The sequence below is a fragment of the Azospirillum griseum genome (genome assembly GCF_003966125.1).
In the GTDB taxonomy this organism is placed as follows: Bacteria; Pseudomonadota; Alphaproteobacteria; order Azospirillales; family Azospirillaceae; genus Azospirillum; species Azospirillum griseum.
On record NZ_RXMA01000028.1, the window covers coordinates 1 to 56,514 of the forward strand.

Sequence of the window (56,514 nt, forward strand, 5' to 3'; positions counted from 1 at the left end):
TCGACCCAGCTCCCGCCATAAGGGCCGACATACAGAATCCATTTCAACGAACGCTGCTACTCATCTTTTCCAAATGCGATTCCCGTGCACCATCACCGACAGAACGCCCCCGTCTGCTCATCCCTGTTGATCGTCCCGCAAGATCTGATCCGCCGATCACGAGGCGCTGGCGGGTGTGAACCACAGGGCCGGGTTGTCCAGCGGCACCCCGTCCGGCAGGATCGGATTCTTGATGCGGAAGATCTTCCGCTTTTCAAAATGGACCTGATCCAACACCGACTTGATTTGCGGGTGGCTGTTGAACAAGGCGTCAAAGGAGCCATCCGCCTGCGCCGCCTTCAACCCACGCATCAAGCGGTCGGCCAGAACGGTGTTTTTCTTGTTCACGTAGAAATACCGGGTCAGCGGGTAATAGAGCGCCACGGTGGGTTCCACCATGATGCCGCTGGCCTCGCCGCCGTTGCTTTCCAACTCGGCATAGGCTTCGTTGGCCCCACGCGGAAACCCGGCGAAGCGCCCGGCCTGCAGCATGGAAAAGGAGTTGGCGTAACCGGTCGTCCGCTGAACGTTGAACCCGGCCTCCGCCAAAATCTGGGTGTCGGCCCAGGAAAACACCTGCCCGACCGACAGCTTCATCAGGTCATCCAGCGTCTTGACCGCCGCGAACAGCGGCGCGTCCTCCTTTCGGATCAGGAAGACGCGGTAGCCCAGCAAGCCCTTGTCGAGCGGGAAATTGACCGCCAACAACCGATCGGATCGCTCCTTGGACGTGGACGCGACCAGCAGGTCAAACGTGTCGCCAGCCTCCAGAATGTCGATCAGGCGCGGCCCCGGCGCGTTGGTTTCCACCGCTTGCAACCGGAATGGCCCGTCGGTCGCTTCGGTTTTCTTCAACGCCAGCTCGAGAACCGCCAGCGGGTATTCGTGCCGAGGGTCGCGGTTCGATTCCGGTGCGTTGTACCGCACCACCGTCTGCGCCAGCGCGTTGGCCGACAGGAACATCGCGACCAGACAGAGAGCGATTGCGCGCACAGCCATGGTCTCCTCCCCAAACATCGTTCAGGGTCACATCTTGCGCGCGCTTGCGTTAAATTTCTTTTGGGGTTTTCCCTTTGAAATTATGAGACCGAATGACATACGCGGTGGTTTGGTGCCGCCGGTCCGCCATCATCCGGCGCATCAAGACGCCGGAACCGCCCTGGGGTTGGCGATGGACAGTCGGGCGCGCACGATGGCCTCCAGCGCGTCCATCAACAGGTCCTGACCATCGCCGTCAAAGGCCCCGGTGGCGATCTCGATGCACAGGCGGTGTTGCAGGGCGTCCACCCGCGTCGCCAGTTCCTCCCCGGTCAGGCTGGGGTCGGCGTCCGCGCCGCACAGCGGCACGAGCGCCAGCAGCATGGCCCGCCCGGAGTCGTCCAGGCCGCGCAACTCGCGCTCCGCCATCGCCAGCGCGTTGGACACCATCAGGGCGGCGTAGCGCCCCTCGGGCGGCAGATGGGGCAGCACATCGCGGCGCAGGGTGGCTGCGGCCAGTTCCAACAGGGTGTGGGCGTTGGGGTCGGTGCGCATCAGCCGATCCTTTCAGCAGGAGCCACCGCGCGGGCGGCGGCGGATCGCAGGTGGCGCAGCAGGTCCATTTCGATGTCGGGCAGCATCCGCCCGGTCAGCGCCAGTTCCAGCGAGGGTTCACCGCCCGCGCTGTGCAAGCGGCCGTGCTGGATCGCCATGGCGGCCCACCGCACATAGGCGGCGGTTTCCCAATAGGCCACCCGCTGGGGATCGACGCGGCGACCGGAGGTCTCCTCGTAACCTGCGTAAAAATCGGCGCGGTCGGCGATGCCGCCGGCCTCGCGGTGGCTGCGGCGGAAGCGCCAGGACCGGGCGCAGAACCACGCCACATCCTCCATCGGGTCGCTGAAACCGGCGCATTCCCAATCCAGAATGGCGGTCAACACGCCGTCCTGAACCAGATAATTGCCGGTGCGGAAATCGCGATGGCACAGCACGACCGCCCCCGGCAACGGCGCGTGGACGTGCAGCCAGCGCAGCCCCCAGACCAGAACCGGATCGCGCTGGGCGGCGTCGCCGATCCAGTCGCGGCATTGGCGGATGACCTCCTGCGCCGGGCAATCGGGCGGCGGGGCCAACACCTCCAAATCCGGGTTGGCCGCCGTGATCCGGTGCAGGCGACCAAGCTGCCGCCCCAACTCCCGCGCCAGATCGGGCATCGGCGCGTCGCCCTTGACCACGGCGAAGCCCGCCCCCACCCCGGCGATCCGCCGCATCAGGAAAAAGTCCGGGCCAAGAATGGCGGGATCGTCGCACAGGAACAGCGGTTCCGGGACCAGAACCCCGGCGCCGTGGGCGGCGCGCAGGGCGGCGAACTCACGGCGCTTGCCGATGCTGGCGGAAATCCGATCCGCCGTTTCCGCCCGCAGCACGCAGGCGTGCCGACCGGCCATCGGCCCATCGGCCAGCGTCAGCGTGACGCCCAGATTCGGGCGGAAACCGCCGCTGCCCAACCACCCGTCATCGGTCACGGTCGCACGGCTGGCCCCGGCCTGTTCGGCCAGCCAGCCTTCCAGGCGGCAACGATTCTCGTCGGTCAACAACGCGCGGGTCGGTGGCACGGATGGGTTCGCGTCGGGCACGGCCTACCCCCTTCATCCACGCTTGAGCGTTGGAAATGGTAGACACGAAGCGCGACGGGCCACAACGCAAAAAAACGCCCCGTTTCCAACCCGGCACGGGGAGGAAACGGGGCGTTGTCACACCCGGGATCAGGCGGCCAGCGCCCGCCCACGCTGCGCACCCGCCGGGGCGGCTTGCGGGGCCACCGTCGTCGCCACGGCGGCCTTGCGGTCCGGCAGCGTGTCGAGCAGGGCAAAGCCGACCGCCATCAGGTTGGGCAGCGCCATCGCCGCCAGCAGCACAGCCCAGAGCGTCAGCGACAGCGTGCCGAGCGGGTTGACCAGCGCGGCGGTCAGCGACGCGGCCAGCAGTGCCGCCGACAGGATGGCTTCCGGCCGGGCGCAGAAGCGGCTTTGCGACCGTTTGCCCCCCTTGGCGGTGACGCGGAAGGCGTCCTTGCGCCGCACCGCGCCGCGCAGCGCGGCCAGCCCCACCGTGGTGGACAGCGCCATGCCGACGGCGCAGGCGCTGACGCTCTCGCCCCAGCGGTTGCCGGAGGCGTAACGCGCGGCCAGCAGGCTCGCCACCACCCGCAAGCCCAACCCGCCCAGCACGGCGGCGGTCGCGGCGACCGGCGGCAGATGCAGCGGCAGAACCAGGGACGCGAAGGTCCAGACCACAGCGGCCACAGCGGCGACCAGCCCGACCGCGTCCGACCACCAGCGCAGCCAATTGAGCAGATAGCCCCGCTTCTGCACCGCCGTCAGACCGCTGGACCCGCCCAGCGCCACCGGCAGGAAGGCACGGCCATGCGCCCGCAGGATTTGCGTGGAGCCGAACACCCAACGGTCGCGCTGCTTGCGGAACTGGGTGAAGTTGTCCGGGGCCAGCCCCGCGCCCAGCCGTTCGTCGGTGTAGGCGGCGCGGTAGCCCGCCGCGAGGATGCGCAAGCCCAACTCGGTGTCCTCGCAGATCCCCGCCTCCGACCAGCCGCCCACCCGCTCCATCGCCGCGCGGCGCAGCAGGATCATGGTCCCGTGGCAGATGAAGGCCTGATTGGCCACCCCCTCCTGCATGCCGACGTCGAAGAAGGGGCGGTATTCGGCGGCCATCGCCGCTTTCAGGGCGGTGTCGTGGCCGTCGCGATGCTCCTGTGGGGCCTGGACGATGCCAACCGCCGGGTCGGCGAAGGCCGGGACCAGCTTGGACAGCCAATCGGGGGACACGGTGTAATCGGCGTCCAGCACGGCGATGATGGCGGCGTTGGGATCGGTGTGGCGCAGCGCCGCGTTCAGCGCGCCCGCCTTGAACCCCTCGATCTTCGGATACCAGTGGAACTTGAAGGCCGGACCCAGCGCGGCGCACAGCGCCTCCACCGGGCGAACCAGATGCTCTTCGGTCGTGTTGTTGATGAGAACGACGACCTCGTAATTCGGGTAGTCAAGGCGCGACAGCGCGGTCAGCGTTTCGGCCAGAACGTCGGGCTGCTCGCGGCAGGCGGCGACGTGGATGGACACCAGCGGCGCGGCGGCGGTGGGGCGCAGGCGGCGCGGCAGCAGCTCCGCCGCCCGTCCGGTCAGCAGCCGCCGGGCGACCGACACCCAATCGGCAAAGGCCACGCCCAGCATCAGCGCGCCCAGCGCGAAGGCCGATCCCCAGGTGGTCAGCGCGCCAAAGGTCAGATACTCGCCATAGGCCGCCGCCGCCGCCGCGCCCACGGCAAAACCGACCGCGTGGCCGCCCAGCCCAGCGGCCAGGGCAAAGGCCGCGTTGCTGCGCCGCCGGAACGCGGCGAAGGCCGACAGGGCCACACCGACCGCCAGCGCCAGCCCAGCCCCCAGCCGGTCGCCAAAGGACGGGCCAACCGGGCCGGACAGCGGCCATTTCGGCGCGCGGTCGGCGTCGAGCACGCCCCAGCTTGGGCCGGGCGAACCTTCGATGGTGGATTTCCACACGCCGTCAAACGCCTCGACCACGTTGTAATCCAGCCCCAGCGCCCCGGCCTCCGCCGCAAAACCGCGCACGACGGCGGCCTGGGCCTGCGGCGTCGGGTAGGCGTCGTGGAAATTCTCCCCGCCCGAAGGCCAACCGACTTCGCCGATGTAGAGCTTCTTGCCGGGATGGGCCTTGCGCACGCTGTCCAGCCGGTCGCGGATCCAGGTCAGCGCATGGTCGACGGGCACGCCCTCCCAATAAGGCAGAACGTGGACGCCCATGAAGTCCGACGCGGCGACGGTGGCGTTGGCGTTGAGCATCTCCGACCAGACATCGGCGGTCCCCACCTTGATGGTGCGGGGCACGGCGGCGCGCACCCGCTTGATGAAGGCGGCAAGCTCGGCGTCGGTCAGGTCGGCGCGCAGCAGGGTTTCGTTGCCGACGACGATGCGGCGGATGCCGCGCACCGTCTTGGCCAGGGTGATGGCGCGGGCCACCTCCTGCTCGTTGCGGGCGGCGTCGCGGCTCAACCAGACGCCCAGCGTCACGTCCAGCCCCTTGGCCGCCGCGATCTCCGGCACCTGCCCTTGCGACCCGAGGCTGGAATAGGTGCGGATCCCATCGGCGAATCCGGCGATGGCGCTCATGTCCTTTTCCAGATCGGCCCGCGCCACCACCGGCGAGCGGGTCGGGTCATAGTCGCGCCCCGACGGCGAATAGGAGACGGAGGCGAGGCGGCCGGGTTCGGCCTCCACCACCGTCGGCGCGTTGCGCCAGGACCAGACGCACGCGTGGCCGACGGTGACGGCCAGCAGCGCGACGGCGATGGCGGTGCGCCGGATCGAACGATTCGGAGTGTGCACAGTCGGGGGGATCACAGTCGGGGAGATCATGGGATGCGCGATGCCCTGACAAAGGGGCAACCTGGGCGGTCGCCGGACATCGACACCAACAGGCCACCCCATCGGCCTATTCCCGCAGCGCCAGAAAAATTTTGCGCTGCGGGATGCCCTCTTACGCGGTCAGAACATTCTGACCGCTGCGTTCATTCGCCACGCAGGCTCCGCGCCTACCGGCGCGCGCCCGCCGTCGCGGGCGATACCGGGTTCAGACAGTCAGAGTTTTCTGAACCCGGTATCACAGAAGTCGGCGCAGGATCACCACGGCCAACACCCCCAACGCCACCGCCAGCGCCATCGGCACCCGGCGGGCGATCAGGCAGACGAACAGGGCGGCGATGGCGTCGGACGGGCGGGACAGCGCCGCCGGAGCGACCAACGCCACCAGAACCGCGCCCGGCGTGGCCTCCAGCGCCGCGTTCGCCGCCGGGCCAAGCCGCACGCGGGCGATCAACCACGGCCCCCCGACGCGCGTCATCCAGGTCAGCAGCCCCGCCGCGACGATCACGCCCAGCAGCCCCGGATCGAACAGAGTGGTGTCCATCACTTGGCCTCCTGTCCAGGCGTGGCCGACCGGCCCCGCCACGCCGCCACCGCCCCACCCGCGACCGCACCGGCCAGGATGTGCCAGGGGCCGCCCGGCAGCAGGCTGTGAACGGCCAGGGCCGCCGCCGCGCTCGCCAGCCAGGGCGGCAGGGAACCGGCCCCGCTCCACAACCCGGCGAGCAGGCAGAGGAAGACAGCGATGAAGGTGAAATCCAGCCCCCAGGCGGCGGGATCCGACACCAGCGCCCCGGCCAGCGTGCCCGCCACCGTGGCGCACAGCCAGCCGACATAGAGCGTCAGCCCCACCCCGAACCAATAGGCAAAGGTGAGTTGGCCGCCCCGGCGCAGGGCCAGCGCCCACACCTCATCGGTCATGAAGAACAGGGCCAGCGCGGCGCGGACGGGCGGCACGCCCTGGAAGCGCGGGGCCAGCGTCGCCCCCATCAGCAGATGGCGCAGATTGACCAGCAGCACGCTGGCGATCACCGCCAGACCGGGCGCGCCGTGGCCCCACATCTCCACCGTGACGAATTGGGAGCTTCCGGCGAAGATGATGCCGCTCATCAACCCCATGTCGAGCGGCGTCAACCCGGCCTTGGCGGCAAGGCTGCCCAGCAGCAGCCCGAAGGGAACGGCCCCCGCCAAAATCGGCAGGGCATGAACGGCGCCGAGCGCGACCTCGCGCGGGACGGACACCGGGGATGGCAACGTGATCGTGGTCATAGGGCGACAGTGTGGAGACGCGGCCCGGCCCGGTCTTGCACAGGATTGCTGCCGCCCAGATTGGCGCCGCGCCGATACTGGCCGGGCGACACGCCGACCTGCGCCTTGAACACCCGGCTGAAATGGGCCTGATCGCAAAAGCCGCAGGACAGCGCGATGTCGGCCAGAGTCTCCGGCCCGTCCAGCAACCGTTTGGCCCGCCGCACCCGCCGGTCGGTCAGATAGCCGTGCGGCGTGGTCCCGACGGCGGCGCGGAAGACCCGCAGCAGGTGGAAGCGGCTCAACCCCACCGCCCCGGCCAGATCGCTGAGTTCGACCGGGCTGTCGATGTGGGCGTCGAGATAGTCGCGGGCGCGGCGCACCGCCAGCGGTTCACGCCCCGCCGGGCGCAGGTTGCCCATCAGGTTGCCGTGGCGCAGCGCCACGGCGGTGAAGGCGCGCAGGGCGTCGATGTCGTTGCGCAGGGGATCCGGTTCCTCCCCTTCCAAGCCATGATGCAGGGCCTGGATGGCCTGGAAGACCACCGGGTCGTTGAACTCCGGTTCGGTGAAATGGGGCAGCAGCGGGCGGCCCAGCGCGTCCGCCACCGCCTGTTCAAGCAGCGCGACGGAGGGGTAGAACATGCGGTAGGCGTAACCGCTGTCCGCCGGGCGGCCATCGTGCAGGGTTTCCGGGTTGACGACCACCACCTGCCCGGCCGACGCCACCCGCTCCACCCCATGGCAGCGGTACAGCTCCGCCCCGGCGGTGATGACGCCGATCACATAGGTTTCATGGGTGTGCGGGGCGTAGCTGTGGTGATGGAAGCGCGCGTTCAGGCATTCCATGCCGTCAAAGCGCCGCTCGCGCCACAGCCGGGCGAAATCCCGCCCCCGCAACGGGGCGCGTGTCAGGGCGTCGTGCTGGTCCATGGCCACAGCCTAACAGCCCGCCACGCGCGCCGTCTTGAACAGGATTGCGGTGGGGACAGGATTGCGGCGACCGCGCTGGACTTCGCCCGCCGAATCGGCCAGATGAAGGCGCTCACCGTTTTTTGCACCCGCCCGCTTTCGGACCCGCCCCCCGCATGACCGCCATTCCGCTTTCCGTCGCCCCGATGATGGACTGGACCGACCGCCATTGCCGGTACTTCCATCGCCTGCTGTCGCGCAACACGCTGCTCTACACCGAGATGGTGACGACCGGTGCCGTGCTGCACGGCGACCGCGAGCGGCTGTTGGGGTTCGACGCCGCCGAACATCCGGTCGCCTTGCAGTTGGGCGGGTCGGACCCGGCGGATCTCGCCGCCTGCGCCCGCATCGCCGAGGAGTGGGGCTATGACGAGGTCAATCTGAACGTCGGCTGCCCCAGCGACCGCGTGCAGTCGGGCCGCTTCGGGGCCTGCCTGATGGCCGAACCCGATCTGGTCGCCCGCCTGATCGGCGCGATGCGCGAGGCCGTGTCCATCCCCGTCACCGTCAAATCCCGCATCGCGATCGACGAGATGGAGGAATGGCCGACGCTGGAACGCTTCGTCCGCACCGTGTCGGCCACCGGCTGCACCCATTTCATCGTCCACGCCCGTAAGGCTTGGCTGAAGGGCCTCAGCCCCAAGGAAAACCGCGACGTGCCGCCGCTCCGTTACGAGTTGGTCCACCGACTGAAGCAGGAGTTCCCCCATCTGACCATCGCCATCAACGGCGGCATCCGCAGCCTGGACGAGGCGCTGGCGCATCTCCCCGCGCTCGACAGCGTGATGATCGGGCGCGCGGCCTACGAAACCCCTTATCTGCTGGCCGACGCCGACCGGCGCGTGTTCCACGACGCCAGCGCGGACCAACCAGACCGTCACGCCGTGGTCGCCGCGATGGCCGACTACGCCGAAGAGGCGCGGCGGACGCGCGGAACCCCGCTGGCCGCCATCAGCCGCCACATGCTGGGCCTGTTCCAGGGCCTGCCCGGCGCGCGGGCGTGGCGACGCCACATCAGCGAAAACGCCCATCTGCCCGGTGCCGGGCCGGAGGTGCTGATCCAGGCGGCGGCGCTGGTCCGGCGCGGGCGCGGCGGGGCGGAGGACGACACCGGCGCGGATGGGGCCGCTGCGGCCTGACCGGTTCCACGCCTGCCCCGGTTCAACGGTTCGGAACCGGAGGGTCGGCGTGGGCGAAGGAAACGTTTGAAACACCCTGCCCCGTCAGCCACGCTCCAGGCGGTTTTTGATGATCTGCAACTGCAGTTCGCCGACGGTGCGACCGCTGGGAAACCGGGTCAGGTCCGCATCGTCCATCGTCGTCAGATCGGTCGGTCCCAGCCCGACATGAAGCCCCAAAAAGCGGTCGCGGAACCGGACGATGTTGTGTTCGAGGAAGGTGCCCTCCAGGATCGGTACATCCTGGAAGTGGGTGGTCGTCGGCTCCAAGCGGCTTTTGATGATCTGCAACTGCAGTTCGTCAACGGTGTGACCGCTGGGAAACCGGGACAGACCCGCATCGTCCATCGCCGTCAAATCGGTCGGCCCCAGCCGAACATGAAGCCCCAGAAAGCGGTTGCGGAACCGGACGATGTTGTGTTCGAGAAAGGTGCCCTCCAGGATCGGTTCGTCCTGGAAATGGATCGTCGACAGGTGCAGCGGGCGGCACCGGAACTCCTCGCAACGCCGGGAGAAGGGGCTATCGTCGCTCCCATAGCCGAGCGCCTTCATGAAATCCTGCGGCAACCGGTCAAACCGTTCCCGCACAGCCGGGGTGAACAGGCGCTTGTGCCCCCCCAGACGCCCGCTCGTGAAGGTCGGGCTGTCCGGATCGAACAGGTTCTGGGACAGGGCGGCGGGGTCCCCGTCCACTTGCAGCTTGAGCAACAGGGACCACAGCAAATCCAACTGACGGGTCCGGTCGCCGCCACCGTCCGGCCCCACCAGCTCTTCAAACGAAACGGGGATGACGTTGGGAAAATCCGCCCAGGCGATGAATTTGCCGATCCGGTCACGGATGCTGCCAAGCAGCCAGGGATCGTCCACCAGACGCAGCAGCCGCTCTTCCAGATCCAGTTGCGACAGATAACCGGCGAAGCTCGTCTTGCCTTCGACATGATAATAGCGCGCTTCCGACAGCAGAATGTCCTGCGGATCGCGGTACATGAACAAGGTGGGATTGCGCGAAAACGGATGGTCCCGGTTTCCGAACGGGCTGCGCCGGACGGTGTCGATGAAGAAGTCAGGGGCTGCGGTGTGGGCGTTGGAATATTCCAGGGTATACCAGCGACCAACAAACCGGCGGGTTTGGGGAAGACGCGGGCATTCACCCCCCTCCGCATAGCCCAGCATCTTGACCAGCCGCATCAGCAGATGCGAGCCGGATTTGGGGATGGTGACGATGAACAGGCCCTTGTTGCGCCAATAGCGGTCGGTGATTGGCGCAACGGCGCGGACGGAGCGGCAATTCAGCAAACCCATCAGGGTGGCGGCCACCGCAGGACCATCGTCCCCCAACACCAGGACCGGGCCTTCCGGGGATTCAGTGCTAGGTTCGGCAACCGTCAGGCCGCTCTGTTCCAGCAGCGCCCGGATGTCGGCGGCCTGATCGCTCTGACCGACAAACGCAACGGACCGGCGGCCCATGATCTCCGCCTCCTGGCCGATGGCGGCGGCCAGAGCCGTCGGCGTCTTTTCAACGAAGCGAAGGTTGCGCACCTGATCCACGGGCATCGCCCTACTCCGCCGCCTGCGCCGTGTCGCCGCCACCCAGCAGGTAATCGATGTCTCCGCCATCCAAAGCGCTGACCAGCCCGGTGCCTTCGATGGTGGCGGCGGACAGGCTGCCCTTGCGGCGTTGCAGCTCGATGATGCGTTCCTCGACCGAGTTGGCGGCGATCAGCTTGTAGACGAAGACCGGCTTGTCCTGGCCGATGCGGTACGCGCGGTCGGTGGCCTGATCCTCGGCGGCGGGATTCCACCAGGGGTCGTAATGGATCACCGTGTCGGCGGCGGTCAGGTTCAGGCCACGCCCGCCCGCCTTCAGGCTGATGAGGAAGACCGGAACCTCGCGGTTCTGGAAGCGGTTGACCGGTTCCGACCGGTCGAGCGTGCGCCCGGTCAGCTCGACATAGGGAACGTCGATCTTTTCCAGTTCCACCTTGATGAGGTCGAGCATGGTGGTGAACTGCGAGAAGATCAGGATGCGGCGGCCTTCCGGGACCATTTCCCGCACCATCTCGGTCAGCGCCTCCAGCTTGGCGCTTTCCTTCACCTTGGCCGCCGTCGGGATCTTCAACAGGCGGGGGTCGCAGCAGACCTGCCGCAGCTTCAGCAACGCGTCGATGACGGTGATGGTGTTGCGGCCCAGACCGCCGCCCGCCCCGCCGCCGACCGCCAGCGCCGCGCGCACGGTTTCGTTCACCGACAGGCGGATGGTTTCGTACAGGTCGCGTTGGTCGCGGTCGAGGTCGATGCGGACCACCATTTCCGTCTTGGGCGGCAGTTCCTTGGCCACCGCCTCTTTCGTCCGGCGCAGCAGGAAGGGGCGGATGCGCCGCATCAGCAGATTGGCGCGCGTGTTGTCGCCGCGCTTTTCGATGGGCACGCGGTACCGCTTGCCGAACTCCTTGCGGTCGCCCAGCAGGCCGGGCATCAGGAAGGCGAACTGGCTCCACAACTCGCCCAGATTGTTTTCCACGGGCGTGCCGGACAGGCAGAGCCGATGCCGGGCCTGAAGCGCCACCACCGCGCGGGTGGCCTTGCCGTCCGGGTTCTTGATCGCCTGGGCCTCGTCCAGCACCAGCATGTGCCAGGTCAACCGTTTCAACAGATCGACGTCGCGGGCGACGACGCCATAGGTCGTGACCACGATGTGGGTGCGGTCCAGTTCGGACAGCTTTTCGTGGCGGTCCAGCCCGTGCAGCACCACCACCCGCAGATCGGGGGTGAAGCGTTCAGCCTCCGCCACCCAGTTGGGGACAAGGCTGGTCGGGACCACCACCAGACAGGGATCGGTCAGGCGGCCTTCCTGCGCCTCCATGGCGATGTGGGCCAGGGTTTGCGCGGTTTTGCCCAGCCCCATGTCGTCGGCCAGAATCCCGGCGACGTTGTTGGCGCGCAGGCTTTGCATCCAGGCCAGACCCGCGCGCTGGTAATCGCGCAGCTCCCCCCGGAATCCCGGCGGCGGGGCGCAATCGCCCAGCGTTTCGCTGTCGCGCAGCCGTTTCAGATAGCCGTCGATCTGCGCGGTTTCGCCCATGCGGCGGGCGATCAGGTCGTCGATGTCGAGCAGCGTGTCGGCCTCGGCCATCGGCACCTTCAGCCGGTCGCCCACCGGCCGCCCGGTGCCCAGCATGGCGTCCAGCACGCTCATCAGCCGCTCCACCCGCTCGGCGGGCAGGGCCAGCACGTTGCCGTCGTCGAGCACGATGTGCGCCCGCCCGTCGATGATGCGGGTGGCCGACAGGCCGCCGCGTTCGACCAGCTGCGCCAGGATCGGCAGCAGCGGGCGGCGTTCGCCGTCGATCTCCACCCCGACGTCCAGATCAAACCAGCCATCGCCCGCGTCACGGACGGCGACCTCGACCTCGGCCCCCGGCTCGATCACCTTGGTGCCGAAATCGCTGCCGATCTCCACCAGCCACCCGGCGGCGGTCAGGGCCGGAATTTCGGTGCTGAGGAAGCTGCGCCAGCGCTCCTCCACCTCGCGCCCGGTCAGCCAATGGACGCGCACGCCGCGCGCGTTCAGGCTGCCCTTGGGCGGTTCGATCCGGGCCTGGGCGAAGCCGAAGGCGGACAGCCGGTCCAACGCCGCCTGTTCGGTCGCCTTGTCGCGGCGGACAAAGGTGACGGTGCCGACGGAATCCTCAAAACGGGCGAACTGGCGCTGGTCGTCCGGTTCGATCTCCGCCGCCTCGCCGCCCGGTTCGCCGTAATCGAAGGACAGGCGCAGCACGTCCACCAGCCCGTCCGACGGCGTGACCACCCGGCCCAGCCGGGCGATGACGCGGGGGGAGCGGTCGATGATGTCGGCGGCCTCGGCGGCCCCGCTGCGGATGCCGGGAATGGCGTTGTCGCGGAAGGCGGGCGGCAGGCTGGGGGCCGCGCGCGATGGGGCGAACAGGCGCGACGGGGCCGGGCGCGCGGACGGCGACGAAGCCGCCGGAGTCGGGAGGGCGATCGGCGGGGCGGGCTTGCTTTTCGGCACCTCGACGACCTGGAGATCGACGGGGAAGACGCTGCCGCTGGCCGAGTCGATGCACCAATAGGATTGCCCCTTCACCAGCGTGCAGCGCTCCGGCAGGCCGGTGGGGCGCAGCTTGCGCGTGGTCGGGTCGCGGAAGGCGCGCACGGCGCGGGCCGGGCCTTCGCTCAACGGCGTGCCGTCGCGCCAGCGCAGCCGCCCGGTGCCGAGCAGGCGGCGCAACAGCCGGTCGATGGCCTCGCCCCGGTTCTTCGCCACCGGGGTGCGCGCCGCGCCGCCGCCGCCCAACAGCCGGGCGATGGCGCGGTCGGCGTCGCCGTTGATGTCGCGCGGTGCCCGGGCCAGCACGTCGCGCGGAGTCGCCGCCTCGCCCTCGCTCTGGCCCTGACCGTCGGCCCGGAACTCCGCCGCGATGACGCAGGCAACGTCGCCCTGCCCCGGCTCCAACGTCCACCAGACGCTGCGCTCCGCTGCTGGTTTGGCGGTTGAGGATGCAGGAACCGGCGCGGGCGGGGACAGCGGAGCGGAGGCTGGGACGGGCCGGACCAGGGACAGGGCCGGTTGCGCCGCGCGCGGCGGCAGGGCCGCTGCGGCGGGCGGTGATGGTGGGGCGGGCGGTGATGGTGGGGCGGGTTGCGCGGTTGGTGCCGCCGCCGGGGCGTTGGCCGGACGCTGGTCAGGCAGATCGAACAGGGACGCCCGCCGCCATTCCGGCCGGGTGTCCAGCGCCATCATCGCCACCGCCGCCATGTGGGCGCAGGCGTTGCGGCCGCAGGTGCAGCTGCGGTCCAGCACGACGCCGCGCTTGCCCTGCACCGGGGTGATGACCACCGCCAGACGGCGGCCCAGATCATTGACCTCCGCCCGGATGCGGTTGCCGCCCGGTTCGCCCAGGGCAACCGCCCCGGTCATGATGAGCGTGCGCCCGCGCTGCAACGTCTTCGCCTCGAAGACGCGGGTCAGGTCCTCCTGCGCGAAGGGGACGGCCACACCCGTCTCAGCGCCGAGCGGCAAGGCATCAAAAAGGGACATGCGAGCGAAACGCCGTTCAAACGGAACGAAACAAAAACGGGCAGCTGGTGTAACGCCTTTCGCCCGCCCCCGCAAGCGATCCCAACCGGGCCGCCCGCGCGCGAACGCCCGTGATAGCACAGGATCGCTGCGGCGGCATCATTGTGGTGAGGATGATGAGCGTGGTGAAGTTGCCCGCGACCGACCAACGATTCAGCCGTCGATGGCGATGCGGGCGTCGGCGATCACGCAGTTGCGGCCCGACCGCTTGGCCTCGTACAGCGCCTCGTCGGCGCGGCGGATCAGGGTTTCGGCGGTGTCGCCCAGACGTCCGCCGACCGAAATGCCAATGGACACGGTGACGGAGATTTCGTCCGCCCCCACCGCCGACACGGTGAAGGGCACATCGGCGATGCGCTGGCGCAGCCGTTCGGCGACGATCAGCGCGGCCTCGCCGTCGGTGTCGGGGAGGATGACGATGAACTCCTCCCCACCCAGCCGCGCGACCAGATCGAAGGTGCGCAGATTGCGGCTGGCGCGCGCCGACACCTCGCGCAGCACCTCGTCGCCGATGGTGTGGCCGTAGCTGTCGTTGACGACCTTGAAATGGTCGATGTCGAACATCAGCACCGCGACCGGCTTCTGGCTGTCGATGGCGCGTTCCAGCAGGCGCGGCAGATGGGCGTTGACGTAACGACGGTTGAAGACGCCGGTCAGGCTGTCGGTCAGCGCCATCGACAGGCTTTGCTCGTAATTCGCGCGCAGCCGTTCCTGATAGCGTTTGCGCCGGATCTGGGTGCGGGCGCGGGCCAGCAGCTCGTTCCGGTCGATGGGTTTGATGACGTAGTCGTTGGCTCCCAGCTCCAGCCCCTTGGCGACGTGGTTCAGATCGCCCTCGTCCACCATCAGCAGGATCGGGACCTGCCGCGTCCGTTCGTGCGAACGAAGCTGCGAGCACAGGCGCAAGCCGTCCTCGTTGACCAAGGTCAGGCTGACCACCACAAGATCCAGCTCGTTGGTCAGGGCGCGTTCCAAAGCCTTGGCCCCGGTGTCGGTCGCCATCACGCTGTTGTGGTCGCGTTGCAGGGTTTCCGTGACCTTGTCGAGATCGAGGGCGGAATCCTCCAGCACCAGGATGCGGGCGCGTTCGAAGGATTCGTTCAGCAAGGTCCCGCTGCGCTCGATCACCCCGAATTGGCCGGAGGTGTTTTCGCGCAACCGCCATTCATCCATCATCATCTTGAGACGGACGAGCGAGCGCACCCGCGCGAACAGCGCGATGTCGTTGACCGGCTTGGTCAGGAAATCATCGGCCCCGGCCTCCAGCCCGCGCACGCGGTCGGCCACGTCCGACAGCGCCGTGACCATCACCACCGGGATGTGCATGGTCGCGGGGTCGGAGCGGATGCGCTCGCACACCTCGAAGCCGTCCATGCCCGGCATCATCACATCCAACAGGACGATGTCCGGGGATTCCCGATGCACCATCTCCAGCGCCTCGGGTCCGTTGAAGGCCGTAATCACGTTGAAGTACTCGCGCGTCAGCTTCGCCGCGAGCAGCTTCACGTTCGGCAGAACATCATCGACAACGAGGACACGCGCGGACATGGAGCGATGCGATCCTGTGGTGCTTTGCAGGGTTAACCGTTAGCTTAGAAACCTTCTAACCGTCTCCAAAAACTTAACGACTGAGATCGGTTTTGCAATGTAATCTTCACATCCGCCCTGGCGGATTTTTTCTTCGTCGCCCTTCATGGCAAAGGCGGTGACGGCGATGATGGGGATGGACCGCAAGTCGGCATCGTCCTTGATCCAGCGCGTCACCTCCAGCCCCGACACCTCGGGCAACTGGATGTCCATCAGGATCAGGTCGGGACGGTGCTGGCGGGCAAGCCGCATCGCCTCCATCCCGTCGCGGGTTTGCAGTGTGGCGTAGCCATGCGCTTCGAGCAGATCATGGAACAGCTTCATGTTCAGCTCGTTGTCCTCGACGATGAGGACCGTCTTGCCCGACGCGCCGCCGACCATGGTTGATCCACCCGGTTCCACCGACATGCACACTCCGCTTGGCTCAGGCCATGGCTCAGACCCGGATCCACCGCCGGGCGCGGTTCACACCGGCGCGGCGGTTGAGGGCGCGCGAGTCAATCATACTTCGGTATACCCCTTTTTCCCCCTGGTCGCGACGGTTAATTTGCCCGATCCGGCCCCGCCGCCATCGCATCACACCCGACACAACGGGTTGATCAAACACGACAAAGCCGCCCGCAACGCTGCGGGCGGCCCATCGGTCGCCGGGATCGCCCGCAGGCGCATCACGGGCAGGGGGTTACACGTCCGCGCCGGGTTGGGCGGTCGCCTTCCCCTTGCGCTTGGCCTCCTGACGGCGGGCGCATTTCGCGCCGTACATCATGGTGTCGGCCCGGCGCATCACCTCGTCCTCACGGTCGTCCTCCGCCCCATAGGGTTGGGTCCCGACCGAGAAGCGCACGGGCAGCGCCACCCCGCCCCATTCGGCGTGGCAGGCGTCGGCCAATCCGGCCAGCTCGCGGGCGCGGGCCAGACCGTTGGCGACGTCGGTGTTGGTCAGCAGCACGGCGAACTCGTCGCCGCCCAACCGGGCGACCACATCCTCCTGCCGGACGCTGGACGCGATCATCACCGCGACCTGTCGCAGATAGCTGTCACCGGCCAGATGGCCATGGGTGTCGTTGATTGCCTTGAAACCGTCCAGATCGATCATCACCAGCAACCCACCCACCCCGGTGCGCCGGGCCGTGGCCAGCTCGCGCCGGAAGTGGCTGTAGAAGCCGCGCCGGTTCAACAGACCGGTCAGCTCGTCCGTCATCGTCAGGCTTTCCAGATACGCGATGCGTTCCTGTTGCTGGGCGATGGTTTCACGGGCTTCGGCCAACAGGGCCAGCGTCTCGTCCAGGGCCTGCCGTTCGGTGCCCCGCAGCAGTCCGACGCGCGACGCCAGGGCGACCGGATTCCAGGCCATATCACCGTGCATGCGGTCGCAGGCGTGAGAGGTCAGGTCCAGGGTGGCAACGATGGCGTTCATGGGGCGGCTCCTTCGCGGGAGTTCGGTGCTCTACGCCATCACCTATGCACGACCTATGCCAATTGGACAATCCAGGGATTCCGCCAGCGCTGTCCGGGACAGGACGGCGGATTTTGCCCCGCCGCCCTTTGCCGCCCGGCAGCTTCTGCCGCCACTGGGAAAAATGATCCCACCCGATGCGGTCACGGGACCCGGTCGGGCGGTTCTTGCCCGGCCATCACCGCGTCGATGTTGTCCAACGCCTTGAAACCCATGGCGTTTCGCGTTTCGACCGTGGCGCTGCCCAGATGCGGCAACAAAAACACATTGGGGAGGTCACAATAGTCCGGGAACAGGTTCGGTTCGTTCTCGAACACGTCCAGACCGGCGGCGGCCAGCCGTCCGCTGCGCAGGGCGGCAACAACGTCCCGGTCGTTCACCACCGTGCCGCGCGCGGTGTTGACCAGAATGGCCCCCGGCGGCAGGCGGTCGATGCGCGCGGCGTTCAGCCAATGCCGGGTGTCCGCCGTCGCCGGGAAATGCAGCGACAACACGTCGCTGACCGACAGCATCTCTTCCGGGTCGGCGTGATAAACCGTACCGGCTTCCAACTCCGGCGGCAGGCGCCTGCGGTTGCTGTAATGAATGGTCATGCCAAAGGCGCGGGCGCGTTGGGCCACCGCCTGCCCGATCCGGCCCATGCCGATGATGCCCAGCCGCTTGCCGCCGATGTGCGTTCCCATCAGTTGGGTCGGGGTCCAGCCGGTCCAGCCCTTGGCGCGGATCAGCCGCTCCCCTTCCGAGGCGCGGCGGGCCGCCCCCAGGATCAGCAACAGGGCGATGTCGGCGGTGGCGTCGGTCAGCACGTCGGGCGTGTTGGTGACGGTCAGGCCACGGCTGCGGGCGGCGGCCAGATCAATATGATCGGTGCCAACGGAGAAGGTCGCCAGCACCCGCACCCGGTCGGGCAGTGCGGCGATGGCGGCGGCGTCCAGCCGATCCCCGGCGCAGCACAGCACCGCGTCGGCCCCGATGTCCGCCGCGCGGGCGGCGATCTCCAGCCCCGACAACGCGGCGTCGGTGGGGTTCAACGTCGCGGCGTAATCGCGGGCGGCGCGTGCCTCCACCGCGTCCGGCAAGCGGCGGGTCAGCAGCAGCGTCGGCCGAACGGCGGGCGCGTTGGGGTCTGCGGGTGTGACCATCCTGGGAATTCCTTTCCAGATATAGGAATTGCTGGTGGCGGCCCTTTCGGACTGCGTTAAAAACACCCATAATCGAAGCAGCGCCGACAATCACCTGTGGATACCGCCTTGTTCAACCGCCGCACCGCCCGCCGTTCCGCCGGTCGCCCCCTGTGGGGCCTGTTTCAGGGCGCGGTGATGGGGGCTGTCACCCTGGGCCTGACGCTGACGCTGGGCGCACCACTGCCCGCCGCCGCCGCGCCGCTGGCCAACGGACTGCCCGCCCCCGCCGATCTGGCCGCCGGAATCCAACCGCACCGGGCGATCTACGCCATGTCGCTGCTGTCGGCCCGCAACAGCTCCAAGGTCAGCGACGTGCGCGGGCGCATGATGTTCGAGTGGGCGGATGCCTGCGACGGCTGGACCACCGAGCAGCGTTTCCAGTTGCGCTTCGTCTACAGCGAAGGCGACGAGATGGCGATGAACACCAATTACACGACGTGGGAGGCCAAGGACGGTTCGCGCTACCGCTTCAACGTCCGCAAGGTCATCAACGGCGAGGTCGACGACGACGTGCGCGGCGAGGCCAACCTGCCCGCCAACGGCGGCAGCGGGACCGCGCATTTCACCAAGCCGGAACCGCAGGAAATCGATCTGCCGGCCGGGGCAATGTTCCCCACCGCCCACACGCTGGCCATCCTGGACCACGCCCGCCGGGGCGAGCGGTTCTTCAGCCGGGTCATCTTCGACGGGGCCGACGCCGAGGGCGCGACCGAAGTGTCCACCGTGATCGGCCAACCCGGCCCGGCCAAGGGGGCCGCCAAGGACACCCTGCTGCGCGACGCCACCACCTGGCCGGTGCGCATGGCCTTTTTCCCCAGCCACAGCGAGTCGGCGCAGCCCGATTACGAAATGAGCCTGCGTCTGCTGCAAAACGGCATCGCCGAATCCATGCAGATTGACTACGGCGATTTCACCGTGAACGCCATCCTGGAGAAGATCGAGGCGCTGCCCCGGTCGGGCTGCTGAGCACCGGGGCGGGTGGACAGGGCGGATCGGCTGCATTTGCCGAAAATAGGAAAGTGTTGATCGCACCCCACCGCTGCGCTTAACTGTATCCCACACACAGGCGCAATCAACGGCCACCCGCCCACCGACTCGGTCGGTTCCGGATTCGGGCAGGCCGCAAAAGGGTTCAAGATGGCCAAAAAGCACGTCCAGGTCGGACAGGTGTTCCAGCCGGTCGGCGCGGCCAAGGGGCGCGCGTGGCGGGTGACGGAAACCGTCACCTTGCTCGGCATTCCGCACGCCCGCGTCGTCAGCACCGAAGACGACGGGGTGTCGAAAACCCTGAGCTGTTCGGTTCTGATCGACAGCGATCATTACAAGCTGATCGCCTCGGCTCCGCTGGACGGCGTGGCGGCGTAACCGGACGCCCACCGGCTTCTGTTCGACCAGAGTGAGCGCGCCGCCAGACCCGCAAGTCTGGTGGCGTTTTCTGTTTGCGCGGCCCGCTGTGTTCCCCCACTGTTCTCCCATAGCGCCCGAACAGACCGCCCCGGCCCTGCCCATGTCATCCAGCCTTTTTGCCGAACAGGCCCCGCGCCCGCTGGCCGACCGCCTGCGCCCCACACGGTTGGCCGAAGTGGTCGGCCAGGACCACCTGCTGACACCCGACGCGCCCATCGGGCGGATGGTGGCGGCGCGCAACCTGTCGTCGATGGTGCTGTGGGGCACGCCCGGTTGCGGCAAGACCACCATCGCCCGCCTGCTGGCCGAAGCGACCGACCTGCATTTCGACGCGGTGTCGGCCCTGCAAAGCGGCGTGGCCGATCTGCGCAAGCTGTTCGACGCCGCACGCGGGCGGCGCGCCGGTGGGCGCGGAACCCTGCTGTTCTGCGACGAGGTCCATCACTTCAACAAATCGGTGCAGGATATCTTCCTGCCCTATCTGGAGGATGGGACCATCACCCTGGTGGGGGCGACCACCGAAAACCCCAGCTTCGAGCTGAACGCGGCCATCCTGTCGCGCGTCCAGGTCTTCGTTCTGCGGCGGTTGGACGAGGAATCGCTCGCCGCCCTGCTGACGCGCGCCGAATCCCATCTTGGCCATCCCCTGCCGTTGACCGACGACGCGCGCGCCGCGCTGGTGACGATGGCCGACGGCGACGGGCGTTTCCTGCTGAACATGGCCGAACAGATCGACGCGCTGTCGGGGGGCGATGCGCTGGACGCCGCCGGTCTGGGGCGGGTGCTGCAACGGCGGATGCCGTCCTACGACAAGGCCGGGGATGGCCATTACAATCTGCTGTCGGCCTTCCACAAGAGCCTGCGCGGGTCCGACGCCGACGCCGCGCTTTATTGGATGTGCCGGATGCTGGCGGCGGGGGAGGATCCGCGCGTGATCGCCCGCCGCATGCTGTGCGTCGCCAACGAGGACATCGGGCTGGCCGACCCCAACGCCATCGTGCAGGCGCTGACCGCCTGGGAAACCTATGAACGGTTGGGACCGGCGGAGGGGGAACGGGCGCTGGCGCAGGCCTGCCTGTATCTGGCGACCGCGCCGAAATCCAACGCGGTCGAGGTCGCCCTGTCCGAAGCCCGCGCGCTGGCCCGCAAGACCGGCAGCGTCATGCCGCCGATGCACGCGGTGAACGCGCCGACGCGGATGATGAAGGATCTTGGCTACAAGCAGGGCTACATCTACGACCACGACACACCGGAGGGCTTTTCCGGCCTGAACTACTTCCCGCCCGGCGTGGAGCGCCACAGCTTCTACCGCCCGGTGGAGCGCGGTTTCGAGCGCGAGATCCGCAAACGCCTGACCTATTGGGGCAACCTGCGCGGGCGGCGGTCCTGACCGGATCCGCCGCCCGGTTTCGGTCTTACCGAACCGCGTTGCAGCGCTGGAAGCACTGCTTGAGCTGATAGCTGCAATTGTCCGACGGGGTGAAGGGACCACCGGCGTCCGGGCGCTCCAGCCCGCTCTGGGTGCGGGCCGCCACCGAATCCATGCACATGTTCAGGCTGCGCTCGCACTGGGTGCGGCAGGTGCCGCCGCCGCTGGTGTCGCCGTTCAGGCGCAACGACTGGTCATCGCCCTGGGCAGCCCCACCGGCCGGGGTCGCCGGGCGCGCCGCGTTGGGCTTGCTGGCCGGAACCTGGGGCAGTGCTGTGGAACCGGCGGACGCCGTCGCCGACGGGGCGGCCACCGACGCGGCGCGCGGCGCGGGTTGGTCGGCGCAGGCGGTCAGGCCAAGCAACGCCACCGCAACCAGCGAAGCAAAAAGGCGGATCGGACGGAACATGCCACACGGCTCCTATTCTTCTTTGTGCGAAGATGGTATGCGGCTGGGCGGAATGCCACGCTCGCGGGTCCATCCCCGGATCGACCCCAATATGCCGGGAACCGGCCCCAGAAGGGAATGACCCAAATGACACCCAACCCCGCGAACCCGACCCCGAACCGCAAGAGCCGGCTGTTGTTCGCCGCGCTGCTGGTGGTCGGGTTGGTGATGCTGGTCGCCCGCACCGCCTCCCGTCCCGACGTCGGCTTTGGCGAAATGCTGGTTCCCGCCCTGGGCGGGCTGGCCGTGGCCGGGGCCATCGCCCTGATCGTCCGCCAGGACCGCCGGGACCGCGCCGCCCTGCCCGCCACCCAGCGCAATCGCCAGGACCACGGCACGCCCAATTGAGAGGGGGAGGCGGAGCGAACGCTCCGCCCGCCGAAGTCCCTCAGACGAATTTGAAGCTCAACAGGCCGCCGACCACGACGACCAACAGCAGGGTCGTGACCAGCATCAGGCGCTTTTCGATGATCGCCTGCACTTGTTCGCCGTAAAAATGCAGCAGCACCGCGATCATGTAGAATCGTGAAAAGCGCGCGATGATCGAGCAGAGCACGAACACCGTCAGGTCCAGATGGGCGAATCCGGCGGTGATGGTCAGCAGCTTGTAGGGGATCGGCGTCACCCCCTTCAAAATCAGGAACCAGGGGCCATAGGCGGCGAACATCTCCTGGAACCGCAGGAAGGAGTCCTGCGCGTCGTACAAATCGATGATGAGCCGCCCCAGGCTTTCAAACAGATAGAATCCCAGCGCGTAACCGAACACACCGCCCAGCAGGGACGCCAGCGCACACAGGTTGGTGTAGAACCACAGCTTTTTCGGCTGGGCCAGACACATCGGAATCAGCATCACGTCGGGCGGCAGCGGAAAAAAGGAGCTTTCCGCAAAGGACACGGCGGACATCCACCACACGGCATCCCGACGAACCGACAAGCGCTGAATGCGGTTGTAAAGGGAACGCAACATTTCACCGGCCCCATACAAGAAAACCCTCTCTTCGGCGCACCGAAGAGAGGGTCGTTCTTCATCCTATACCGGTCTTGCCCGGTGAAAAGCAAGGACCGGATGTGTGGATGTTACTCGTCAGCCGCAGCGTCCGTGTCGACGGCGTCGCCGGTCGGGCCGGAATTCTGGCCCTTGGCGTCCGCGTCACGGTCCACCAGCTCGAACACGGCCATGTCGGCGGCGTCACCATAGCGGAAACCGGCCTTCAGAACGCGGGTGTAGCCACCCTGACGGTCCTTGTAGCGGTCGGCCAGAACGGTGAACAGCTTCGTCACCATCTCGTCGTCGCGCAGCTGAGCGTAGGCCAGGCGACGGTTGGCCAGGCCACCCTTCTTGCCCAGGGTGATCAGCTTGTCGACGATGGCGCGGAGTTCCTTCGCCTTCGGCAGGGTGGTGGTGATCTGCTCGTGCTTGATCACCGCGTTCGCCATGTTCGAGAACATGGCCTTGCGGTGGCTGGTGGTCTTGCTGAGCTTACGTCCCGAAACGCCGTGACGCATGGCGGTCCTCCTTCATGGCTTGGCCCCCCTCGGGGAGCCGATCGTGAACCCCGCCGCCCAGACCGGCGGTCTGGTACGGCAACGGGGGCGGGCGATTGCCCTGGAAACAGCACCCTCCCCCACCCGTGCCCGCGCAGGGCGGAAACGGGCGGGCGAGGGTGCGGAACAAAACGGCTTAGTACGGCTCTTCCAGACGCTTGGCCAGTTCCTCGATGTTCTCGGGCGGCCAGTTCGGGATTTCCATACCCAGGTGCAGGCCCATCTGGGACAGCACTTCCTTGATCTCGTTCAGCGACTTGCGGCCGAAATTCGGCGTGCGCAGCATTTCCGCTTCGGTCTTCTGAACCAGATCGCCGATGTAGACGATGTTGTCGTTCTTGAGGCAGTTGGCCGAACGAACCGACAGCTCCAGCTCGTCCACCTTGCGGAGCAGGTTCTTGTTGAACGGAACCTCCTCGTGCTTCTCCTCGGAGACGGCGTGCGTCGGCTCTTCGAAGTTGATGAACAGCTGCAGCTGGTCCTGCATGATGCGGGCGGCGAGCGCCAGCGCGTCATCCGGCTTCACCGAGCCATTCGTCTCGATGGACATCGTCAGGCGGTCGTAATCGGTGACTTGGCCGACGCGGGCGTTGTCAACCTTGTAGGACACCTTGCGGACCGGCGAGAACAGGGCGTCGATGGGGATCAGCCCGATCGGCGCGTCTTCCGGGCGGTTCTGGCTGGCGGGGACATAGCCCTTGCCGGTCTCGACCGTCAGTTCCATGTTCAAGCGCGCGCCGTTGTCCAGCGTGCAGATGACCAGATCGGGATCCATGACCTGGATGTCCGGCCCGGTTTCGATCATGCCGGCGGTGACTTCGCCCGGGCCATCGGCGCGCAGGCGCATGCGCTTCGGGCCGTCGCCGCCCATGCGCAGGCCCATCGTCTTGATGTTCAGGACGATGTCGGTCACGTCCTCGCGGACGCCGGGGATCGACGAGAACTCGTGCAGAACACCGTCGATGTGGATCGCCGTGACCGCAGCGCCCTGCAAGGAGGAGAGCAGGATGCGACGCAGCGCGTTGCCGAGCGTCAGGCCGAAACCGCGTTCCAGCGGCTCGGCGACCACGGTCGCGGAGCGGTCGGCGTCATCGCCGGGCTGGATGTCCAGCTTACTCGGCTTGATCAGCTCTTGCCAGTTCTTTTGAAGCACGGGAGACCTCAATTGCCATCAGGTGAAAACGAACCCGCAGGAATCCGCCACCCCCATTCTGGGACGGTTGCGATGGCTGCAACCGTCCGTCCCGGGGTGGATGATTCCTGCGGATGCGGAAACCAACAGGTTAGACGCGGCGCTTCTTGGGCGGGCGAACACCGTTGTGGGGGATCGGCGTGACGTCGCGAATCGAGGTGATCTGGAAGCCGACCGACTGGAGGGCGCGCAGGGCGGACTCACGCCCCGAACCCGGACCCTTCACTTCGACTTCCAGGGTCTTCATGCCGTGTTCCTGAGCCTTGCGGCCAGCGTCCTCGGCAGCCACCTGGGCGGCGTAGGGGGTCGACTTGCGCGAACCCTTGAAACCCATGGTGCCCGACGACGACCAGGCAATGGTGTTGCCCTGCGCGTCGGTGATGGTGATCATCGTGTTGTTGAACGAGGCGTTCACATGCGCGACGCCAGCGGTGATGTTCTTACGCTCACGACGACGCAGACGCTGCGAGGCGGCGGACGGCTTGGCCATGGAAGGTAATCCTCTGTCTTACTTCTTCTTGCCGGCGATCGGCTTGGCCGGACCCTTGCGGGTGCGGGCATTGGTGTGGGTGCGCTGACCGCGAACCGGCAGGCTCTTGCGGTGACGCAGGCCGCGATAGCAGCCCAGGTCCATCAGACGCTTGATGTTCATCGCGACTTCGCGACGCAGGTCGCCTTCGACGCGATAGTCGGCGTCGATGGTCTCGCGAATCTTCAGGACTTCGTCGTCCGTCAGTTGATTCACACGACGCTCGGCCGGAATGGCCAGCTTCGTGCAGATTTCCTTGGCCTTGAAGGGGCCGATGCCATGGATGTAGGTCAACCCGATCTCCACACGCTTCTGCGCGGGGATGTTGACGCCAGCAATACGCGCCACGCCTGCTCTCCTCGATTCCCGTCGGCCACCCGGCAGGGCGACCGATGATCCACGCGCGCCGAAAGTCAGATCCCCCTGAAACCCGGCGCGCAAAACGTCGTTCGTACCCGGATAGGGCACGAGAGGGTGCGACTATAGAAAATACCCGGAACTTGTCAAGGCGGAAAGCCATGGTCCGGGGTCTGTCCGACCCACGGACGAAGGCCTAAACGACCGTGCGGCGGAACGCAAGCGCGACTCCGCAGGACTTCCGCAGGAATCCGACACGCTGCCCCTTGATTGGCGCATAATGATGCGGCAACTACCATCAGAACGGATTGTTCGAACCAACGGACAGCCACGGCGCACCAGTCTCAGCCCCATCACCACACGATCAACCTGCAAAGGCTTGCCTTCATGACCACGACTGGCACGACGCCGACCGACCACGCCCCGACTCACCGCACGCCGATCCGACGCTCCCGCCTGACCAAGGTCGTGGCCACCCTCGGCCCGGCCTCCGCCACGCCGGAGATGATTCGCACCCTGTTCGAAACCGGCGTCGATGTGTTCCGCCTGAATTTCAGCCATGGCAGCCACGCCGACCATGGCGCGCGCGTCAAGATTCTCCGCGATCTGGAGGCCGAGACCGGCCGCCCCATCGCCATCATGGCCGACCTGCAAGGCCCCAAGCTGCGCATCGCCACCTTCGCCAACGGCCCCATCGCGCTGACCGCCGGGCAAAAGTTGCGGCTGGACCTGTCGAAGGAACCCGGCGACTCGACCCGTGTCGGCATGCCCCACCCGGAGATTTTCGCCGCCCTGACCCCGGACACCGACCTGCTGCTGGACGATGGCCGCGTGCGGCTGCGCGTGGTCGGTTGCGGGCCGGAGCACGCCGACACCGTGGTGGTGTCCGGCACCAAGCTGTCCGACCGCAAGGGCGTGAACGTGCCGGGCGTGGTCCTGCCGCTGTCGCCGCTGACCAAGAAGGACCGCGAGGATCTGGTCTTCGCGCTCGACGCCGGGGTCGATTGGGTGGCGCTCAGCTTCGTCCAGCGGCCGGAGGATGTGGCGGAGGCCCGTCGCCTGATCGGGGGTCGCGCCTCGCTGCTGTCGAAGCTGGAGAAGCCGCAGGCCATCACCCACCTGACCGAGATCATCGAGCTGTCGGACGGCATCATGGTTGCCCGTGGCGACCTGGGCGTCGAGCTGCCCGCCGAAGACGTGCCGACCCTGCAAAAGCGCATCGTCCGCGAATCGCGCCGGGCGGGTAAGCCGGTGATCGTCGCCACCCAGATGCTGGAATCGATGGTCGGCGCACCCGCCCCGACCCGCGCCGAAGCCTCGGACGTCGCCACCGCCGTCTATGACGGGGCCGATGCGGTGATGCTGTCGGCGGAAACCGCCTCGGGCGATTACCCGGTCGAAGCGGTGTCGATGATGGACCGCATCACCCGCCGGGTGGAGCATGACCCGCTCTACCGCACCATCATGGACGCCCAGCACCCCGACCCGCAGCAGACCGCCGCCGACGCCATCACGGCGGCGGCCCGGCAGGTCGCCCACACCATCCAGGCGGCGGCCATCGTCACCTACACCACGTCGGGGTCCACCACGCTGCGCGCGGCGCGGGAACGGCCGGAACAGCCGATTCTGTGCCTGACCTCGGCGTTGGAAACCGCGCGGCGCTTGCAGTTGGTGTTCGGCGTCCACGCCGTCCACACCTCCGACTGCGCCAACTTCGCCGAAATGGTGCAGAAGGCCACCCGTGCGGCCTTTGACGACGGGCTGGCCAAGGACGGGCAGCGTCTGGTCATCACCGCCGGTGTCCCCTTCGGCACTCCGGGCAACACCAACATCCTGCGCATCGCCTGGGTCGGGGCGGAGTAACCCCCCCTCATCCTTCACGGCAAATGCCCCTGCAAATGCTCTGGTGATCCCGCCCGCCGCGCCCGTTGCGCGGCGGGCGTTTCTCTGTCAGGCCGGTTCCACCACGCGCAGCGGCTCCGGCGACACCACCGGCGGCTGTTCAACCACCGGGGACACCGGAGGCTCGGGAGCTGGGTCGGCAACAGTCGTGGGGCCGAAAGCGGCGGGCAACACGGTCCCCTTGCCAAGCGTGAACAGCCGCTCCCGCTCCTGCCGGATGTAGGGCAGATCGAAGTTCAGCTTGATCTCGATGTTGCGCCAGATCTGGCGCAGGCGTTGAACATGCAGATCCTCGCCGATGGAGCGGACCACCGACTCGAGGTTGTCCAGGGTGATGCCGCGATCGGCCTGGACCACCGTCTTGCCATCGGTCTTCGGCGTGTTGAGCGCCGCCAGCAGCAGCGGGCGCGACTCCGGACGCTCCATAAAGCGTTCGATGTCGAAGATGGTGCGGATGTTGATCCCCCGCAGCGCTTCGATCTGGTCCAGGTCCAGAGCCAGAATCAGTTGCGCCTGCGCCACCCAGTCGAGCGTCTCGTAGATGCCATAGGGGGTTTCCACGAACAGCAGAATGGGGTTGGCCGTCGCCAGATTCTGCACATCCTCGATCTCGAATTCGGCCAGCCGGAATTTGATCGCTGAGTCGATTCCCATGATCATGTCGATGGGGTATTCGCGGACAAAGCCCTGCGCGCGCGGGTCGATCCGCCGGATCTGCAACTGCGGCACCCGGCTCAACAGCGTTTGCAACCCCAGGCGCGGGAAAAAGCCGACCAGAAAGGCCAGAACCAGTTCCGGAACCCGATCCCCCATAGCGCTGGCCGGGGTGGCCTGGGCCATGTCCATGTAACCATGGTGCAGCGTGACCGAGGTGATGCAGGCCAGAATGATGTGCGCCGTCACCCGCAGGAAGGAAATCGGCGACAGGTCGTAATTGGAAATACGCCGGACCAGATAATCGATGGACCAGACATAGGCCCCGAAGAAGGTGAAGGTCAGCACGGCGATGCTCTGGAGCTGATAGTCCATCATCACCTTCAGGCTGGCCGGGTCGGTGTTGGTCAGGGTGATGCCGCTGAACAGGGGTTGGAAATGCTCCAGCCGTTCGCGGGTCAGCACCACACCGCTGGCGGTCACGAAGCCGCTGAACGTCACCATGATGAAAACCAGCACCGGCAGCAGATAGGCCCGCCATTCCGACGGCTGCCGCCCTTCGGAAAAATGCGGCAAGGCGCGGTATTTGTAGGCGGCGAATTCAAAGGATGGAATGAGCGTGCTGCTGCCCTCGATGCGGAAGACCGACTCCAGGTCGGCGATGATCTTCTGGCGCACCGTCTTGATGTTGCTGCGACCGATGAAGATGGTCAGCGGCAGCAAAAAGGACAGGCACAGCAGCCCCATCAGGCTGATGACCCGGAGTTCGCTGGCCATTTCAAAAAAGAGCTGTGTCGTCATCCCACACCGCGCGTCTGGACCGGTTTGCAACGCGACCGCCGCGCACCACACACGCGCGATCACAGGCTCAACCCTTCTCTACGCTCATAACGGGATGATCTGAAGCGTTTTGCTCGAATTCGATCCGGGAGGATGAACCGGAGCGGTCCCACGCCGGACGGGTTTACTCCGGAGGGGTTTACACCGGACAGGTTTACACCGGACAGGTTTACAGGGCGACCCCGGCGTAGACCGTGCGCCGCAGGTTGTCGGCCTGTTGCCGCACCTTGACGAGATGGGGGTTGATCGCCAACGCGGCGTCAAAGGCTTTCAAGGCGGCCTCCGGCTGGCCCACCGCCAGATAGACCAGACCCAATTCGGTCAAGGCCCCGAAATGGCGCGGCTCCAGGCTCAAGACCCGGCGCAGATCCTCCAGCGCCGCCCGATTCCGGCCCAGCATGTAATGGGCCGCCGCCCGCTTGTTCCACCCCTCGGCGTAGGTGGGATCAAGCGTGACCACCGTGTCAAAGGCCGCCAAGGCGGCGGTGTAGTCATCGTTGTTGAAGCTGAACACACCGGCTCGCATCACCCGGATCATCTCGGCGTTCGGATTGTCCAGCCACAGGTCCCAGATGTGTTCTTCCAGCGATTCGGCATAGGCCGCGTCGGTCGTGGCCCGCAGCGCCGCAAACAACGGATCGAGGCGCACACCGCCCTGCCCCGCCCCGGCGGGGACAACGATGGTCAACAGCACCATCAGCAGCAGGGTCATGAATCGCCGAATCACCATGCCTCAAATTTGCGCATGGTTCTGGCAAACCGCCAATTCCTTTTTGATTACCGAAATCGGTTAATTTTTGTAAATGCAAGAAAAATCCAACACAGGCCCGCGACATTGTGTCAGACCAGACACATTGCGACCGATTCCAACCCGACACCGCCCAAAACGGACACGGCCCAAAACGGACACGGCCCGGAAACAAGGTTGCCCCGAAACGACAAAGGCCAGCGGATCGCTCCGCTGGCCTTGCCGTATCACACCGTCACAACCGAGGCAGTTAGGCCTTGTTGTTGCGGCCCGCCACGATTTCGTCGGTGACGTTGCGCGGCACCGGCTCGTAGTGGCTGAACTCCATGGTGTAGGACGCACGGCCCGAGGTCATGCCACGCAGCTGGCCGATGTAGCCGAACATTTCGTTCAGCGGGACGTTGGCTTCCACGGCGATGTTCGAGCCACGCTCCAGCTGACCCAGCACGGTGCCACGGCGGCGGTTCACGTCGCCGATCACGTCGCCGAGATAGTCGTCCGGCGTCACGATCTCGACCTTCATCACCGGCTCCAGCAGGATCGGACCGGCCTTCGGCAGAGCTTCGCGGAAGCAAGCCTTGGCGGCGATTTCGAACGTCAGAGCGTTCGAGTCGACGTCGTGGTACTTGCCGTCCACCAGGCGGGCGCGGAAATCGACCGTCGGATAGCCGGCGAGCACGCCGTCTTCCTTCTGCATTTCCAGGCCCTTCTTGACCGACGGAACGTATTCGCGGGGAACGGTGCCGCCGACGGTCTCGTCGAGGAACTCGAAGCCCTCACCGCGCTCGCGCGGCTCGAAAACGATCTTCACTTCGGCGAACTGGCCCGAACCGCCGGTCTGCTTCTTGTGGGTGTAGGTGTATTCGATCGGCTTGGTGATCGCTTCGCGGTAGGCGACCTGGGGCTTGCCCATGTTGCCTTCCACGTTGAACTCCGTGCGCATGCGGTCGAGCGTCACTTCCAGGTGCAGCTCGCCCATGCCGCGCAGGATGGTCTGGCCGGTTTCACGGTCGGTTTCCAGACGCAGCGACGGATCGGCGCGGACCATCTTGCCGAGCGCGATGGAGAACTTCTCCTGCTCGCCCTTGGTCTTCGGCTCGACCGAGACGCTGATGACGGGGTCGGGGAAGCGCATGCGCTCCAGGATCACCGGCGCGGTGGCGTCGCACAGGGTGTCACCGGTCTCGGTCTCCTGCAGGGAGACGAGCGCGATGATGTCGCCGGCGCGGGCTTCTTCGATCGGGTTGGCGTCCTTCGCGTACATCTCGACCATGCGGCCGATCTTTTCGCGCTTGCCACGGGTCGAGTTCAGGATCGACATGCCCTTGGTCAGCACGCCCGAATAGACGCGCACGAAGGTCATCGAGCCGTAGGTGTCGTTCAGCACCTTGAAGGCCAGCGCCGAGAAGGGCGCGTCGTCGGAGCTGAGACGCTCACCGTTCGGGTTGCCGTCCTCGTCCACCGTCTTGATGGCTTCGACGTCCGTCGGGGCCGGCAGCAGATCGACAACCGCGTCCAGAACCTGGCAAACGCCCTTGTTCTTGTAGGACGAGCCGCAGAGGACCGGGGTGAAGGCGCTGGTGATGGTGCCCTTGCGCAGGCAGGCGCGCAGCACGTCGGCCGACGGTTCCTCGCCCGTCTCCAGATAGACTTCCATCGCCGCGTCGTCCTGCTCGAGCGCGGTGTCAACCAGCTCGGCGCGCAGGGCCGGGATGCTGGCGATGTTGTCCAGATCTTCCTTGACGGTCAGGTTGAGCTTGGCCGCGAGATCGTCGGTGATCTCCCAGACTTCCCACTTGGCGTCCTTGTCGTCCGAGAACCAGACATACGCCTTCATCTCGACCAGATCGACCATGCCACGGAAGTTGTCTTCCGAGCCGAGCGGAACCTGGATGCAGACCGGACGCGCGTTCAGGCGGGTCTTGATCATGCCGACGCAACGCTGGAAGTTCGCGCCCGAACGGTCCATCTTGTTGACGTAGCAGATGCGCGGCACGTTGTAGTTGTCGGCCAAACGCCAGTTGGTTTCCGACTGCGGCTCCACACCGGCCACGCCGTCGAACACCACGACCGCGCCGTCGAGCACGCGCAGCGAACGGTTCACCTCGATGGTGAAGTCCACGTGGCCCGGGGTGTCGATGACGTTGATCTTCTTCTCGCGCCAGAAGGTCGAAACAGCGGCCGACTGAATGGTGATGCCGCGCTTCTGCTCCTGCTCCATGTAGTCGGTCGTCGTCGACGTCTTGAGATCCTTCGTCTCGTGCACGTCGATGATCGTGTGCTTGCGACCGGTGTAATACAGGATGCGTTCGGTCGTCGTGGTCTTACCGGCATCGACGTGCGCGATAATACCGATGTTGCGGATGTCAGACAGTGGCGTTTGGCGCGGCATGTTGCGGTTCCATTGCAGATACGCGGCAACCGAGGCGCATCCCATCGGGAGACGCCGCCTCGGCAGCAGAGGTTGGTCGGGGTTTTACGGTCGATCCGTTAAGGCGTCATTAACATTCTGTAAACCGGCGAAGGATTTCGGCGGTTTATGGAAGCGCGAGGCCCTCACAGCGTTCGGGCCACGCCGGCACACCCCAACCGAGGCTGCCGGGTTGCCCCGTATCCACCGCCTTACTTGGCGGCGATCACCTGGATTTCCACGAGATACTCCGGCGCGGCGAGCGCGGCTTCCACCGTGGCGCGGGCGGGCGTGTTGCCCGCCGCGACCCAGGAATCCCACGCCTTGTTCATCGCGCCGAAGGTGGCGATGTCCACCAGATAGATGGTGGCCGACAAAAGCTTGGTCTTGTCGGTCCCGGCCTCGGCCAGCAGGGAATCGATCTGGGCCAGGATCTGGCGGGTCTGGTTTTCGACATCGGGCGTCGGCTGGTCGGCGACCTGACCGGCGAGATAAACCGTGTCGTTGTGGACAACCACCTGACTCATGCGCGGTCCGATGTGGAAGCGCTGGATCGACATGATAGAAAGACTCCGGGTTCCGAGGCAAAAGATCGGCTAGGTCTATGCCATTCCCGCCCCGGCGCGAAGTGAAAAATGCGTGACCGGGCGTCAGGGCTGCCCGGCGCAGTGTCCGACACCGCAAGAGCCACCGCAAAGACCGCCTCAACGACCACCGTGACGACCGGCTTGGCCACACCCGACCACACCCGGCGGATGGGAACAAAAAGGGAAAAAATCACGCGCGGGGGCCGTCGCGTTCTTGATCCGTTTCCGACACTCCCGTATCCTGACGGTCATGACGACGCTCATCATCACGGAAAAATCCAGTCAGGCGAAGGACCTGCGCGCGGCCCTGGGAACGCGCTACGGGCGCATCCTGCCCGCCGAGGGGCATTTGCTGCGGCTGGCCGAACCGGATGAGGTCGATCCGGCGTGGAAGCGCTGGACGCCGACCCTGCTGAAGCCCGAGGGCCTCTACCCCACCCGCCCCGACAGCGGCGGCAACAAGGCGGCCAAGCTCCAGGCGATCCGGGAGGCGCTGAAGGGTTGCGACGGCGTGATTCTCGCCACCGATTGCGACCGCGAGGGGCAGTTGATCGGCCAGGAGATTTTGGAGCATGTCGGCTATCGCGGCCCGGTCCAGCGCGCCATCTTCACCGCGCAGGACCCCAAGACGCTGCGCGACGCCTTCGCCCGGCTGAAGCCGAACGCGGAGCTGCGCCCGATTTACGAGGCGGCGGTGGCGCGCCAGCAGGCCGACCAGATCTTCAACCTGTCGCTGACCCGGACCGCGACCAAGACCCTGCTGGCCCCCGGCGCGCAGGGCGTGATCGGCATCGGGCGGGTGAAAACCCCCACGCTGGCCATCGTCTGCCTGCGCGAGTTGGAAATCCGCGATTTCGTGCCGGAAGATTATTTCGAGGTGGTGGCGACCGCCACGGTTCCCGGCGGCTGTTTCCAGATGCGCCACGCCCCGGCCCCGAAGGACCGCATCAAGGACCGGGCGCGGGCCGAGGCCATCGCGCGGGCCGCCGATGGGCATGATGGCCCGCTGGCGGTGTCGGTGGAGGACAAGCGTCAGGCCCCGCCCAAGCTGTACGACCTGCCCGCCCTGCAAAAGACCTGCGGCCAGCGGTGGGGCTGGAGCGCGGACCGCACCCTGTCGGTGGCGCAAGAGCTGTATGACGGCGACGGCAAAAAGCTCATCACCTACCCGCGCGCCGAGGCCCGCTATCTGGCGGAAAACCAGATCGCCGACGCGCCGCGACTGGTCGGCGCGCTCACACGCCTGCGCGGCTTTGCCCATCTGGGCGAGCATATGGACGTCGACCGCCCGGTGATCCGCAAGGGCAAATCGGGGCATTTCTGCGACCGCGCGCTGGAAGGGGTGTCGCACCACGCGGTGATTCCCAACGTCAATGTGATGGACGATCTCGACGCACGGCTGGTGCGCCTGAGCGACGATGAAAAGCGCCTGTTTGCGCTGATTTGCCGCTCCTACCTCGCCGCCGTCATGCCCGATTACGCATACCGGCAGACCAGCGTCGGCATGGCGGTTCAGGTCGATGGCAAGCCGGTTCCCTTCCGCGCGGTGGGCCGCATCCCCTTGATCATGGGCTGGAAGGCTGCCTTCGCCTCGGCCGAATCCGATGGCAAGGCGGAGGAGGAGACCGAACAGACCCTGCCCAACCTGCGCGACGGCGAAGCCGCCCGCCTGTCGGAACCGAAGGTGGAGGCCAAACGCACCCAGGCCCCGCCGCGCTACAACGAAGGCACCCTGGTCGATGCCATGCAGAACGCCTGGCGCTTCGTCGAGGATCCGGCCCTGCGCGACCGGCTGAAGGAGGCCAAGGGCATCGGCACCCCGGCCACACGCGCCGAGATCATCAAGGGCCTGCGCAAACAGAATCTGTTGGGGGCCGATGGCAAGTGGCTGTCGCCGACGCCCGCCGGTCTGCGCCTGTTCGAAACCCTGCGCGCCGCCGCCCCGACGCTGGTCGATCCCGGCACAACCGCGCTGTGGGAATTGAAGCTGGACGAGGTGGTGACGGGCCGCGCCGATTTCCGCGCGGTGATCGACGCCATCGCCGCCGAGGCCGACCACCTGATCGGCGCGCTGGTCGGGCAACGCGGCGCGGCGGTCGATCCCGGCCTGCCCGCCACGCGCGGCCGTTTCGGGACCAAATCCGGGTTTAAGCCTGGGGCCAAGACCGGGGCCAAGCGCCGTGCCACGGGGAGCCGCACGGCGTCAGCGGAAACCGACGCCGCCCCACGCACCCGCCGCCGCAAAACAGCGGTGCCGCTTGACGGCGACTCCGCCGTGACGGACAGCCCGCCGACCAAGCCGCGCCGGACGCGCAAGGCCAAGACCGCCGCATCGGCTCCAGAACCGCCAGCCACTTCTTCCGCAGCCACCGACACCTCATCGCCGCCCGCCGCCCCGCGCGCGGGTGGTGGGGCGTGGCGCAAGGAACCGACCGACAAGATGCTGGCCTTCGCCCGCAGCCTGGCCGAACGCAAGAAGATCGAGCTTCCCGCCGCCTGTCTGGCCGATTTCGACCAGTGCCGCCAGTTTCTCGACCAGCACACGCGCTGAAACACCCCGGCGCGACCATGGCCAGGACGTTTCAGCGCCGTTGGTTCACGCCAGATGCGGGCTTTTCAGGTAATCCTCGGCCTGCATCTCCATCAGGCGGCTGACCGTGCGTTCGAACTCGAAGGCGTGGGTCCCTTCGGGATACAGGCGCTCCGGCGGGCCTTCGGCGGCGATCATCAGGTTGACCCGGTGCTCGTACAGCGCGTCGATCAGCGTCATGAAGCGCTTGGCCTCGTTGCGCATCTCGTCCTTCATCGTCGGCACGCCGTCGATCAGCAGCGTGTGGAAATGGGTGGCGATGGCCAGATAGTCCGCCGCCCCCAGCGGCTTGCCGCACATGTCCTGGAAACCGACCCAGGCCACGCCCTTGGCCGCCCGCGCGATCTCCACCCGGCGGCCCTGCACCGTCAAATGGGTGGGGTCCGGCGTCGCCCCGCCGGTCAGGGTGGCGAAAGTGTCGGCCATCGCCCGGTCCGCCGCCGCCCCCAGCGGGTGATGGTAGATCGGTTGACCCTTCAGCCGGTCCAGCCGGTAATCGGTCGGCCCGTCGAGCGACAGAACGTCGAGCTTGTCCTTCAGCAGCGCGATGAAGGGCAGGAACAGATCGCGCTGCAAGCCGTCCTTGTAGAGCATGTCGGGCGGCCAGTTCGAGGTCGCGACCACCACCACGCCCAGTTCGAACAGGTGGGTGAACAACCGCCCCAGGATCATCGCGTCGACGACGTTGGTGACGTGGAATTCGTCAAAGCACAGCAGCCACGCTTCGCCCGCCAGGGCGCGGGCCAGTTCGGGCAGGCTGTCGTCGGCCCCGCCCGCCTTGACCTTGCCCGATTGGCGGTGGTCGTGAATGCGCTGGTGCACCTCAAGCATGAATTCGTGGAAATGCACGCGGCGCTTGCGGTCCACCGGGGCGCTGTCGAAGAACAGATCCATCAGCATGGATTTGCCGCGCCCGACCCCGCCATAGAGATACAGCCCCTGCGGCGCGGTGGTCGCCACCTCCGGCGACGGCGTGGCGCGGCGGCGGCCCAGACCGAAACGCTCCAGCCAGCCACCGCCCGCCGCCTTGGCCTCCCCCGCCGCCTGCGGCTGGTAGCCCTTCAGGGCGTGATAGAGGCTTTGGAACTTCTCGGCCGCCAGCTCCTGATCGGGATCGGGGCGGAGGGTGCCGGTTCCGCGACGGGCGCGGTACAGCGAAAGCGGACCTTCGGTCATGGGGGGCATCGCCGGGGGCTGGACGGAGGACGGCGTTTGTCCTAGCCGATGCCATGCTGCGGAGCAACGCCGCTGTCGCCACGGCACCCATGCGCGCGCGCCCTGCGGCCCCCCCTGCGACACGGTTAAGCTTTCTTTACAAGGTCGGCTTCTTTAATCAGGACGCACCCTGCCCGCCGCCCACCGAACACACCGCCATCATGGACGAGTCTGCATCGCCCGCCCTGCCCCCGCCCCCGACCCGCCGACCGCCGGTGCTGGGGGGCGCTTTGGCGTCGGTGCGCTTCCTGATGCTCGCCTCCGGTCTGGCCTTCATCCTGGTTGTCAACGGCTTGATCGGATACGGCATTTTCCAGCGCTACGGGGAATCGCTGGACGCGGGCGCGCGGGCCACCCGCGATCTGGCCCGGCTGCTGGAACAGCACACCGCGCGCGTCCTCAGCACCCCCGACCGACGGTTGGGCAATCTGGACGGGCTGGCGGCGCGGCTGGATCAGGCGCGCGACGGCGGTCCGGGCCGCGCGCTGCTGCTGCGCCACGACGGAACCATCCTGCTGGAACGGCCGGACCGCAAGGCCGCACCGCCCACCTTCGCCGACTGGCCCACCCTGCGCGACGCGCTGGCGGATCGGGAGGAGATCGGCCTGCGGGCGTTGGCCCCGGACGGGCAGGACAGCCTGGTCAGCCTGCGGCGGGTGGAGGGGCATCCCTACCTCGTCGCCGCCACCCTGCCGCGCGCCGACGCCCTGACCGACTGGCGGCGAGACACCGCCGCCTGGGCCGCGATCGGGGTGGTGATGACCATCGCCATCGCCCTGCTCACCGCCTTCGTCGTCCGCCAGCACGCGCGGCTTGAGGAGGATCAGGCGCAATTGGCCGCCGCGTCCCGCCGGATTCGCGGAATTCTCGATTCGATGCTCGACGCCGTCGTCACCTTCGACGCCGATGGCCGCATCCTCACCTTCAACCGGGCGGCGGAGCGCATGTTTGGCGCGGCGGCGCGCGACATGGTCGGGCAATCGATCAACGCGCTGATTCCCGATGGCGTCATCAGCGCCAACGACCATGACCTGACCGCGCTGCGGCCCGATGGCCGGGCCTTTCCCATCGGCTTCATGGTCAGCGACCTGCACGTGATCGACCAACCCGACGAGGCCCGAACCGCTCCGCACGTCTTCGTCGGCGTGATCCGCGACATGACCCGGCGGAAAAAGCAGGAGGCCGAACTCATCGCCTCCAAAACACAAGCCGAGTTGGCCAACCGGGCCAAGAGCGAGTTCCTCGCCAACATGAGCCACGAGTTGCGCACACCGCTCAACGCCATCATCGGTTTTGCCGAAATCCTGAGCAGCGACTTTTTCGGGGTGCTGAACGCCCGGCAAAAAAGCTGCGTGCAGGACATCCACGACAGCGGGGCGCATCTGCTGTCCATCGTCAACGCCGTGCTCGACATGTCCAAGCTGGAATCGGGCCATTACGAGGTGCAGGAGGAGGCGGTGGAGGCGCATGAGGCCATCGCCCAATGCCTGATGATGGTGCGCGACCGCGCCAACGCCAACGGTGTGGCCCTGCGCAACGAGGCCGCCGCCGCCATCGCCACCCTGTGGGTGGACCGGCGCGCCTTCAAACAGGTGATCCTGAACCTGCTGTCCAACGCCGTGAAATTCACCCCATCGGGCGGCAGCGTCACCATCACCGCCGGTCCCGACCGGGACGGCGGTTTTTCGTTAAGCGTGCGCGACACCGGCATCGGCATCCCGGCGGAGTTCATGGACGACCTGTTCCAGGCCTTCCGCCAAGCGGAAAACAGCGCCAACCGGCGTTACGAAGGAACCGGGCTGGGCCTGTCCATCGCCAAGAATCTGTTGGATCTGCACGGCGGCTCGCTGACCTGCCGCAGCGTGGTCGGCGGCGGCACGACGATGACGGTGCATCTGCCCGCCACACGCCTGCTGCCGCCCGGCGTCACGCGCAGCGGCCACAGCCGCACGGGCGCACCGCACGGCGCACCCTGATCCACCCCGCCAAAGCTCAATCGCGGCGAGGTGGTCAGCGCACCCGCGTGGCGGTGAAGCGCTGGGGCGGGTTCACAAAGGCGTCCTGCGCGGCGATCAACTGCAACTCGCGCGTGCCCATCCGCCCGGTGACGTCAAAGATGGCGTAGATCGCCGCCGCCGCCTGCTCCAACGCCTCGCGCGGGTCGAAACCCTTCAGGTAATGGGCCAGGAACAGCGCGGCCACCGCGTCACCCGATCCGTTCGGCGGCGGTTCCAGCGCCAGACGCGGCGTCTCCACCAGCCACGCGCCATCGGCGTCGTCCACCAGCATTTCGATGCGGTCGGCGGCGGCGTCGCGGCGGGTCAGACTCGTCACCAGCACCAGACGCGGGCCGCGCGCGCGCAGGGCTGCCGTCGCCGCCAGCGCGTCGTCCAGCGTGGCGATGGGGCGGTCGGCCAGAAACTCCAGCTCGAACTGGTTGGGCGTCAGCAGATCGGCGGCGGGAACCGCGTGGGTCTTGATGAAGTCCGGCAGACCGGGCCGCACGAAGAAGCCGCGCCCGACATCGCCCATCACCGGGTCGCAGCAATAGATCGCCTGCGGGTTGGCGGCCTTGACGCGGGCGGCCGTGTCCACGATCACCCGGCCCAGCCCGACATCGCCCATATAGCCGGACAGCACGGCGTCGCAGCGGGGCAGAACCTCGCGCGCGGCGATGCCGTCCACAATCTCGGCGATGTGTTCGGCGGTGAAGACCTGCCCGGTCCACGCGCCATAGCCGGTGTGGTTGGAAAACTGGACGGTGTTCACCGCGACGGCGTCGATTCCCAACCGCTGCAACGGAAACACCGCAGCCCGGTTGCCGACATAGCCGTAAGCGACGTGCGATTGGATCGAAAGGACGGTCTTCATGGGCAAAAGCCTATGCGACCCTCCGCGCCCGGTAAACCCATGATCGGGTTGAGGGGATGGGCCAGATCGCGCATGGCTGCCATGCCGCCGCGCCGGTCGGGCCTATGGCGGCATGGACAGCGGTGGGGGCTGCGGATCATTCTGCCGCACCGCAAACCTTCCGTCGCCTTCCGGGGAATCGCACCATGGCCATGACCGTCCGCCCGCGCCGCAGCGTCCTTTACATGCCGGGGTCCAACGCCCGCGCGCTGGACAAGGGGCGCAGCCTGCCCGCCGACGGCCTGATCCTGGATTTGGAGGACGCCGTGGCCCCGGACGCCAAGGCGCAGGCCCGCGACACCATCGCCCAGGCCATCGCCGCCGGTGGCTATGGCGGGCGAGAGCTGGTGATCCGCACCAACGGGCTGAACACGCCCTGGGGTTATGACGATCTGCGCATGGCCGCCACCAGTGGGGCCGACGCCGTGCTGTTGCCCAAGGTGGAAAGCGCCGACGCGGTGCGGCAGGCCGAATCGCTGCTGCGCGCCGCTGGCGCGCCGGACAGCCTGCGCCTGTGGTGCATGATGGAAACGCCGCTGGGGATGCTGAACGCCAAGGAGATCGCCGGGGCCTCGCCCACGCTGGGCGCGCTGGTGCTCGGCACGTCCGATCTGGCCAAGGACCTGCACGCCGCCCACACGCGCGACCGGCTGCCGATGCTGACCAGCCTTGGCCTGTGCCTGCTGGCCGCCCGCGCCTATGGTCTGGCGGTGCTGGACGGGGTGCATCTGGATCTGAACGACGAGGAGGGCTTTGCCCAGTCCTGCCGCCAGGGGCGCGAGCTGGGCTTTGACGGCAAGACGCTGATCCACCCCAAGACCATCGCCGCCTGCAACGCCGTGTTCGGCCCCGACGCCGAGGAGATCGCCCAGGCGCATCGCCTGATCGCCGCCCACGCCGAAGCCGCCGCGCAGGGCAAGGGCGTGGTGCTGGTCGATGGCAAGCTGGTGGAAAACCTGCACGTCGAAAACGCGCGCCGTCTGGTCGCGCTCAGCGACGCCATCGCGGCGTTGGAAGGCAACGCCCAGGGGTAAAGCGGACGGACGGAGTGGTGGGGCCGGAGGTCAGTCGGCGTTCAGCCCCATCAGCGATTTGGCGAAGGCGTCGGCGTCGAAGGGGCGCAGGTCATAGACGCCCTCGCCCACGCCAATGGCGTGGACCGGCAGCTTGAATTTTTCGGCCAGCGCGACCAGCACGCCGCCACGCGCCGAGCCGTCCAGCTTGGTCAGGATCAGGCCGTTGACGTTCACCATGTCGCGGAAAATCTCGACCTGGCTGTGGGCGTTCTGGCCGGTGGTGGCGTCCAGCGTCAACAGGGTGGTGTGCGGCGCGCTCTCGTCCACCTTCTTGATGACGCGGACGATCTTGCGCAGCTCGTCCATCAGCCCGGCCTTGTTCTGCAAACGCCCGGCGGTGTCGATCAGCAGCACATCCACCCCTTGCGCCCGCGCGCGCTCCACCGCGTCAAAGGCCAGACCGGCGGCGTCGGCCCCGGTGTCGCGCGCGATCACCTCGCAGCCGGTGCGCTCGCCCCAAATCTTCAATTGGCTGACAGCGGCGGCGCGGAAGGTGTCACCCGCCGCCAGCATCACGCTTTTGCCCTCCGCCCGGAACTGGCGGGCGAGCTTGCCGATGGTCGTGGTCTTGCCGGTCCCGTTGACGCCGACCAGCAGGATGACGTGGGGCTTGCGCGCCGGGTCGATGACCAAAGGCTGGGCGATCGGGCTGATGGTCTTGGCGATTTCGGCGGCCAGGAAGCCCTTGACCTCCTCCGCCGTCACCTCCTTGCCGAAGCGGGTGCGGGCCAGCTCCGCCGTCACCTTGGCCGCCGTGGTCGGGCCAAGGTCGGCGGTGATGAGCAGCTCCTCCAACTCCTCCAGCGCGGCGTCGTCCAGCTTGCGCTTGGTGAAGATGCCGGAAATCCCCTCCGTCAGCTTGGAGGAGGATTTCGCCAGCCCTTCCTTCAGACGGAAGAACCAGCCCTTCTTGGTCGGCGGCGGTTCGTCGATGATCGGTTCGGCCACCGCGACGTTGGCGGTTGGTTGCGGAGCCGGAACGGTGTCGATTGGGTGCGAAAACGCAACGGACGTTGGTTCCGCTTCCGAAACAACCTTCGCTTCGGAAGCCGCCACCTCCGCCGTGGTCGCCGCGTCGTCGGCAACCGCTGGCGCGGCTTGCGGCAAGGCGGATTGATCCGACCGGTCCGGCGTTTCGGGCTTGCGGGCGTCGTCTTCGGGCTTCTTGCGGCCGAACCAGCGCAAAATCATGGGATGTCCGCTTTTACAAAAGGGTGCCGGTCAGCGCGCCATCGGCCACGCCGGTGATGGTGGCGCGCACCACCGATCCGGGGGGAAGGGTGACGCCCAGACGGATTTCAGCAAAATGTTCGGTGCGGCCCAGATCGTCCTTTTCGATCAGGACCGACGCGGTGCGCCCGACCAGCGACGCCAGCGTGCGCGCCTCCGCTTGCGCGCCCACGGCGCGCAGGCGGGCGGCGCGCTCCTTGCGCACCCCACCGTCGATCTGTGGCATCCGCGCGGCGGGCGTGCCGGGGCGCGGGCTGAAGGGGAAGACGTGCAGCCAGGTCAGGCCACAATCCTCGACCATCTTCAGGGTGTTGGCGAACATCTCCTCGGTCTCCGTCGGGAAACCGGCGATGAAATCGGCCCCGAACACGGCGTCGGGCCGCAGACGGCGCACGCGCTCGCAAAAGGCGACGGCGTCGGCCCGGCTGTGGCGGCGCTTCATCCGCTTCAGGATCATGTCGTCGCCCGCCTGGAGCGACAGGTGCAGGTGCGGCATCAGGCGCGGTTCCTGCTCGATCAGGCGCCACAGATCCTCGTCCATCTCGATGCAGTCGAGCGAGGACAGGCGCAGACGCGGCAGCTCCGGCACGCAGGCCAGAAGGCGGCGGACCATCTGCCCCAGCGTCGGCGCCCCCGGCAGATCGGGGCCGTAGCTGGTGATGTCCACGCCCGACAACACCACCTCGTTGTAGCCCGCGCGGACCAGCGCCTGGACCTGCTCCACCACCGCGCCAATGGGAACGGAGCGCGAGGGGCCACGACCGAAGGGGATGATGCAGAAGGTGCAACGGTGGTCGCAGCCCTGCTGCACCTGGACAAAGGCGCGGGCGCGATCCTCGAACCCGCCGATGAGATGACCGGCGGTCTCCTTCACCGACATGATGTCGTTGACCAGCACCTTTTCGGTCGGCGGCAGCCCCCAGCTTTCGGCCTGCAGCTTTTCCTGATTGCCGATGACCTGATCGACCTCTGGCATGGCGGCAAAGCGCTTGGGGTCGATCTGGGCCGCACAGCCGGTCACGACGATGCGGGCACCGGGCCGTTCCCGCCGCAGCTTGCGGATGGTCTGGCGGGCCTGCCGCTCCGCCTCCGACGTCACCGCGCAGGTGTTGACGATGACCACATCCTCCAACCCGGCGTTGCGGGCGTGGGTGCGCATCACCTCGGACTCATAGCTGTTCAGACGGCACCCGAAGGTGACGATCTCCGGATCGCGCGCCTCGGTCGGCGGAGGAGCGCTGTCGGGCGCAGCATCAGCGGGCATGTGCGTTTCCCCTCGCGGTCGGCAACGGCGCGCCGGTCACGGCGGCGTACAGCACCACCGGGTCGAGATCGGCCCCGTTCGGCCAGACGATGGTTCCCAAATCCGCATCGACCCGAACGGCGGTGAAGACGTCCGGGTCGCGCAGCGGGGCGAACACGCCGGTGAAGTCCACCATCGACGCAACATCCACCGCTCCTTCGGCCCCGTCCTCGAACCGGAGTCGCAAGCGATGGCCGTCCAGCGGCTGCACGGCAATGATGTCCTTCAGCATCGGCTCATTCCAACGGAGCAATCGGCTTCAAGGTGGCGTGCGCACGCGCCAATTCCCAGTCCGCCCGAAGCTCTTCCTTATGCCTTGCGGCCCATTCCGACACCAGCCCCATCGCGCGCGGCGACAGTTCCCCCTCGATCACCCCGAGAGTCTCGATGTCGATGGCGGCCTTTTGTTGGCCATACCGCGCGTGGAAATGCGGCGGGGCGTGGTCGTTGTAGTACATGGCGATGATGATACCGAAAAACCGGCACAGCTCAGGCATCGACGCGGTCGCCTGGCCCAACCAGCTCCGCCGACAGCCGCCCCCGGAAGCTCACGGCGATGGGGCCGGTCATCAGCACGCGGTTGTCGGGCGTCCATTCGATGGTCAGGGTTCCGCCGTCCAGGATGACGTCGGCCTTGCGTTCGGTCAGGCCCCGGCGCACCGCCGCCACCTGGGTGGCGCAGGCCCCGCTGCCGCAAGCCTGGGTGACGCCCGCGCCCCGTTCCCACACCCGCATGCGGATTTGGGTGGGCGACAGGACTTGCGCGAATTCAATGTTGGCGCGTTCGGGGAAGGCGGCGTGATGCTCCAGCGCCGACCCGATGTCCGCCAACGGGACCGCACTCACATCGTCCACCAGAAAAACGGCGTGCGGGTTGCCCATGTTGACGGCGACGGGGGCGCTGTACCCGGCGTGCTCCACCGCGTCCACCCGCAGGGTGTCGGCGGGGGCGGCCAGCGGGATCGCGTCCCACTCCAGGCGGGCCGGTCCCATATCGACGGTGATCCGCCCCTGGTCGGCGCGGCTGGCGTGCAACACCCCGGCGGCGGTCTGGAAGGACACGGCGTCCGCCCCGCTTTCCTCCATCAGCAACCAGCCGATGCAGCGGGACGCGTTGCCGCAGGCTCCGACCTCGCCGCCATCGGCGTTGCGGATGCGCATGAAGGCGCTGACCCCGGGCGCGTCGGATTTTTCCAGAACGATGAACTGGTCACAGCCAACCCCGGTGCGACGGTTGGCGATCGCCCGCACCTCGGCCTCGCTGGGCTGGTAGGGCGTGTGGCGGGCGTCGATCACGACAAAGTCGTTGCCAAGCCCGTGCATCTTCAGGAATTCGCGCGTCATAGCACCGTATATAGGGCGAGCGGCGGGCCAAAGTCCACAGCGGCAACCCCGCCCGCACCCCACCCCACCCATGCCGAAACGCGATGTCGGCCATCCCCCGGCCCGCCAATCGCAAAACCGTCACACAGCCCACCGATAATGACGCGCCTCTCCCCCCTCCCCGCCCGCAGGAGCCTTTGGCGTGTCGTCTTTTGAATCCAACGACGTGGACCTGATCTGCGGCTATCACATCCCGGTCAACGGCCGGGCCACACCGATCCGCATGGCCGATGTGCCGGAGATGCTGGCGCGGACGGACGGGCTGCTGTGGCTGCATTTCAACCTGTCCTCCCAACGGGCGCGCCATTGGATCGCCGGTCAGGAATGGTTGGACGAGTTTGTGCGCGAGGTGCTGTTGGAGGGCAAGGACACCCGCACCCGCGTGGAAAGCGTCGATGACGGCCTGCTGACCGTGTTGAGCGACATCCATTACGATCTGAAATACGAGCCGACCGACATCGGGACCCTGCGGCTGTTCGTCAACGCCCGCCACCTCATCAGTTGCCGCCGCCACCCGCTGAAGGCCACCGACCGCCTGCGCCGGGCGCTGGACGACGGGCAACAGTTCGACAGCACGGTGGAGTTGCTGGCCGATCTGGTCGAGTATCTGTCCGACACGCTCGACAGCGTCACCCACACGCTGGCCGACGAGGTGGACCGGACGGAAGACGCCATTCTGGCCGAGCGGTTCCAGACCGGACGGGCCACGCTGGGGCAGGTCCGCCGCATGGTGGTCCATCTGCGCCGCCACGTCGCCCCCCAGCGCCAGGCGTTGGGCCGGGTCAGCCACAGCAACCTGCCCTGGGCGGACGAGGACGCGATGGCCCGGATGCAGAACGCCACCGGCAAGCTGGGCGATGTGCTCTATGACATCGAAGCCCTGCAGGACCGCACGAAGGTCCTGCAGGACGAATTGTCTGCCCGCATGGCGGAGGAGCAGAACCGCAACCTCTTCCTGCTGTCCTGGGTGACGGTGGTGTTCGCGCCGATGACGCTGATCTCCGGCATTTTCGGCATGAACGTTGCCGGGTTGCCCGGCGTCAGCGGCCATGAAACCGCCTTTTGGTGGGTGATGGCGCTGATCGTCGCGTCGGGAATCGGCATGTGGTTCCTGGTCAAGCCCCGGCGGTGAACGGCATGGCGATGAACGGAGCGCGGTGAACGCCCGCCGCCCCGCTCAGGACGCCTTGAACACCAGATGCTTGGAGGCGGCGAAGTTGAAGAACATGCCCGCGATGGACCCGGCGGCCACGGCCAGGACGGGATGGGCGGCGACCAGTTCCACCCCGGCCTCCAGCCCCACCGACACGCCGTAATTCACCACCCCGCCAAAGGCGTTGGCGGCGAGGAACTTTGCCCATTGCCGCAGCAACGACCCGCCCCGCCCCGCGTCCTTGAAGGTGAAGGCACGGTTCAAGGCCCAGGTCGCCGTCGCGGCGGCGAAGAAGGACGGGATGCGGGCGGCGAAGAACTCCAGCCCCAGCGCCAACCCGGCGTAGAGCACCGCCGTGTCCACCACCAGACCGATCACGCCGACGACGCCGAACTTGGCAAACTGGATGCCCAGACGCCCCAGGCGGCTGTTCAGCAGCGCGGGGATCACGACCGCTCGCCCCGTCGGTCGGCGGCCAGCGCCGGATGATCGCCAGGGGCCGGAATCGACAGGTAGCGCATCCGCTTGGCCTCCCGCCGCCCCAGCGTGACGGTGTCCAGGATCAGGCCGCAGGTCAGGCTGAGGAAGGCCACCAGCATCAACCCGGTGGACAGCACGGCCGTGGGCAGGCGCGGGACCAGCCCGGTTTGCGCGTAGGTCATCATCACCGGCCAGGCCAGACCCAACGACAGCAGGGCCAGCAAGGCGAAGATGCCGACGAAGAAGGGAATCGGCCGCTCCTCCTTCACCAGGATGATGATGGTCTTCAGGATGCGGATGCCGTCGCGGATGGTGTTCAGCTTGCTGTGCGATCCGGGCGGACGGTCCTTGTAGGGGGTCTTGACCTCGGCGATCGGCATGCGCAGTTCCAGCGCGTGGACGGTCAGTTCCGTTTCGGTTTCAAAGCCGCTGGCCAGCGCCGGGAAGGATTTGATGAAGCGGCGGGAAAAGACGCGGTAGCCCGACAGCATGTCGCCGATGCGCTTGCCGAAGATGTTGGCGACCATGCCGGTCAGCACCAGATTGCCCAGCCGGTGGCCGGGGCGGTAGGCGGCGACGATCTCGGTCACGCGCGCGCCGTTGACCATGTCAAGCTGCTGGTCCCACAGCGTTTTCACCATCTCCGGTGCCGACGCCGCGTGATAGGTGTCGTCGCCATCGACCAGCACATAGACGTCGGCCTCGATGTCGGAGAACATCCGGCGCATCACGTTGCCCTTGCCCTGCAACGGCTCGCTGCGCACGACCGCCCCAGCGGCGCGCGCCACCGCGATGGTGCGGTCGGACGAGTTGTTGTCATAGACATAGATGGTGGCGGCGGGCAGCGCCGCGCGGAAATCCCGCACCACCGACCCGATGGCCGCTTCCTCGTTGTAGCAGGGGATCAGGACCGCGACGGTGGGTGCGGTGGCGGAGGCGGTGGAGCCGACGGGCATGGTGCGGAACGCTTCAAGCGAGAGGGAATGACGGGATAAACAGCACAAAGCGACGGCTTATTCCACCGCAACCCGCGCGACCGCGCACAGGTTCAGCGTTTCGCCGAGATTGTTGGGGATCGGGCGGCAGCGTTCCGGGTCCAGCCGCAGACCCAGGCGCAAGGCCGCCTTGGCCGCCCCGGCGGTGTCGGGAATGGTGCTGAGCATCAGATAGGGGCCGCGATGGGACGACACCTTGTCCTTGAGAATCGCCAGATAGCCGTTCCCGACCGAATCCGGTTGCAGGAAGTTGGACTGGATGCGGACAAAGCGCACGCCCGGCGGGAAGGACGGGATGACGTGGGAAATCGCCCAGTAACCGCCCATCAGCACCATGGTGGCGTGGGGATCCTCGATCGGCGGGACCTCCGCCGTCACCCAACGACCGGGGCCGTCCGGGCTGGGCCAGGGCACGCGCCCCCAATCGGCCGGCTGCACGGTGGCCTGAATCACCAGCAACAGGGCGATGGACACCCGCACCGCCCAGCGGCGCGACAGCGGCAGCAGCCCGACCGCCATCACCAGCGCCAGCGGGGCCAGCATCTCCAGCGGCACGAGGTAGCGGTAGATGCAGAACATCACCACCCACAGCGCGTAGGTGACGGTCAGCGCCACCAACAGGAAGCGGGTGGCCGCCGCGTCGGCCAGACCAAAGCCCGCCGGGCGGATGCGGCGCAGGGCCAGCGCCGACAGCGCCGCCAACGGAACCAGCACGAACAGCGCCAGCGCCCGCAGATCGAACCACGGCACCTCGCCCACCGTCAGCGGGGCAAAGGTGAAGGTGAAGGGAAACAGCAACCGTTCCAGCCGTGAGGCCGGAAAGAAGCTGGCGTTCACATAGTCGGACATCGCGGCAAAGGGTGACTGGAAGACATGGTTCATGTGCGGGAACACCGGATTCCCGTAATCGTGCCACAGATGGATCATCCAAAAGCCACCGGTCCCCGCCAAACCGGCCAGCACGCCCAACCCGAAGAAAAAGGCCAGGAACAGCCGCCGCACCGGGTGGGCGGGCAGCGCCAGAAAGGCCAGACAGAGGCCAACGGCGTAGATGACCGTCGGGTTCTTCAGCCCCATGGCCGCCCCGGCGAAGAGGCCAGCGAACGCAACCCGGCCAAAGGCCATCACCAGCCGCCCGGTCTTCAGCAGGGGCAACGCGCGCGCGACGACGACCAGCGCCGCGATCACCCCCAAGCTGACCAGATTGTCATGAAAGGTGGTCCCGAGCAGCCCCAGCGTGCCGCCGCCCAAGCCGCCCATCAACGCCAGCAGCATCGCCGCCACGGTGCGCAACATCGCCACATTCACCCGCAGGCAGGCTTGCGCCAACAGGAACAGAAGGGACAGGTTGATGCCCTGGACCGTGCCCCAGACAAAGCCCGCCACCCGCGCGGGCAAGGCGGAGGCCAAGCCGTAGAACGCCACGTCCAACAGCGGGTTGTAGAAGGTCGGCATCTGGGCGGGCAGCAGATCCAGATCGATCCGCCCGTTCAGCAGCGCATAGCCGTTGTACCAATGGTAATTGCGCAAATCCCAGTTGGCGTCCATGCCAAAGGCCAGCGTCAGCGCGCCATGGGCCAACGGGGCCAGCAGCAGGAACAGCCAGCCCAGACGGCGGGCGGTGCGGGCGTCGCCGTCCAGCAGAACCGGAGCGGGCTGGGCCGGGGGCAGCGTCATGAAGGGGACCCGGAGGCGGTTGCAAACGCTCCCTTGGTAGGCCAGCGCCCGCAACGCCGCAAGCCTGCCGTGATGAGGGCGGTGGTCCGCGCGCCGGGTCAATCCGTTGGTGGGCCGCCCGTCGGCCGCCCGCGCGTCAGCCACAGCACCACCGCCCCCGCCAGGAAGGACGGCACCCCCAGCACCACCAGCATCATGGCGAACGCCTCCCCACCCTTGCCGCTGCCAAGGGCCAGATGCGCCCAGAGGGTCAAAGCGGCGATGGCCAGCAACGCCCAGCCCAACAGCCGGGCCGCAAGCCGCCCGATGGATCGCCTCGCCGCTGCCATGACCATCGTCTCCAGTGTGTGGAACGGATGATCCGCCCGTCCGCACGCTCCGTCCAGTGTCTTCCGGGGGCAAAGCCGGGCGCAAAATCGGTGGGCGGGTCCGATCCCGCCGCTCCCCTGTCGCAAACGGGCGAGATGGCCCACGCAATCCTGCGCAGCATCGGGGCGCTGCGGGCGCACCGCGCACGGCGTGGACGCACGCGCAGTCTTTGAGCAGGGAGCACCAGATGACCAACACGATCAAGAAACTCGGCCTCAAGGCCGCGACACCCAGCCACAGCGACATCGACGGCTGGAAAAAGGTCGCGGGCAACCCGACCATGACGACGTGGGTTGAATACACATCGGCGGATGGCTCCACGCTGTCGGGTTGGTGGAGCGCCACGCCCGGCACCTATCACGCCACTTACAGCGATCTTGAGACCGTCCACATGATCGAGGGCGAGATCGTCATCACCCCGGACGGCGGCGAACCGGTCACGGTGACGGCGGGCGACTCCTTCGTCGTTGAAAAGGACTTCGTCGGCACCTGGGAGATCAAGAAGGAGGTGTTCAAGCACTTCACGATCACGGTGTCGTAAGATCACGGTGCCGTAAGGCCCGACCGGTCGGCGGTGTGGCAACCGGACCATCCACACCGCCCCCTTACACAACCACTCCCGCGACCGGCGGTTCCGCCTGCGCCCGCAGCCAGTCCAGAAACTCCGGCGCGTCAGTGCGGTCGGGCTGGCGGCTTTCCAACAGATGGTAACGGCCCGACACCACCGGCGGGCAACCGGGAACCACCACCAGCCGCCCCATCGCCAACGACCGTTCGATGAACAGCAGCGGGATCAGGGCGACACCCAACCCGTCCTTGGCCGCCTGGATGGCGAAATAGGTGTGATCCACCTCCAACCGGCTGCCCAGCGCGTCCGCCGCCATGCCGTTGGCCCCGCACCAGCGCGGCCACAGATCGGGCCGGGCGCGGATGGAGATGATCGTCGTGTCGGCCAGCGCGGCGGGAAAGGGCCGGCCATCGCCGCTGCGGTCCGCCAGCAGGCGCGGGCTGCACACCGGGGCGCTGCGTTCGGTCATCAGCGGGTGCGGGGTCAGGCCGCCGAAATGGTCGGGATCGCGGCGGATGGCGTAATCCAGGCGGCGCGACTGGTCGATGCGGTCGGGCGCGGTGAACAGCGACAGATCCAGATCGGGGCAGCAGCGCTTCAGATCGGGCAGGCGCGGCAACAGCCAATGCATGGCGAAGGTGGGGATGCAATCCAGATGCAGCACCCGACGGTCGCCGCCCTCGTTCAAGGCGTCGGTCGCCGTCGCCAACTGCTCGAACAGATTGGCGACCCGCGCGAAATAGCGGGCACCGGTCGGGGTCAGCCGGACCTGACGCTGCGAGCGGTCGAACAGGCGATGGCCGATCCGCTCCTCCAGCAATTTGATCTGGCGGCTGATCGCGCCGGGGGTGACGCACAGCTCCTCCGCCGCGAGGCGGAAATTGCTGTGCTGGGCGGCGGCGACGAAGGCGCGCAGCGCGTTCAGGGGCGGCAGGGCGGTCGACATCCATTGAGTTTTTCTCAACACTCCGCGCAAAACAAGTCGTTTTGCCGCAGCCGCGCCCCGGGTCTAGCCTGACCGCCAACGCAAGCTTCCCGCACCGGGCGGGGCTGCACGGACAGGACGGGCGGGCCGGTGGACCATGTGACGCGGCGGTTGGTGGTGGGGTTGGGGATGTCGCAGCTTCTGTGCTGGGGCATCTCCTATTATCTGGTCGGGGTGTTCGGCGGGGCGATGGCCGCCGATCTGGGGCAGAGTTTGACGGCGATCCATGGCGGCTTCACCGTCGCGCTGATCGTCCAGGGCCTCACCTCCAGCCGGATCGGCCATCTGATCGACCAGCGCGGCGGGCGGCCGGTGATGGTCGCCGGGTCGCTGGTGATGGCGGCGAGCCTGCTGGGTCTGGCGGCCGCGCGCGAGATGATCGGCTATTACGCCGCCTGGGTCGGGCTGGGGCTGGCGATGCGGTTGACGCTGTACGACGCCGCTTTTGCCGCGCTGGCCCGCATCGGTGGGCGCGACGCCCGCCGCCCCATCGCGCAGATCACGCTGCTGGGCGGGCTGGCGTCGTCGGTGCTGTGGCCGGTCGGGCAGGCGTTGGCCGACGCGTTGGGCTGGCGCGGGGCGCTGTGCGTCTACGCCGGGATCGCGCTGCTGACCATCCCGCTGCATCTGGGGATTCCCACCCACCGCCACATTCCCGCGCCCGCGCCGGAACCGACATCGCAGCCGGGCGACGCAACCGGCAGCGGCCCATCCGACCCGGCCCCATTGGCGGCGATCCTCTACGCGCTGATCGTGGCGTTGAACGGCCTGCTGAACTCCGGCCTGTCGGCCCATATGATCGGGCTGATGGCCGGGTTGGGGATGGCCCCGGCGCTGGCGGTGTGGGTGTCCACCCTGCGCGGCGTCGGCCAATCGGCGGCCCGGCTGGGCGAGGTGCTGTTCGGCGGGCGGCTGTCACCCTTCACCCTGGCCGTCCTGGCGAGCGGGCTGGTGGCGTTCTGCTTCCTGCCGCCGCTGCTGGGCATGTCGATCCCGTTGGGGATCGCCTTCGCCTTGCTGTTCGGTGCGGGCAACGGGCTGCTGACCATCGTGCGCGGAACCCTGCCGCTGGCGCTGTTCGACCCGGCCAGTTATGGCCGCACCGTCGGGCGGCTGGTGACGCCGGGATTCTTCATCGCCGCGCTGGCCCCGATGCTCTACGCCTTTGTCATCGAGCGCTTTGGCGACGCGGCGGCGCTGTGGCTGTCGCTGGGCTGCGCGATCCTGGTGGTGGTGGCGTCGCTGCTGCTGAAGGCGCGCTTCGGCCGCTGAGGCGGCATCCCGCCCGGTTCGGTGAAACCCCTATGGATTCCGTGCCGCTGGCGCGCAAGAATGCTGCGCTGTTTGCGGTCCCCGCATGCCTGTTCGCTCGGCAACGGGCGGGCGGGCGGCAAGCTTCCGCTGGCAATGGCCGGACGGGTCTGCTATTCACCGACACTCCGCATGCGCACGCTTGCGCCTTCTTGCGCGACAGGATTTTAGGCGATGGAAAAGTTTACGGTTCTCTCCGGCGTCGCGGCGCCGCTGCCGATGATCAACATCGACACCGATATGATCATCCCCAAGCAGTTCCTGAAGACCATCAAGCGGACGGGACTGGGCAAGCATCTGTTCGACGAGATGCGCTACACCACCGACGGTGGGGAAGTCGCCGATTTCGTGCTGAACAAGCCCGCCTACCGTCAGGCCAAGATCCTGGTCGCCGGTGACAATTTCGGCTGCGGCTCCTCGCGCGAGCACGCGCCGTGGGCGCTGGCCGATTTCGGCATCCGCTGCATCATCGCCCCCAGCTTCGCCGACATCTTCTACAACAACTGCTTCAAGAACGGCATCCTGCCGATCAAGCTGCCCAAGGAGCAGGTGGATCTGCTGCTCGACGACGCGTCGCGCGGGTCCAACGCCGTGGTCACGGTGGATCTGGAAAACCAGACCATCACCGGCCCGGATGGCGGTTCGATCCCGTTCGAGCTGGACCCCTTCCGCAAGCATTGCCTGCTGAACGGCCTGGACGACATCGGCCTGACGCTTCAGGAAGTGTCGCGGATCGACAGCTTCGAGGCCAAGCGCCGCACCGAACAGCCCTGGTTGGCGGTCTGATCGCGGTTGGTCCATGGGCGGGTCGGCCCCGGTCGCCCCGCCCGCTTTCACGAGTTTTCGACGTCAGTCTTTGGGAGAGCGCGCGCCATGCCCGCCAATAAGAAGCTTCTGTTCCTCCCCGGCGATGGTATCGGGCCGGAGGTCATGCGTCAGGTCCGTCGGGTCATCGATTGGATGGACCGCAAGCGCGGCGTGACGTTCGACGTGTCGGAAGGTCTGGTCGGCGGTGCGGCCATCGACGCCTATGGCGTGCCGCTGAACGACGCCACCCTGGCCGAAGCGCTGGCGTCCGACGCCGTGATGCTGGGCGCGGTCGGCGGGCCGAAGTGGGACAACCCGACCGATTACACCAAGCGTCCGGAAGCCGGTCTGCTGGCCCTGCGCAAGGAACTCGGCCTGTTCGCCAACCTGCGCCCGGCGGTGGTGTTCGACGCGCTGGTCGATGCCTCCACCCTGAAGGCCGACGTCATCCGTGGCCTGGACATCATGATCGTCCGCGAGCTGACCGGCGGCGTCTATTTCGGTGAGCCGCGCGGCATCACCGACATCGGCAACGGCGAGCGTCGCGGCGTCAACACCCAGGTCTACACCACGTCGGAAATCCGCCGCGTCGCCCGCGTGGCCTTCGAGTTGGCGCGCAAGCGCAACAACAAGGTCCACTCGATGGAAAAGGCGAACGTCATGGAATCCGGCCTGCTGTGGCGGCAGGAAGTGACCAAGCTGCACCAGGAGGAATACTCCGACGTGACGCTGGAGCACATGTACGCCGACAACGGCGCCATGCAGCTGCTGAAGAACCCCAAGCAGTTCGACGTCATCGTCACCGACAACCTGTTCGGCGACATCCTGTCGGACGAAGCGTCGATGATGACCGGCTCGCTCGGTATGCTGCCGTCGGCTTCGCTCGGCGCGCCCGACGCCAACGGCAAGCGCAAGGCGATGTATGAGCCGGTGCACGGTTCGGCCCCGGACATCGCCGGGCGCGATCTGGCCAACCCCTGCGCCACCCTGCTGTCCTTCGCGATGGCCTTGCGCTACTCGTTCGATCTGGACGAGGACGCCAAGCTGATCGAAAAGGCCATCCAGAACGTGCTGGGCGGCGGCATGCGCACGGCCGACATCATGGCCCCCGGCATGGCCCGTTGCTCCACCACCGTCATGGGCGATTCGATCCTGCGCGAGCTGGATAAGGTTGCCTCCTGATTTGGGCCACGCCCTGATCGGTTGAGCCGTGTTTCGGAAAAGGCCCGTCCCCACAGGGGGCGGGCCTTTTCCATGCCCGCAACATCATGGCCACACACCCCGTCTTTGCGGTTGCGGCGGTGCTGCGGGCTGTCCAAAATCAAAACCTCTCCTGTGTTGCGCGAGGCCGATCCGACGCCATGCCCCATTTCCCCCTGCCGCCCGGCCCGGTTGGCCAGTTCACAGACGCCAAGGCCGCGCTGGCCTGCATCCGCGACATCTACGACCGCAACACCGGCTATCTGCGCGACCGCTTTTCCACCTACACCGGCGGTGGCGAGGTCAGCGGCAGCAACCGCGCCCATTACCCCTATGTCCGGCTGACCACCCGGTCGAGCGCGGCGGTGGACACCCGTCTGGCCTATGGCTTCGTCGGCGGCACCGGAACCCACGCCACCACGTTGACCCGGCCCGACCTGTACGACCGTTACCTGACCGAACAGCTTTCGCTGCTGCTGCGCAACCACGGCGTTCCGCTGGAAATCGGCGTCAGCGAGGAGCCGATCCCCATCCATTTCGCCTTCCCCCAGGGGCTGTATGTGGAAGGCGATCTGCCGCCCGACCGGCTGACCCGCCTGCCCGACCTGTTCGACCTGCCCGATCTGGCGCGGATGGACGACACCATCGTCAACGGGGTGGAGGATCTGGGGCCGGACGCGGTGAAGCCGCTGGCGCTGTTCACCGCGCCGCGCGTCGATTTCTCGCTGCACCGGCTGCGCCACTACACCGCGACCGGGCCGGAGCATTTCCAGAACTTCGTCCTGTTCACCAACTATCAATTCTATGTGGACGAGTTCATCCGCCTGTCGCGCGAGATCATGACGGCGAGCGACGACCCGGCCACCGCCGCCGACCGCGCCCAGTATGACCGCTTCGTCGAACCGGGCGAGGGCATCACCCACAACCGCAACCGCGCCACCGCGTCCGGCGATGCGCCCGACGATGTGACGCCCAAGCTGGCCCGCATGCCGCAGATGCCCGCCTATCACCTGACGCGGCCCGACGGCAACGGCATCACGCTCGTCAACATCGGCGTCGGCCCGTCCAACGCCAAGACCATCACCGACCACATCGCCGTGCTGCGCCCGCACGCCTGGATCATGCTGGGCCACTGCGCGGGCTTGCGCCACACCCAGCGGCTGGGCGATTACGTGCTGGCCCACGGCTATGTCCGCGAAGACCATGTGCTGGACGCCGATTTGCCGCTGTGGGTGCCGGTCCCGCCGCTGGCGGAGGTCCAACGCGCGCTGGAAACGGCGGTGGAGCGCGTCACCGGCCTGTCGGGCTATGACCTGAAAAGCATCATGCGCACCGGGACCGTGGCGACCATCGACAACCGGAATTGGGAGCTGCGCGACCACCGCGAGCCACTGATGCGCTTCAGCCAGAGCCGCGCCATCGGGCTGGACATGGAAAGCGCCACCATCGCCGCCAACGGTTTCCGCTTCCGCGTGCCCTACGGCACCTTGCTGTGCGTGTCGGACAAGCCGATGCACGGGCAATTGAAGCTGCCGGGCATGGCCGACCGTTTTTACCGCGAACGGGTGGACCAGCATTTGAAGATCGGCATGCTGGCGATGGAGCTGCTGCGCGTGCACGGGATGGAGACGTTGCATTCCCGCAAGCTGCGCAGTCTGGCCGAAGCGGCGTTCCAGTGACGATCCCCGCCCCTCGCCGCACAGCGGCGGCGGGGGGCGGTGCGTCCCTTTACAGGAAGGGCAGCGGGGCAATCAGCGTGAAACCGTCGATGGCCAGCGCCAGACCGACCGCCGCCAACACGCGGCTGACCCACAGGATGAAGGTCATGTTGGTGATGGCGAAGACCGAGGCCAGCACGATGGCCAACTGCAACAGCCCTTCGGCGAAATCGAAATAGGGATCCTGGGTGGCGGCGTGGTCGCGCTTGGCCTCCGCCGCCTTGGCCTTGGCCAGCAGATCCTTGCGGCTGTTCTTGCCGTCGTCGGCCTCCATCTTGTCGGCGTTCTGGCGGTATTCCGCCGACTTCTTCAGGGCGCGGGCCTGGGCCTCCGGCGGCATGCCGGCGCTCAGCAACTCCAGCTCGTCGGCGGCCAGACGCAGGCTGATCTGGCGCTGGGTCTTGGCCTGATAATAAGCGAAGCTGTCGGACGCCTCGATGGCGCTGGCCATCATGTCCTTGCCCGCGTTCGATCCGGCGACGCTGACAATCGCCAGCACCGCCGCCAGCATGGAGATGTAAATGGCGGTCGAAACCTTCAGCCCGCCTTCCCCACCGCCGCCGTGCTTGCCCTTTTCGTTTTCATGGGCCTCGTCGATCAGGTCCTTGACTTCCGCCGCGTCCATACCCGTTTTCCCCCAAAGTCGGAACCGATGTGCGCGCAAGAGGTAGACGAGCAACGCGCGAAAGAAAAGGGTTCGCAAAACCGTCATCAAAACCCGGCCTCCGGATCGCTTTCGCCCCTTTCACGCTGTGGCGGTTTCGGGCTATGTCAGGGGCATGACTCCGCTCCTTCGCCTGCTGACGGAGGCCGGCCCGCTCGCCGCCTTCTTCATCGCCAATTCCCAGGCCGGCATCATGGTCGGCACCGCCGTCTTCATGGTCGCGATCACCCTGTCGCTGGGGGTGTCCTGGCGCATGGAGCGCCGGATCCCGGTGATGCCCGCCGTCGGGGCCGGGTTCGTCCTGATCTTCGGTGGATTGACTCTGTGGCTGCAAAGCGACCTGTTCATCAAGATCAAGCCGACGCTGGTCAATCTGCTGTTCGCCGCCGTGCTGTTCGTCGCCCACATCACCAAACGCAACGTGATGAAACGGCTGCTTGGCACCGTCCTGTCGTTGAGCGATGACGGGTGGCGGACCATGGGCATCCGCTGGGCCTGGTTCTTCCTGTTCCTGGCGGTGGTCAATGAAGTCGTCTGGCGCAGCCTGGACACCGACGCGTGGGTGAATTTCAAGGTGTTCGGCATCATGCCGCTGACCCTGCTGTTCAGCGCCCTGCAAACCCCGCTCATCATGCGCCACCA

General features: G+C 67.2%; 52 protein-coding genes (1 of these 52 only partly in view). 16 read left to right on the plus strand and 36 right to left on the minus strand.

Annotated features, from left to right (window positions below; translation table 11 throughout):
- Positions 1-156: 156 nt before the first annotated feature.
- The 7 genes from EJ903_RS21585 to EJ903_RS21615 all read right to left on the minus strand — a co-directional run bounded on the left by EJ903_RS21585 (position 157) and on the right by EJ903_RS21615 (position 7,648).
- Positions 157-1,038 carry a substrate-binding periplasmic protein gene (locus EJ903_RS21585; RefSeq protein WP_158627971.1) on the minus strand — a complete coding sequence of 294 codons (882 nt, stop codon included), beginning with the start codon at positions 1,036-1,038 and terminating at the stop codon, positions 157-159.
- A gap of 141 nt (positions 1,039-1,179) precedes the next feature.
- A complete protein-coding gene (locus EJ903_RS21590) occupies positions 1,180-1,572 on the minus strand; it encodes a DUF6285 domain-containing protein (protein WP_126619356.1) in 393 nt (130 codons plus the stop codon).
- Positions 1,572-2,654, minus strand: a complete 1,083-nt coding sequence (locus EJ903_RS21595; protein ID WP_126619358.1) for a phosphotransferase family protein — start codon at positions 2,652-2,654, stop codon at positions 1,572-1,574. The genes EJ903_RS21590 and EJ903_RS21595 overlap by 1 nt, the downstream gene beginning before the upstream one ends.
- A gap of 129 nt (positions 2,655-2,783) precedes the next feature.
- Positions 2,784-5,432 carry a glycosyltransferase gene (locus EJ903_RS21600; protein WP_246015823.1) on the minus strand — a complete coding sequence of 883 codons (2,649 nt, stop codon included), beginning with the start codon at positions 5,430-5,432 and terminating at the stop codon, positions 2,784-2,786.
- Positions 5,433-5,706: 274 nt separating this feature from the next.
- Positions 5,707-6,012, minus strand: coding sequence for an AzlD family protein (locus EJ903_RS21605; RefSeq protein WP_246015825.1), 306 nt, complete (start codon positions 6,010-6,012; stop codon positions 5,707-5,709).
- Positions 6,012-6,737 carry an AzlC family ABC transporter permease gene (locus EJ903_RS21610; protein WP_126619364.1) on the minus strand — a complete coding sequence of 242 codons (726 nt, stop codon included), beginning with the start codon at positions 6,735-6,737 and terminating at the stop codon, positions 6,012-6,014. Before EJ903_RS21610 ends, EJ903_RS21605 begins: the two co-directional genes overlap by 1 nt.
- Positions 6,734-7,648: a helix-turn-helix transcriptional regulator gene (locus EJ903_RS21615; protein ID WP_126619366.1), complete on the minus strand. Its 915-nt coding sequence runs from the start codon at positions 7,646-7,648 to the stop codon at positions 6,734-6,736. Before EJ903_RS21615 ends, EJ903_RS21610 begins: the two co-directional genes overlap by 4 nt.
- A 155-nt stretch (positions 7,649-7,803) precedes the next feature.
- Between EJ903_RS21615 and dusA the strand changes: the two genes are divergently transcribed.
- Positions 7,804-8,826 (plus strand): tRNA dihydrouridine(20/20a) synthase DusA, encoded by a 1,023-nt coding sequence (gene dusA, locus EJ903_RS21620; RefSeq protein ID WP_126619368.1) that lies wholly within the window; start codon positions 7,804-7,806, stop codon positions 8,824-8,826.
- An 84-nt stretch (positions 8,827-8,910) separates the two neighbouring features.
- On the opposite strand, the gene EJ903_RS21625 is transcribed toward dusA, so the two are convergent.
- The 6 genes from EJ903_RS21625 to EJ903_RS21650 all read right to left on the minus strand — a co-directional run bounded on the left by EJ903_RS21625 (position 8,911) and on the right by EJ903_RS21650 (position 18,148).
- The gene (locus EJ903_RS21625) at positions 8,911-10,419 is read right to left on the minus strand and encodes a hypothetical protein (RefSeq protein ID WP_126619370.1); all 1,509 of its coding nucleotides are present in this window, start codon (positions 10,417-10,419) and stop codon (positions 8,911-8,913) included.
- Between the two features lie 4 nt (positions 10,420-10,423).
- Positions 10,424-13,924, minus strand: coding sequence for a DEAD/DEAH box helicase (locus tag EJ903_RS21630; RefSeq protein ID WP_126619372.1), 3,501 nt, complete (start codon positions 13,922-13,924; stop codon positions 10,424-10,426).
- A 192-nt stretch (positions 13,925-14,116) separates the two neighbouring features.
- Complete coding sequence (locus tag EJ903_RS21635; RefSeq protein ID WP_126619374.1) at positions 14,117-15,511, minus strand: PleD family two-component system response regulator; 1,395 nt, start codon at positions 15,509-15,511, stop codon at positions 14,117-14,119.
- 39 nt (positions 15,512-15,550) lie between these two features.
- Entirely contained in the window at positions 15,551-15,958 is a 408-nt protein-coding gene (locus EJ903_RS21640; RefSeq protein ID WP_126619376.1) for a response regulator, read from the minus strand.
- 274 nt (positions 15,959-16,232) lie between these two features.
- A complete protein-coding gene (locus tag EJ903_RS21645; RefSeq protein ID WP_126619378.1) occupies positions 16,233-16,967 on the minus strand; it encodes a GGDEF domain-containing protein in 735 nt (244 codons plus the stop codon).
- Between the two features lie 182 nt (positions 16,968-17,149).
- Entirely contained in the window at positions 17,150-18,148 is a 999-nt protein-coding gene (locus EJ903_RS21650) for a 2-hydroxyacid dehydrogenase (protein WP_126619380.1), read from the minus strand.
- 96 nt (positions 18,149-18,244) lie between these two features.
- Between EJ903_RS21650 and EJ903_RS21655 the strand changes: the two genes are divergently transcribed.
- The 3 genes from EJ903_RS21655 (at position 18,245) to EJ903_RS21665 (ending at position 20,987) form a co-directional block, all read left to right on the plus strand.
- Positions 18,245-19,156: a cell envelope integrity EipB family protein gene (locus EJ903_RS21655; protein WP_246015827.1), complete on the plus strand. Its 912-nt coding sequence runs from the start codon at positions 18,245-18,247 to the stop codon at positions 19,154-19,156.
- 171 nt (positions 19,157-19,327) lie between these two features.
- Complete coding sequence (locus tag EJ903_RS21660) at positions 19,328-19,555, plus strand: hypothetical protein (protein ID WP_126619382.1); 228 nt, start codon at positions 19,328-19,330, stop codon at positions 19,553-19,555.
- A gap of 142 nt (positions 19,556-19,697) precedes the next feature.
- The gene (locus EJ903_RS21665) at positions 19,698-20,987 is read left to right on the plus strand and encodes a replication-associated recombination protein A (protein WP_126619384.1); all 1,290 of its coding nucleotides are present in this window, start codon (positions 19,698-19,700) and stop codon (positions 20,985-20,987) included.
- Positions 20,988-21,012: 25 nt separating this feature from the next.
- On the opposite strand, the gene EJ903_RS21670 is transcribed toward EJ903_RS21665, so the two are convergent.
- On the minus strand, positions 21,013-21,435 hold the full coding sequence (locus EJ903_RS21670; RefSeq protein ID WP_126619386.1) for a hypothetical protein: 423 nt from the start codon (positions 21,433-21,435) through the stop codon (positions 21,013-21,015).
- A 126-nt stretch (positions 21,436-21,561) separates the two neighbouring features.
- Between EJ903_RS21670 and EJ903_RS21675 the strand changes: the two genes are divergently transcribed.
- Positions 21,562-21,822: a hypothetical protein gene (locus EJ903_RS21675; protein WP_126619388.1), complete on the plus strand. Its 261-nt coding sequence runs from the start codon at positions 21,562-21,564 to the stop codon at positions 21,820-21,822.
- Positions 21,823-21,862: 40 nt separating this feature from the next.
- Here the strand turns inward: EJ903_RS21675 and EJ903_RS21680 are convergent, their stop codons facing one another.
- The 5 genes from EJ903_RS21680 to rpsM form a co-directional block, all read right to left on the minus strand.
- The gene (locus tag EJ903_RS21680; RefSeq protein WP_246015829.1) at positions 21,863-22,378 is read right to left on the minus strand and encodes a YqaA family protein; all 516 of its coding nucleotides are present in this window, start codon (positions 22,376-22,378) and stop codon (positions 21,863-21,865) included.
- Positions 22,379-22,551: 173 nt separating this feature from the next.
- Positions 22,552-22,980, minus strand: a complete 429-nt coding sequence (gene rplQ / locus EJ903_RS21685; RefSeq protein WP_126619392.1) for a 50S ribosomal protein L17 — start codon at positions 22,978-22,980, stop codon at positions 22,552-22,554.
- Positions 22,981-23,155: 175 nt separating this feature from the next.
- A complete protein-coding gene (locus tag EJ903_RS21690) occupies positions 23,156-24,172 on the minus strand; it encodes a DNA-directed RNA polymerase subunit alpha (protein ID WP_126619394.1) in 1,017 nt (338 codons plus the stop codon).
- Positions 24,173-24,302: 130 nt separating this feature from the next.
- Entirely contained in the window at positions 24,303-24,701 is a 399-nt protein-coding gene (rpsK, locus tag EJ903_RS21695) for a 30S ribosomal protein S11 (RefSeq protein ID WP_119830003.1), read from the minus strand.
- Between the two features lie 18 nt (positions 24,702-24,719).
- The gene (gene rpsM / locus EJ903_RS21700; protein WP_126619396.1) at positions 24,720-25,088 is read right to left on the minus strand and encodes a 30S ribosomal protein S13; all 369 of its coding nucleotides are present in this window, start codon (positions 25,086-25,088) and stop codon (positions 24,720-24,722) included.
- Between the two features lie 396 nt (positions 25,089-25,484).
- On the opposite strand from rpsM, the gene pyk reads away from it, so the two are divergent.
- Positions 25,485-26,960 (plus strand): pyruvate kinase, encoded by a 1,476-nt coding sequence (gene pyk, locus EJ903_RS21705; RefSeq protein WP_126619397.1) that lies wholly within the window; start codon positions 25,485-25,487, stop codon positions 26,958-26,960.
- An 87-nt stretch (positions 26,961-27,047) separates the two neighbouring features.
- Here pyk and EJ903_RS21710 read toward each other — a convergent pair whose 3' ends face one another.
- The 4 genes from EJ903_RS21710 to EJ903_RS21725 form a co-directional block, all read right to left on the minus strand.
- Positions 27,048-28,454 carry a hypothetical protein gene (locus EJ903_RS21710; protein WP_126619399.1) on the minus strand — a complete coding sequence of 469 codons (1,407 nt, stop codon included), beginning with the start codon at positions 28,452-28,454 and terminating at the stop codon, positions 27,048-27,050.
- Positions 28,455-28,662: 208 nt separating this feature from the next.
- Positions 28,663-29,205, minus strand: a complete 543-nt coding sequence (locus EJ903_RS21715; protein ID WP_246015831.1) for a tetratricopeptide repeat protein — start codon at positions 29,203-29,205, stop codon at positions 28,663-28,665.
- Positions 29,206-29,491: 286 nt separating this feature from the next.
- Positions 29,492-31,633 (minus strand): elongation factor G, encoded by a 2,142-nt coding sequence (gene fusA, locus EJ903_RS21720; protein WP_126619403.1) that lies wholly within the window; start codon positions 31,631-31,633, stop codon positions 29,492-29,494.
- A 230-nt stretch (positions 31,634-31,863) separates the two neighbouring features.
- Complete coding sequence (locus EJ903_RS21725) at positions 31,864-32,211, minus strand: RidA family protein (RefSeq protein ID WP_126619404.1); 348 nt, start codon at positions 32,209-32,211, stop codon at positions 31,864-31,866.
- A 277-nt stretch (positions 32,212-32,488) separates the two neighbouring features.
- Between EJ903_RS21725 and EJ903_RS21730 the strand changes: the two genes are divergently transcribed.
- Positions 32,489-34,789, plus strand: coding sequence for a DNA topoisomerase (locus EJ903_RS21730; RefSeq protein WP_126619406.1), 2,301 nt, complete (start codon positions 32,489-32,491; stop codon positions 34,787-34,789).
- Positions 34,790-34,834: 45 nt separating this feature from the next.
- Here EJ903_RS21730 and zapE read toward each other — a convergent pair whose 3' ends face one another.
- The gene (gene zapE, locus EJ903_RS21735; protein WP_126619408.1) at positions 34,835-36,004 is read right to left on the minus strand and encodes a cell division protein ZapE; all 1,170 of its coding nucleotides are present in this window, start codon (positions 36,002-36,004) and stop codon (positions 34,835-34,837) included.
- Positions 36,005-36,204: 200 nt separating this feature from the next.
- Here zapE and EJ903_RS21740 point away from each other — a divergent pair, with 200 nt between their 5' ends.
- A complete protein-coding gene (locus EJ903_RS21740) occupies positions 36,205-38,019 on the plus strand; it encodes a sensor histidine kinase (RefSeq protein ID WP_126619410.1) in 1,815 nt (604 codons plus the stop codon).
- A gap of 34 nt (positions 38,020-38,053) precedes the next feature.
- Here EJ903_RS21740 and pdxY read toward each other — a convergent pair whose 3' ends face one another.
- Complete coding sequence (gene pdxY, locus EJ903_RS21745) at positions 38,054-38,914, minus strand: pyridoxal kinase PdxY (protein ID WP_126619412.1); 861 nt, start codon at positions 38,912-38,914, stop codon at positions 38,054-38,056.
- 185 nt (positions 38,915-39,099) lie between these two features.
- On the opposite strand from pdxY, the gene EJ903_RS21750 reads away from it, so the two are divergent.
- The gene (locus EJ903_RS21750) at positions 39,100-39,987 is read left to right on the plus strand and encodes an HpcH/HpaI aldolase/citrate lyase family protein (RefSeq protein WP_126619414.1); all 888 of its coding nucleotides are present in this window, start codon (positions 39,100-39,102) and stop codon (positions 39,985-39,987) included.
- A 30-nt stretch (positions 39,988-40,017) separates the two neighbouring features.
- Here EJ903_RS21750 and ftsY read toward each other — a convergent pair whose 3' ends face one another.
- From ftsY to dapF, 5 genes are read right to left on the minus strand one after another with little or no spacing between them, the layout of a single operon-like run.
- Positions 40,018-41,220 (minus strand): signal recognition particle-docking protein FtsY, encoded by a 1,203-nt coding sequence (gene ftsY, locus EJ903_RS21755; protein ID WP_126619416.1) that lies wholly within the window; start codon positions 41,218-41,220, stop codon positions 40,018-40,020.
- Between the two features lie 13 nt (positions 41,221-41,233).
- Complete coding sequence (mtaB, locus tag EJ903_RS21760; RefSeq protein WP_126619418.1) at positions 41,234-42,523, minus strand: tRNA (N(6)-L-threonylcarbamoyladenosine(37)-C(2))-methylthiotransferase MtaB; 1,290 nt, start codon at positions 42,521-42,523, stop codon at positions 41,234-41,236.
- On the minus strand, positions 42,513-42,794 hold the full coding sequence (locus tag EJ903_RS21765; protein WP_126619420.1) for a DUF2442 domain-containing protein: 282 nt from the start codon (positions 42,792-42,794) through the stop codon (positions 42,513-42,515). The genes mtaB and EJ903_RS21765 overlap by 11 nt, the downstream gene beginning before the upstream one ends.
- 4 nt (positions 42,795-42,798) lie before the next feature.
- Complete coding sequence (locus EJ903_RS21770; protein WP_126619422.1) at positions 42,799-43,059, minus strand: DUF4160 domain-containing protein; 261 nt, start codon at positions 43,057-43,059, stop codon at positions 42,799-42,801.
- Entirely contained in the window at positions 43,052-43,906 is an 855-nt protein-coding gene (gene dapF, locus EJ903_RS21775) for a diaminopimelate epimerase (protein ID WP_126619424.1), read from the minus strand. The genes EJ903_RS21770 and dapF overlap by 8 nt, the downstream gene beginning before the upstream one ends.
- 181 nt (positions 43,907-44,087) lie before the next feature.
- Here dapF and EJ903_RS21780 point away from each other — a divergent pair, with 181 nt between their 5' ends.
- Positions 44,088-45,077 carry a CorA family divalent cation transporter gene (locus EJ903_RS21780; protein WP_126619426.1) on the plus strand — a complete coding sequence of 330 codons (990 nt, stop codon included), beginning with the start codon at positions 44,088-44,090 and terminating at the stop codon, positions 45,075-45,077.
- Positions 45,078-45,122: 45 nt separating this feature from the next.
- Here EJ903_RS21780 and EJ903_RS21785 read toward each other — a convergent pair whose 3' ends face one another.
- The 4 genes from EJ903_RS21785 to EJ903_RS21800 form a co-directional block, all read right to left on the minus strand.
- Complete coding sequence (locus tag EJ903_RS21785) at positions 45,123-45,548, minus strand: GtrA family protein (RefSeq protein WP_126619428.1); 426 nt, start codon at positions 45,546-45,548, stop codon at positions 45,123-45,125.
- Complete coding sequence (locus tag EJ903_RS21790; protein WP_126619430.1) at positions 45,545-46,534, minus strand: glycosyltransferase family 2 protein; 990 nt, start codon at positions 46,532-46,534, stop codon at positions 45,545-45,547. Before EJ903_RS21790 ends, EJ903_RS21785 begins: the two co-directional genes overlap by 4 nt.
- Before the next feature lie 57 nt (positions 46,535-46,591).
- On the minus strand, positions 46,592-48,250 hold the full coding sequence (locus EJ903_RS21795; protein ID WP_246015833.1) for a hypothetical protein: 1,659 nt from the start codon (positions 48,248-48,250) through the stop codon (positions 46,592-46,594).
- A gap of 98 nt (positions 48,251-48,348) precedes the next feature.
- Positions 48,349-48,579 (minus strand): hypothetical protein, encoded by a 231-nt coding sequence (locus EJ903_RS21800; protein ID WP_126619432.1) that lies wholly within the window; start codon positions 48,577-48,579, stop codon positions 48,349-48,351.
- A gap of 227 nt (positions 48,580-48,806) precedes the next feature.
- On the opposite strand from EJ903_RS21800, the gene EJ903_RS21805 reads away from it, so the two are divergent.
- Entirely contained in the window at positions 48,807-49,160 is a 354-nt protein-coding gene (locus EJ903_RS21805) for a cupin domain-containing protein (RefSeq protein WP_126619434.1), read from the plus strand.
- Positions 49,161-49,224: 64 nt separating this feature from the next.
- On the opposite strand, the gene EJ903_RS21810 is transcribed toward EJ903_RS21805, so the two are convergent.
- A complete protein-coding gene (locus EJ903_RS21810) occupies positions 49,225-50,133 on the minus strand; it encodes a LysR substrate-binding domain-containing protein (protein ID WP_126619436.1) in 909 nt (302 codons plus the stop codon).
- 129 nt (positions 50,134-50,262) lie between these two features.
- On the opposite strand from EJ903_RS21810, the gene EJ903_RS21815 reads away from it, so the two are divergent.
- The 4 genes from EJ903_RS21815 to EJ903_RS21830 all read left to right on the plus strand — a co-directional run bounded on the left by EJ903_RS21815 (position 50,263) and on the right by EJ903_RS21830 (position 55,169).
- Complete coding sequence (locus tag EJ903_RS21815; RefSeq protein ID WP_210211504.1) at positions 50,263-51,444, plus strand: MFS transporter; 1,182 nt, start codon at positions 50,263-50,265, stop codon at positions 51,442-51,444.
- Between the two features lie 213 nt (positions 51,445-51,657).
- Positions 51,658-52,269, plus strand: coding sequence for a 3-isopropylmalate dehydratase small subunit (leuD, locus tag EJ903_RS21820; protein ID WP_126619437.1), 612 nt, complete (start codon positions 51,658-51,660; stop codon positions 52,267-52,269).
- Between the two features lie 87 nt (positions 52,270-52,356).
- Entirely contained in the window at positions 52,357-53,472 is a 1,116-nt protein-coding gene (gene leuB / locus EJ903_RS21825; protein WP_126619439.1) for a 3-isopropylmalate dehydrogenase, read from the plus strand.
- A 179-nt stretch (positions 53,473-53,651) separates the two neighbouring features.
- Positions 53,652-55,169: an AMP nucleosidase gene (locus tag EJ903_RS21830; RefSeq protein ID WP_126619441.1), complete on the plus strand. Its 1,518-nt coding sequence runs from the start codon at positions 53,652-53,654 to the stop codon at positions 55,167-55,169.
- A 49-nt stretch (positions 55,170-55,218) separates the two neighbouring features.
- On the opposite strand, the gene EJ903_RS21835 is transcribed toward EJ903_RS21830, so the two are convergent.
- Positions 55,219-55,833 (minus strand): DUF4337 domain-containing protein, encoded by a 615-nt coding sequence (locus EJ903_RS21835; protein ID WP_158627972.1) that lies wholly within the window; start codon positions 55,831-55,833, stop codon positions 55,219-55,221.
- Between the two features lie 154 nt (positions 55,834-55,987).
- On the opposite strand from EJ903_RS21835, the gene EJ903_RS21840 reads away from it, so the two are divergent.
- A protein-coding gene (locus EJ903_RS21840) for a septation protein A (RefSeq protein WP_126619445.1) crosses the window boundary here: on the plus strand, positions 55,988-56,514 show its 5' portion. The gene runs 73 nt beyond the window's last position; 527 of the gene's 600 nt are visible here — the first part of the coding sequence; it begins with the start codon at positions 55,988-55,990; its stop codon lies beyond the right edge, outside the window.

Bases quoted from the DNA above. Each gene is read 5' to 3' on its own strand.
- EJ903_RS21585 (WP_158627971.1), bottom strand. From the start codon at position 1,038: ATGGCTGTGCGCGCAATCGCTCTCTGTCTGGTCGCGATGTTCCTGTCG.
- EJ903_RS21590 (WP_126619356.1), bottom strand. From the start codon at position 1,572: ATGCGCACCGACCCCAACGCCCACACCCTGTTGGAACTGGCCGCAGCC.
- EJ903_RS21605 (WP_246015825.1), bottom strand. From the start codon at position 6,012: ATGGACACCACTCTGTTCGATCCGGGGCTGCTGGGCGTGATCGTCGCG.
- EJ903_RS21610 (WP_126619364.1), bottom strand. From the start codon at position 6,737: ATGACCACGATCACGTTGCCATCCCCGGTGTCCGTCCCGCGCGAGGTC.
- EJ903_RS21615 (WP_126619366.1), bottom strand. From the start codon at position 7,648: ATGGACCAGCACGACGCCCTGACACGCGCCCCGTTGCGGGGGCGGGAT.
- dusA (WP_126619368.1), top strand. From the start codon at position 7,804: ATGACCGCCATTCCGCTTTCCGTCGCCCCGATGATGGACTGGACCGAC.
- EJ903_RS21625 (WP_126619370.1), bottom strand. From the start codon at position 10,419: ATGCCCGTGGATCAGGTGCGCAACCTTCGCTTCGTTGAAAAGACGCCG.
- EJ903_RS21630 (WP_126619372.1), bottom strand. From the start codon at position 13,924: ATGTCCCTTTTTGATGCCTTGCCGCTCGGCGCTGAGACGGGTGTGGCC.
- EJ903_RS21635 (WP_126619374.1), bottom strand. From the start codon at position 15,511: ATGTCCGCGCGTGTCCTCGTTGTCGATGATGTTCTGCCGAACGTGAAG.
- EJ903_RS21640 (WP_126619376.1), bottom strand. From the start codon at position 15,958: ATGTCGGTGGAACCGGGTGGATCAACCATGGTCGGCGGCGCGTCGGGC.
- EJ903_RS21645 (WP_126619378.1), bottom strand. From the start codon at position 16,967: ATGAACGCCATCGTTGCCACCCTGGACCTGACCTCTCACGCCTGCGAC.
- EJ903_RS21650 (WP_126619380.1), bottom strand. From the start codon at position 18,148: ATGGTCACACCCGCAGACCCCAACGCGCCCGCCGTTCGGCCGACGCTG.
- EJ903_RS21660 (WP_126619382.1), top strand. From the start codon at position 19,328: ATGGCCAAAAAGCACGTCCAGGTCGGACAGGTGTTCCAGCCGGTCGGC.
- EJ903_RS21665 (WP_126619384.1), top strand. From the start codon at position 19,698: ATGTCATCCAGCCTTTTTGCCGAACAGGCCCCGCGCCCGCTGGCCGAC.
- EJ903_RS21670 (WP_126619386.1), bottom strand. From the start codon at position 21,435: ATGTTCCGTCCGATCCGCCTTTTTGCTTCGCTGGTTGCGGTGGCGTTG.
- EJ903_RS21675 (WP_126619388.1), top strand. From the start codon at position 21,562: ATGACACCCAACCCCGCGAACCCGACCCCGAACCGCAAGAGCCGGCTG.
- EJ903_RS21680 (WP_246015829.1), bottom strand. From the start codon at position 22,378: ATGTCCGCCGTGTCCTTTGCGGAAAGCTCCTTTTTTCCGCTGCCGCCC.
- rplQ (WP_126619392.1), bottom strand. From the start codon at position 22,980: ATGCGTCACGGCGTTTCGGGACGTAAGCTCAGCAAGACCACCAGCCAC.
- rpsK (WP_119830003.1), bottom strand. From the start codon at position 24,701: ATGGCCAAGCCGTCCGCCGCCTCGCAGCGTCTGCGTCGTCGTGAGCGT.
- pyk (WP_126619397.1), top strand. From the start codon at position 25,485: ATGACCACGACTGGCACGACGCCGACCGACCACGCCCCGACTCACCGC.
- EJ903_RS21710 (WP_126619399.1), bottom strand. From the start codon at position 28,454: ATGACGACACAGCTCTTTTTTGAAATGGCCAGCGAACTCCGGGTCATC.
- EJ903_RS21715 (WP_246015831.1), bottom strand. From the start codon at position 29,205: ATGACCCTGCTGCTGATGGTGCTGTTGACCATCGTTGTCCCCGCCGGG.
- fusA (WP_126619403.1), bottom strand. From the start codon at position 31,633: ATGCCGCGCCAAACGCCACTGTCTGACATCCGCAACATCGGTATTATC.
- EJ903_RS21725 (WP_126619404.1), bottom strand. From the start codon at position 32,211: ATGTCGATCCAGCGCTTCCACATCGGACCGCGCATGAGTCAGGTGGTT.
- EJ903_RS21730 (WP_126619406.1), top strand. From the start codon at position 32,489: ATGACGACGCTCATCATCACGGAAAAATCCAGTCAGGCGAAGGACCTG.
- zapE (WP_126619408.1), bottom strand. From the start codon at position 36,004: ATGACCGAAGGTCCGCTTTCGCTGTACCGCGCCCGTCGCGGAACCGGC.
- EJ903_RS21740 (WP_126619410.1), top strand. From the start codon at position 36,205: ATGGACGAGTCTGCATCGCCCGCCCTGCCCCCGCCCCCGACCCGCCGA.
- pdxY (WP_126619412.1), bottom strand. From the start codon at position 38,914: ATGAAGACCGTCCTTTCGATCCAATCGCACGTCGCTTACGGCTATGTC.
- EJ903_RS21750 (WP_126619414.1), top strand. From the start codon at position 39,100: ATGGCCATGACCGTCCGCCCGCGCCGCAGCGTCCTTTACATGCCGGGG.
- ftsY (WP_126619416.1), bottom strand. From the start codon at position 41,220: ATGATTTTGCGCTGGTTCGGCCGCAAGAAGCCCGAAGACGACGCCCGC.
- mtaB (WP_126619418.1), bottom strand. From the start codon at position 42,523: ATGCCCGCTGATGCTGCGCCCGACAGCGCTCCTCCGCCGACCGAGGCG.
- EJ903_RS21765 (WP_126619420.1), bottom strand. From the start codon at position 42,794: ATGCTGAAGGACATCATTGCCGTGCAGCCGCTGGACGGCCATCGCTTG.
- EJ903_RS21770 (WP_126619422.1), bottom strand. From the start codon at position 43,059: ATGCCTGAGCTGTGCCGGTTTTTCGGTATCATCATCGCCATGTACTAC.
- dapF (WP_126619424.1), bottom strand. From the start codon at position 43,906: ATGACGCGCGAATTCCTGAAGATGCACGGGCTTGGCAACGACTTTGTC.
- EJ903_RS21790 (WP_126619430.1), bottom strand. From the start codon at position 46,534: ATGCCCGTCGGCTCCACCGCCTCCGCCACCGCACCCACCGTCGCGGTC.
- EJ903_RS21795 (WP_246015833.1), bottom strand. From the start codon at position 48,250: ATGACGCTGCCCCCGGCCCAGCCCGCTCCGGTTCTGCTGGACGGCGAC.
- EJ903_RS21800 (WP_126619432.1), bottom strand. From the start codon at position 48,579: ATGGCAGCGGCGAGGCGATCCATCGGGCGGCTTGCGGCCCGGCTGTTG.
- EJ903_RS21805 (WP_126619434.1), top strand. From the start codon at position 48,807: ATGACCAACACGATCAAGAAACTCGGCCTCAAGGCCGCGACACCCAGC.
- EJ903_RS21810 (WP_126619436.1), bottom strand. From the start codon at position 50,133: ATGTCGACCGCCCTGCCGCCCCTGAACGCGCTGCGCGCCTTCGTCGCC.
- leuD (WP_126619437.1), top strand. From the start codon at position 51,658: ATGGAAAAGTTTACGGTTCTCTCCGGCGTCGCGGCGCCGCTGCCGATG.
- leuB (WP_126619439.1), top strand. From the start codon at position 52,357: ATGCCCGCCAATAAGAAGCTTCTGTTCCTCCCCGGCGATGGTATCGGG.
- EJ903_RS21830 (WP_126619441.1), top strand. From the start codon at position 53,652: ATGCCCCATTTCCCCCTGCCGCCCGGCCCGGTTGGCCAGTTCACAGAC.
- EJ903_RS21835 (WP_158627972.1), bottom strand. From the start codon at position 55,833: ATGGACGCGGCGGAAGTCAAGGACCTGATCGACGAGGCCCATGAAAAC.